The 57671-nt window shown below is 70.3% G+C and carries 43 protein-coding genes (1 of these 43 running past the window's edge); 19 read left to right on the top strand and 24 right to left on the bottom strand.

The window, feature by feature from the left end; all coding sequences use genetic code 11:
- Positions 1–359, top strand: partial view of a S1C family serine protease gene (locus D7X96_RS17210; RefSeq protein WP_158626590.1) — the end only. 1357 nt of this gene lie to the left of the window's left edge; only the last 359 of its 1716 coding nucleotides appear in the window; its start codon lies off the left edge, out of view; the stop codon is at positions 357–359.
- A gap of 28 nt (positions 360–387) precedes the next feature.
- On the opposite strand, the gene D7X96_RS17205 is transcribed toward D7X96_RS17210, so the two are convergent.
- The gene (locus D7X96_RS17205) at positions 388–1401 is read right to left on the bottom strand and encodes a S1 family peptidase (protein WP_121770222.1); all 1014 of its coding nucleotides are present in this window, start codon (positions 1399–1401) and stop codon (positions 388–390) included.
- 168 nt (positions 1402–1569) lie between these two features.
- On the opposite strand from D7X96_RS17205, the gene uvrA reads away from it, so the two are divergent.
- The 3 genes from uvrA to D7X96_RS17190 all read left to right on the top strand — a co-directional run bounded on the left by uvrA (position 1570) and on the right by D7X96_RS17190 (position 8690).
- Positions 1570–6882: an excinuclease ABC subunit UvrA gene (gene uvrA, locus D7X96_RS17200; RefSeq protein WP_121770221.1), complete on the top strand. Its 5313-nt coding sequence runs from the start codon at positions 1570–1572 to the stop codon at positions 6880–6882.
- Between the two features lie 26 nt (positions 6883–6908).
- Positions 6909–7472, top strand: a complete 564-nt coding sequence (locus D7X96_RS17195) for a glutathione peroxidase (protein WP_244219619.1) — start codon at positions 6909–6911, stop codon at positions 7470–7472.
- An 84-nt stretch (positions 7473–7556) separates the two neighbouring features.
- Complete coding sequence (locus tag D7X96_RS17190; RefSeq protein ID WP_121723716.1) at positions 7557–8690, top strand: chemotaxis protein; 1134 nt, start codon at positions 7557–7559, stop codon at positions 8688–8690.
- Between the two features lie 9 nt (positions 8691–8699).
- Here D7X96_RS17190 and D7X96_RS17185 read toward each other — a convergent pair whose 3' ends face one another.
- From D7X96_RS17185 to D7X96_RS17165, 5 genes are all read right to left on the bottom strand, one after another.
- A complete protein-coding gene (locus D7X96_RS17185) occupies positions 8700–9275 on the bottom strand; it encodes a DUF4136 domain-containing protein (RefSeq protein WP_120548838.1) in 576 nt (191 codons plus the stop codon).
- A gap of 130 nt (positions 9276–9405) precedes the next feature.
- Entirely contained in the window at positions 9406–9894 is a 489-nt protein-coding gene (locus D7X96_RS17180) for a hypothetical protein (protein ID WP_121723718.1), read from the bottom strand.
- Positions 9895–9899: 5 nt separating this feature from the next.
- Entirely contained in the window at positions 9900–10445 is a 546-nt protein-coding gene (locus D7X96_RS17175; RefSeq protein ID WP_120548839.1) for a zf-HC2 domain-containing protein, read from the bottom strand.
- Entirely contained in the window at positions 10445–11017 is a 573-nt protein-coding gene (locus D7X96_RS17170; protein ID WP_121770225.1) for an RNA polymerase sigma factor, read from the bottom strand. The genes D7X96_RS17175 and D7X96_RS17170 overlap by 1 nt, the downstream gene beginning before the upstream one ends.
- 162 nt (positions 11018–11179) lie before the next feature.
- A complete protein-coding gene (locus tag D7X96_RS17165) occupies positions 11180–11641 on the bottom strand; it encodes a peroxiredoxin (protein ID WP_121770220.1) in 462 nt (153 codons plus the stop codon).
- Between the two features lie 104 nt (positions 11642–11745).
- On the opposite strand from D7X96_RS17165, the gene D7X96_RS17160 reads away from it, so the two are divergent.
- The 4 genes from D7X96_RS17160 (at position 11746) to D7X96_RS17145 (ending at position 17427) form a co-directional block, all read left to right on the top strand.
- Positions 11746–12915: a YcaO-like family protein gene (locus tag D7X96_RS17160; RefSeq protein ID WP_244219618.1), complete on the top strand. Its 1170-nt coding sequence runs from the start codon at positions 11746–11748 to the stop codon at positions 12913–12915.
- Between the two features lie 77 nt (positions 12916–12992).
- Entirely contained in the window at positions 12993–14141 is a 1149-nt protein-coding gene (locus D7X96_RS17155) for a TfuA-like protein (RefSeq protein ID WP_120548861.1), read from the top strand.
- 380 nt (positions 14142–14521) lie between these two features.
- Positions 14522–16399: a serine/threonine protein kinase gene (locus D7X96_RS17150; protein WP_120548842.1), complete on the top strand. Its 1878-nt coding sequence runs from the start codon at positions 14522–14524 to the stop codon at positions 16397–16399.
- Positions 16400–16518: 119 nt separating this feature from the next.
- Positions 16519–17427, top strand: a complete 909-nt coding sequence (locus tag D7X96_RS17145) for a DUF2381 family protein (RefSeq protein WP_121770218.1) — start codon at positions 16519–16521, stop codon at positions 17425–17427.
- Positions 17428–17441: 14 nt separating this feature from the next.
- Here D7X96_RS17145 and D7X96_RS17140 read toward each other — a convergent pair whose 3' ends face one another.
- From D7X96_RS17140 to D7X96_RS17125, 4 genes are all read right to left on the bottom strand, one after another.
- Positions 17442–18341, bottom strand: coding sequence for a type VI immunity family protein (locus D7X96_RS17140; protein ID WP_121770217.1), 900 nt, complete (start codon positions 18339–18341; stop codon positions 17442–17444).
- Positions 18341–19117, bottom strand: a complete 777-nt coding sequence (locus tag D7X96_RS17135) for a hypothetical protein (protein WP_147468330.1) — start codon at positions 19115–19117, stop codon at positions 18341–18343. The genes D7X96_RS17140 and D7X96_RS17135 overlap by 1 nt, the downstream gene beginning before the upstream one ends.
- Positions 19118–19194: 77 nt before the next feature.
- Positions 19195–20094, bottom strand: a complete 900-nt coding sequence (locus D7X96_RS17130) for a type VI immunity family protein (protein WP_121770215.1) — start codon at positions 20092–20094, stop codon at positions 19195–19197.
- Positions 20094–20870 carry a hypothetical protein gene (locus D7X96_RS17125; RefSeq protein WP_147468329.1) on the bottom strand — a complete coding sequence of 259 codons (777 nt, stop codon included), beginning with the start codon at positions 20868–20870 and terminating at the stop codon, positions 20094–20096. Before D7X96_RS17125 ends, D7X96_RS17130 begins: the two co-directional genes overlap by 1 nt.
- 72 nt (positions 20871–20942) lie before the next feature.
- Between D7X96_RS17125 and D7X96_RS17120 the strand changes: the two genes are divergently transcribed.
- Entirely contained in the window at positions 20943–21716 is a 774-nt protein-coding gene (locus D7X96_RS17120) for a DNA-methyltransferase (protein WP_120548862.1), read from the top strand.
- On the opposite strand, the gene D7X96_RS17115 is transcribed toward D7X96_RS17120, so the two are convergent.
- Positions 21695–22333 (bottom strand): 2OG-Fe(II) oxygenase, encoded by a 639-nt coding sequence (locus tag D7X96_RS17115; protein WP_120548863.1) that lies wholly within the window; start codon positions 22331–22333, stop codon positions 21695–21697. The genes D7X96_RS17120 and D7X96_RS17115 overlap by 22 nt on opposite strands.
- A 71-nt stretch (positions 22334–22404) precedes the next feature.
- Here D7X96_RS17115 and D7X96_RS17110 point away from each other — a divergent pair, with 71 nt between their 5' ends.
- From D7X96_RS17110 to D7X96_RS17100, 3 genes are all read left to right on the top strand, one after another.
- Positions 22405–23682 (top strand): dicarboxylate/amino acid:cation symporter, encoded by a 1278-nt coding sequence (locus D7X96_RS17110; protein ID WP_120548848.1) that lies wholly within the window; start codon positions 22405–22407, stop codon positions 23680–23682.
- Between the two features lie 75 nt (positions 23683–23757).
- Positions 23758–24240, top strand: a complete 483-nt coding sequence (locus tag D7X96_RS17105; protein WP_120548849.1) for an FKBP-type peptidyl-prolyl cis-trans isomerase — start codon at positions 23758–23760, stop codon at positions 24238–24240.
- Positions 24241–24309: 69 nt separating this feature from the next.
- Entirely contained in the window at positions 24310–26205 is a 1896-nt protein-coding gene (locus D7X96_RS17100; protein WP_121770214.1) for an OPT family oligopeptide transporter, read from the top strand.
- An 8-nt stretch (positions 26206–26213) separates the two neighbouring features.
- Here D7X96_RS17100 and D7X96_RS17095 read toward each other — a convergent pair whose 3' ends face one another.
- The 3 genes from D7X96_RS17095 to fusA form a co-directional block, all read right to left on the bottom strand.
- Entirely contained in the window at positions 26214–27128 is a 915-nt protein-coding gene (locus D7X96_RS17095) for a flagellar motor protein MotB (RefSeq protein WP_120548851.1), read from the bottom strand.
- Positions 27129–27238: 110 nt separating this feature from the next.
- Complete coding sequence (locus tag D7X96_RS17090; protein WP_120548852.1) at positions 27239–29176, bottom strand: ABC-F family ATP-binding cassette domain-containing protein; 1938 nt, start codon at positions 29174–29176, stop codon at positions 27239–27241.
- Between the two features lie 105 nt (positions 29177–29281).
- Entirely contained in the window at positions 29282–31399 is a 2118-nt protein-coding gene (fusA, locus tag D7X96_RS17085) for an elongation factor G (protein WP_121770213.1), read from the bottom strand.
- Positions 31400–31555: 156 nt separating this feature from the next.
- On the opposite strand from fusA, the gene D7X96_RS17080 reads away from it, so the two are divergent.
- Complete coding sequence (locus tag D7X96_RS17080; protein ID WP_120548854.1) at positions 31556–31918, top strand: nuclear transport factor 2 family protein; 363 nt, start codon at positions 31556–31558, stop codon at positions 31916–31918.
- Between the two features lie 11 nt (positions 31919–31929).
- On the top strand, positions 31930–32259 hold the full coding sequence (gene encD / locus D7X96_RS17075) for an encapsulin nanocompartment cargo ferric reductase EncD (protein WP_121724430.1): 330 nt from the start codon (positions 31930–31932) through the stop codon (positions 32257–32259).
- Positions 32260–32274: 15 nt separating this feature from the next.
- Here the strand turns inward: encD and sthA are convergent, their stop codons facing one another.
- From sthA to D7X96_RS17055, 4 genes are all read right to left on the bottom strand, one after another.
- Positions 32275–33678: a Si-specific NAD(P)(+) transhydrogenase gene (sthA, locus tag D7X96_RS17070; protein WP_121770212.1), complete on the bottom strand. Its 1404-nt coding sequence runs from the start codon at positions 33676–33678 to the stop codon at positions 32275–32277.
- A gap of 44 nt (positions 33679–33722) precedes the next feature.
- Positions 33723–34517, bottom strand: coding sequence for a pseudouridine synthase (locus tag D7X96_RS17065; RefSeq protein ID WP_121770211.1), 795 nt, complete (start codon positions 34515–34517; stop codon positions 33723–33725).
- Between the two features lie 45 nt (positions 34518–34562).
- Positions 34563–34790: a hypothetical protein gene (locus tag D7X96_RS17060; protein WP_370450127.1), complete on the bottom strand. Its 228-nt coding sequence runs from the start codon at positions 34788–34790 to the stop codon at positions 34563–34565.
- 85 nt (positions 34791–34875) lie between these two features.
- Positions 34876–35622 carry an RNA methyltransferase gene (locus tag D7X96_RS17055; protein ID WP_121770210.1) on the bottom strand — a complete coding sequence of 249 codons (747 nt, stop codon included), beginning with the start codon at positions 35620–35622 and terminating at the stop codon, positions 34876–34878.
- A 268-nt stretch (positions 35623–35890) separates the two neighbouring features.
- Here D7X96_RS17055 and D7X96_RS17050 point away from each other — a divergent pair, with 268 nt between their 5' ends.
- On the top strand, positions 35891–41599 hold the full coding sequence (locus tag D7X96_RS17050) for an alpha-2-macroglobulin (RefSeq protein WP_121770209.1): 5709 nt from the start codon (positions 35891–35893) through the stop codon (positions 41597–41599).
- A 5-nt stretch (positions 41600–41604) separates the two neighbouring features.
- On the top strand, positions 41605–43965 hold the full coding sequence (gene pbpC / locus D7X96_RS17045; protein WP_121770208.1) for a penicillin-binding protein 1C: 2361 nt from the start codon (positions 41605–41607) through the stop codon (positions 43963–43965).
- On the opposite strand, the gene D7X96_RS17040 is transcribed toward pbpC, so the two are convergent.
- Together D7X96_RS17040 and D7X96_RS17035 are read right to left on the bottom strand one after the other, a co-directional pair.
- Positions 43959–44984, bottom strand: coding sequence for an NAD(P)/FAD-dependent oxidoreductase (locus D7X96_RS17040; RefSeq protein ID WP_121770207.1), 1026 nt, complete (start codon positions 44982–44984; stop codon positions 43959–43961). The two genes, pbpC and D7X96_RS17040, sit on opposite strands and share 7 nt — an antisense overlap.
- 68 nt (positions 44985–45052) lie before the next feature.
- Positions 45053–46885: a CotH kinase family protein gene (locus D7X96_RS17035; RefSeq protein WP_121724380.1), complete on the bottom strand. Its 1833-nt coding sequence runs from the start codon at positions 46883–46885 to the stop codon at positions 45053–45055.
- Positions 46886–46990: 105 nt separating this feature from the next.
- Here D7X96_RS17035 and D7X96_RS17030 point away from each other — a divergent pair, with 105 nt between their 5' ends.
- Positions 46991–47635 carry a hypothetical protein gene (locus tag D7X96_RS17030; RefSeq protein WP_244219617.1) on the top strand — a complete coding sequence of 215 codons (645 nt, stop codon included), beginning with the start codon at positions 46991–46993 and terminating at the stop codon, positions 47633–47635.
- A 10-nt stretch (positions 47636–47645) separates the two neighbouring features.
- Here the strand turns inward: D7X96_RS17030 and D7X96_RS17025 are convergent, their stop codons facing one another.
- The gene (locus D7X96_RS17025; protein ID WP_121770206.1) at positions 47646–51230 is read right to left on the bottom strand and encodes a PD40 domain-containing protein; all 3585 of its coding nucleotides are present in this window, start codon (positions 51228–51230) and stop codon (positions 47646–47648) included.
- A gap of 183 nt (positions 51231–51413) precedes the next feature.
- Between D7X96_RS17025 and D7X96_RS17020 the strand changes: the two genes are divergently transcribed.
- Complete coding sequence (locus D7X96_RS17020) at positions 51414–52865, top strand: LVIVD repeat-containing protein (protein ID WP_158626589.1); 1452 nt, start codon at positions 51414–51416, stop codon at positions 52863–52865.
- A 15-nt stretch (positions 52866–52880) separates the two neighbouring features.
- Positions 52881–53969 carry an EAL domain-containing protein gene (locus D7X96_RS17015; protein WP_208647325.1) on the top strand — a complete coding sequence of 363 codons (1089 nt, stop codon included), beginning with the start codon at positions 52881–52883 and terminating at the stop codon, positions 53967–53969.
- Here the strand turns inward: D7X96_RS17015 and D7X96_RS39585 are convergent.
- The 3 genes from D7X96_RS39585 to D7X96_RS17000 all read right to left on the bottom strand — a co-directional run bounded on the left by D7X96_RS39585 (position 53959) and on the right by D7X96_RS17000 (position 57583).
- Positions 53959–55470, bottom strand: a complete 1512-nt coding sequence (locus D7X96_RS39585; RefSeq protein ID WP_147468328.1) for a hypothetical protein — start codon at positions 55468–55470, stop codon at positions 53959–53961. The two genes, D7X96_RS17015 and D7X96_RS39585, sit on opposite strands and share 11 nt — an antisense overlap.
- Positions 55471–55555: 85 nt before the next feature.
- On the bottom strand, positions 55556–56881 hold the full coding sequence (locus D7X96_RS17005; RefSeq protein WP_158616289.1) for a flavin monoamine oxidase family protein: 1326 nt from the start codon (positions 56879–56881) through the stop codon (positions 55556–55558).
- A 129-nt stretch (positions 56882–57010) separates the two neighbouring features.
- A complete protein-coding gene (locus tag D7X96_RS17000) occupies positions 57011–57583 on the bottom strand; it encodes a hypothetical protein (protein ID WP_121770204.1) in 573 nt (190 codons plus the stop codon).
- Positions 57584–57671: the final 88 nt, after the last annotated feature.

Below are 57671 nucleotides of genomic sequence, written 5' to 3'. Positions count from 1 at the left end.
GTGAGAACCAGGAGCGCATCGAGGTGTCGCTCAAGGACGTGCGGGAGGCCCGTGAGACGTGGAGCCGGAACCCCACGGGCATCAAGCGCTGGGAGCGGGAGCGCTTCAAGCAGCGGCTGGCGGGGACCCGCTCACGAGAGGAGGAGGAGCGGTGGCGCTCGTCCTTCGGCAAGGCCCGTGCGCGTGTCACCCGCATCGAGGAGGAGCGCGCGCGGCTGCGCAAGGACGAGTCCTCCGGCAAGCCGGTGGCGAAGCGCCAGCAAGAGGTGGAGGAGGAGCTGAAGCTGGCGAGCCAGCAACTCGCCGAGCTGGAGCGCTACGCCGCGGAGAAGAACGTTCCCCTGGAATGGCGGCGGTAGGCCCTGTGGCTTTTGTCAGGCCGCGACCCTAGTTGAGATACGACTTCGGCGGGGGGCGCTTGCTGGCGGAGGCGGAGGGGGCCGGCCGGGACTGGCGCCACCGGCCGATGACGTCCATCAGCCCGTCGAACGTGTCGCGCAGGGCCCAGGCGCGGTCCTCCACGTCCTTCAGGCCTTCACAGCGCAAGAGGCCGTCGCGCAGCGCGCGCTGGACGCCGGGGCAGTCGTCGCGCTCGTCGATGAGCTGTTCGGCGGTGTGCGCGTAGAGGCGGTAGCACCCCTCCACGTCGCCCCGGTTGTAGGCGGGGGCGCCCACGTTGATGGCCTGGCCCAGGAGCGCGGCCACGGACTCCACGGCGGGCGTCGCGCAACCCTCCAGGAGGCCCACGGGATGCTGCGGCACCTGGCGCACGCGGCTGGCGCGCTGCCGGGGCGCGTCCAGCGCGGACAGGGGGCGCGGCGGGCCGGGCGCCTTGAGCAGCGGCGCGATGTAGCGCACCGGGATGACCAGCCCCAGCGCGCGGCCGTTGGCGAGCGCCGCGGTGGCCAGCCCCACCACCTGCCCCCGCGCGTCCAGCACCGGTGACCCGGACGCGTCCTCCGGCAGCGTGCGGGACAGCTCCAGCAGGGTGAGCCATTCGCCCAGCACCTGCACCGCGCGGACCTCCAGGGCGCGCGTTTCGGGAGGCCGGTCCGCGTGGGCCTGGACCACGTGCAGCACTTCGCCTTCGGTGGGCAGCAGGGCCGGGCCCAGCGGCAGGGCGGGCACCAGGTCCGCGACGGACAGGCACAGGAGGGCCAGGTCGCGCCGCTCGTCCACGGCCGCCACCTGCACCACCGGGGAGCGCAGCCCGTCCGGCAGCACGGCGGTGATGGCGCGCGCGCTGGCCACCGCGTGGAGGCTGGTGACGACGTGGCCCTCGGAGGAGATGACGAAGCCCGTGGCGGTGTGGCCGCCCAGCTCCAGCAACACCAGGGAGGCACTCGCGCGCCGCAGGGCCTCTTCGGCGCGCTCGCGGCGCGCCTGGACGTCGTCGGACATGGCCACCCCCGTTCCGGCCGGCATTCCCATGGAACACCTGGGATGCTATCGGCCGTGGCAGGTTGTATCAGCCTGCCCGCCCCCCACCCAACCCACCCGGGCAGGGCGGTGTTGGCCGTCATGTTGTGATTGGCGCGCGAGTGTCCGGTCGTTAAACCTCCGGCCGGAATGCACAAGACCCACCTCGTCGGCGCCCGCACCCACAACCTCAAGGATTTGTCCGTCGATCTCTCCGAAGGAGAGTTCGTCTGCGTCACCGGCGTGTCCGGAGGCGGCAAATCGAGCCTCGCGCTGGACACGCTCTACGCGGAGGGCCAGCGGCGGTTCGTGGAGAGCTTCAGCCCGTATGCCCGGCAGTTCCTCGAGCGGCTGGAGCGGCCGCCCATGGACGCGCTGGAGCCGGTGGCGGCGGGCGTCGCGGTGGACCGGCGCGCGCCGGTGAAGAGCTCGCGCTCCACGGTGGCGACGCTGGCGGACGTGGAGCCGTACCTGTCCGCGCTCTTCACGCGCGAGGCGATGCCGGTGTGTCCGGACTGTGGCCTGGAGGCGGTGCGCACCGACGCGCGCGTGGCCGCGAAGGCCGCGCTGCGTGAGCACCCGGACGCGGCCGCCGTCTTCACCTGGCCCGTGCGCATCCCCGACACGGCGGCGTTCATCGACGCGCGCGCCCGCCTGCTGAAGGACGGCTACCACCGGCTGATGGTGCAGGGCGAGGTGAAGGAGCTGGAGACGCTCAAGCCGGGCGAGGCCACCGACCCCGCGGGCGTGGCGCAGGTGGTGGTGGACCGCGTGAAGCTGGCGGACGCGAACCTGTCCCGCGTCACGCAGGCCCTGGAGGACGCGTGGGCGCGCGCGGACGGAGAGGCGTTCCTCTTCCTGCCGGACACCGCGCCGAAGAAGCTGCGCCGGGGCCTGGTGTGCCCCAGGTGCGCGCGGGAGTTCGAGCTCGCGCGGCCGGGCCTGTTCAGCTACCAGAGCCCGGTGGGCGCGTGCGCGCCGTGCCGGGGCTTCGGGCGCACCATCGGCATCGACTGGGGGAAGGTGATCCCCAACCCGGGCCTGAGCCTGGCGCAGGGGGCCATCCGCCCGTGGTCCGGCCAGTCCACGACGTGGGAGCGCGACATGCTCCAGCGCTACTGCCGGCAGAAGGGCATCCCCTTCGACAAGCCGTGGGAGAAGCTCACTGAAGCCCAGCGCGAGGCGGTGCTCCAGGGCGAGGGCGACTACGACGGCGGCCGCGTCTACCCGGGCGTGCGCGCGTGGTTCCGGTGGATGGAGAGCCGCACGTACAAGATGCACGTGCGCGTGCTCCTGGCGCGCTATCGCGCGTACACGCTCTGCGAGGCCTGTCACGGCGCGCGCCTCAACGAGCAGGCCCGCGCGTGGCGCGTGGGCGGCCTGGACCTGCCGGGCTGGCATGGCCTGGAGTTGACGGACGCGCTGGCGCGGCTGGACGCGCTGAAGACGCTGACGGGGCAGGGCGATCTGGCCCGGCGCGAGCTGTCCGCGCGCCTGCGCTACCTGCAGCGCGTGGGCCTGGGCTACCTCACGCTGGACCGGCCCGCGCGCACGCTGTCCGGCGGCGAGGCGCAGCGCGTGTCGCTGACCGCGGCGCTGGGCACGTCGCTCACCGGCGCGCTCTTCGTCCTGGACGAGCCCACCGTGGGCCTGCACCCGGGGGACGTGCCGCCCCTGACGGAGGCCATCGCGGAGCTGGCGGACCGGGGCAACATCGCGCTGGTCATCGAGCATGATCCGCTGATCATCCGCTCCGCGCACCGCGTGCTGGAGCTGGGCCCGGGCGCCGGCCGACACGGTGGCACGCTGTGCTTCGACGGCACCCCGGAGGCGCTGGCGAAGCGGCAGGACCTGCCCACGGGCCGCATGCTGTCCGGGGGCGCGGAGGCGCCGCGCACGCCGCGTACCCGCACGGGGGAGATCGTCATCCGCGAGGCGCGCGAGCACAACCTCAAGGACGTGTCCGTTCGCGTGCCGCTGGGCGTGCTGTGCGCCATCACCGGCCCCAGCGGCTCCGGCAAGAGCACCCTGATGGATGAGGTCCTCTACCGGCACCTGGCGCGCGGGCTGGGCGTGAAGGACGTGGAGGCCCCCGGCGACGTGGCGGCGGTGGAGGGTGGGGCGCAGGTGGAGGCCATCACCTTCGTGGATCAGTCCCCGCTGGGTCGCACGTCGCGCGGCAACGCGGCCACGTACACCAAGGCGTGGGACCGGCTGCGCGAGCGCTTCGCCTCGGAGCCGGACGCGGAGGCGCGGGGCCTGACGTCCGCGCACTTCTCCTTCAACGTGGACAAGGGCCGCTGCGAGGCCTGCTCCGGTGAAGGCTACGAGACGGTGGAGATGCAGTTCCTCGCGGACGTGGCCCTGTTGTGCGCGGTGTGCCGGGGCCGGCGCTTCAAGGAGGAGGTGCTCGCCGTCCGCCACCAGGGCTTCAGCGTGGCGCAGGTGCTGGAGATGACGGTGGACGAGGTGCTCCAGCACTTCGGCGACGATTCGGCACTGAAGCGCACGCTGGGGCCCGCGCAGCGGCTGGGCCTGGGCTACCTGCCCCTGGGCCAGCCCCTGTCCACGCTGTCCGGTGGTGAGGCGCAGCGGCTGAAGCTGGCGCGCGCGCTGGCCAGCGACGCCAAGGGCACGCTGTTCCTCATCGACGAGCCGAGCGCCGGCCTCCACGCGGAGGACGTGCGGCACGTGATGGCGTCTCTGCACGCGCTGGTGGACCGGGGTGCGAGCGTGCTCGTGGTGGACCACGACGTGTCGGTGATGAAGGGCTCGGATTGGATCATCGACCTGGGGCCCAAGGGCGGCCGGGACGGTGGCCGGCTGGTGGCGGAGGGCACGCCTTCCGACGTGGCGAAGGTGAAGGGCAGCGCCACCGCCGCCGCGCTCCGGGGCGAGGGCAAGCCGCTGGCGAAGGCGGTGAAGCTGCGCCGTCCGGGGAAGGAGGCGCCGCCCGCCATCGAGGTGGAGCACGCGCGCGAGCACAACCTCAAGGACGTGTCCTGCCGCATCCCGCTGGGGAAGATGACGGTGGTGACGGGGCCCAGCGGCTCCGGCAAGAGCTCGCTGGTGTTCGACGTCGTCTTCGCGGAAGGCCAGCGCCGCTTCCTGGAGACGCTGACGCCGTACGCCCGGCAGTTTTTGCCCACGCTGCCGCGCCCGGACGTGGAGCGCATCAGCAGCATCCCGCCCACCGTGGCGCTGGAGCAGCGCACGTCGCGCGCGGGGGCCACCAGCACCGTGGCCACCGTCACGGAGGTGGCCCACTACCTGCGGCTCATGTACGCGAAGATTGGCGAGCCGCACTGCCCGCATGACGACACGCCCATTGGCGCCACCACGCCGGCCGCGCTCTACGCGCAGGTGCTGGCGACGAAGGGCGACGGTCAGGTGCTGGCGCCCGCGGTGCGCGCTCGCAAGGGCACGTACCTGGACGTCTTCACCGCGGCGGCCCGCGCGGGCATCACCCAGGCCATCGTCGACGGGGAGCTGGCGTCCACGGACAACCCGCCGCGCCTGGCGAAGACGAAGGAACACGACATCGACCTCGTGATGTACGAGGGCAAGCTCGCGAAGCTGCCGCGCGAGCTGTTCGAGGCCTCGCTCAACTGGGGCAAGGGCGCGGTGAAGCTGCGCACGGGCAAGGCGGAGACGCTCCTGTCCAGCGAGCGCACCTGCCCGAAGTGCGGCACCGCCGTGCCGGAGCTCGACCCCCGCTGGTTCTCCTTCAACACGAAGCAGGGCCGCTGCGAGTCGTGCGAGGGCACCGGCGTGCAGGGCGGCGCTTCTGCGATGGCCGAGGGCGAGACGGCTCCGTGCCGCACGTGCTCGGGCACCCGCCTGTCCCCGGTGCCGCGCGCGGTGCGGCTGGAGGGCGCGCGCTACCACGAGGTCGTGCAGGCGTCCGTGACGGCCACGCTTGCGCGCGTGCGCTCGTGGAAGCTCAAGGGCGACCGGGCGTTGCTCGGCGAGACGGCGCGGCAGGAGATGCTGCGGCGGCTGGAGTTCCTGGAGCGCGTGGGCCTGGGCTACCTGTCCCTGGACCGCAACGCCGCCACGCTGTCCGGCGGCGAGATGCAGCGCCTGCGCCTGTCCGCGCAGTTGGGCGCCGGCCTCACCGGCGCGATGTACGTGCTGGATGAGCCCACCATCGGCCTGCACCCGCGCGACACGCACCGGCTGCTCGACAACCTGCGCGCGCTGGTGGAGACGGGCTCCACGGTGCTGGTGGTGGAGCACGACTCGGACACCATCCGCGCGGCGGATCACCTGCTGGACCTGGGGCCCACGGGCGGCCGGGGCGGCGGCCACATCCTGGCGGAGGGCACGCCGGACGTGGTGCTGGAGTCGGACTCGCCCACCGCGCAGGCGCTGCGGGCCGCGCAGGTGCGGCCTCCGTCCGGCCGGGGTGAGCCCAAGGCCTGGGTGGAGCTGAAGGGGGCTCGCGCGAACAACCTCCAGCGCGTGGACCTCAAGCTCCCGGTGGGACGGCTCAACGTCGTCTCCGGCGTGTCGGGCTCCGGCAAGAGCACGCTCATCCGCCAGGTGCTGTACCCGGCGCTGCGCGACAAGCTGGGGCTCGTCACGGCGAAGCCCGGCGCGTTCGACGCGCTCAAGGGCACGGAGTCCATCAAGCGGGTGTTGTCGGTGGACCAGTCGCCCATCGGGCGCACGCCGCGCTCCGTGCCGGCGACGTTCCTGGGCATCTGGGACGAGCTGCGCCGCGTGTTCGCGGCCACGCCCGAGGCGAAGATCCGCGGCTTCGGGCCCGCGCGCTTCTCCTTCAACACGGCGGCCGGTGGCCGCTGCAAGGTGTGCGAAGGGCAGGGCGCCATCTCCCATGAGATGTCCTTCCTGCCGGACGTCGTCACGCCGTGCGAGGCCTGCAACGGGGCGCGCTTCGACGCCGCCACGCTGGAGGTCCGCTACCACGGCCTCACCGTGGGCGACGTGCTGCGCCTGTCCGCGGACGAGGCCAAGGACGTCTTCCGCGCGCTGCCCAAGGTCGCCGCGCCGCTGGAGTGTCTGGCGGACCTGGGCGTGGGTTATCTGCAATTGGGCCAGGGCTCCAACACGCTGTCCGGCGGTGAAGCCCAGCGCCTCAAGCTGGCCGCGGAGCTGACGGCGACGTCACGCCACGAGCCCACGCTGTACGTGCTGGACGAGCCCACCACGGGCCTGCACCTGGGCGACGTGGAGAAGCTGATCACCTTCATGGGCCGCCTGGTGGACCGGGGCGACACGCTGGTCGTCATCGAGCACCACCCGTCGGTCATCGCCGCGGGAGACCACGTCGTGGAGCTGGGGCCGGAGGGCGGCGAGGGTGGTGGCCGCATCGTGGGCGAAGGCACGCCTCGCGAGGTGGCGAAGCTCAAGACGCCCACGGGCCGGGTGCTCAAGTCGCTTTTTTCCGCTGAAGAACCCCGGAGCTCGCGCCGCCTCACGGGGACGGTGAAAGGGTGAGCCCAATCCGGCATCCTGAAGGCTCCATGCGAACCTCCCTGCTGTGCACCGCCGTGGTGGTGCTCTCCCTCTCCACGGCGGCCTCCGCCGAGGACAAGAAGACCGAGAAGAAAGCCATGTCCTTCCACCAGCTCTCCGCCAACCGGCTCGACGGCAAGCCCGAGAAGCTGTCGGACTTCCAGGGCAAGGTCGCCCTCGTCGTGAACACCGCGTCCGAGTGCGGCTACACGCCGCAGTACAAGGGCCTCCAGGCGCTCTACGACAGCTACAAGGACAAGGGCGTCGTCGTCCTGGGCTTCCCGTCCAACGACTTCGGCGGACAGGAGCCGGGCACCTCCGAGCAGATCGCCAGGTTCTGCGAGCTGCGCTTCAAGGTCTCCTTCCCCATGTTCGAGAAGGTGAAGACGAAGGGCGAGGGCCAGTCCCCCGTCTACGCGTTCCTCGCCAAGGACCACGGCGAGCCCAAGTGGAACTTCCACAAGTACGTGGTGGGCAAGGACGGCCAGGTGAAGGCCGCGTTCCCCAGCAGCGTCACGCCTGACAGCCCGGAGCTGAAGGCCGCCATCGACAAGGCGCTCGCGGAGAAGTGACGGGCGTCGGACGTCCGACGTTGGCTCCGCCCCGGGGGACTGCTCGGCGGCGGGGTGGGGCGTGCGCAGCTTGGGGCCCGGCCCATGTCCCCGGTTCATTTCCCAGTCCGCGTCGTGACCGTGGTGCTGCTCGCGGCGCTGGGCGGCGGGTGCGCGTCGCTGAAGCCGCAGCGCTCGGAGCTGGCCACGCGCGTGGGGCACTCCGACCTGTCCGTGGCGGCGCTGCGCATCCAGGTGCGAGACCTGGCGCGGCGGTTCTCCGGCCTGCTGGAGGCCATGGCGGACGACGTGGCCGCGCGCTCCGGCTCACCCCAGGTGGCCGGGGCCATGCTGCGCTTCAAGGCCAACGCGGTGCCCGCCGTGCAGAGCTCGCTCTTCCAGCCGGACCCCGTGTCCGCCCTCATCGACACCTGGGCCCTGCTGGCTCAGCTCCGGGACGCGCTGCCGCACTATGCCGAGAACCCGTCGCCGGAGGTGGTGTCGCGAGCGGATGAGACGCTCGCGGACCTGGAGTCCCAGGTGGAGGACGTCTGGCGCGAGGTGACTGGCAGCGAGGACGTGTCGTCGGCGCGTGCGCGGGTCCACGCGTGGGCGGCGGAGCATCCGCTGACCGGGCCGCTCGTGACCCGCGAGTCCACCACGTCGCTGCTGTCCTCCGTGACGGACGTGTCCGGAGGGGGCCTGCGGTCCACGGCCGCCGGGCTCGCCGAGGACACGCGCGACCTCACCGCGCGCGTGGACCTCTACGCCACCAGCCTGCCCCGTCAGGCGCGCTGGCAGGCGGAGCTCGTCGCGACGGATGCCCTGCGCGCCCCCACCGTCCAGGCCGCGCTGGCGGAGCTGGGGCGCACGGTGGACCTGCTGGACCGGGTGGGCGCGGTGGCCGCGAACACCCCCGCGCTCATCGAACGCGAGCGCCGCGCGGCGCTGGACGCGTTGAACGCAGAGCGCCTGCGCCTCCAGGAGTTCGTCACCGGCGAGCGGCAGGCGGTGCTCGCGGACGTGGGACGCGAGCGGCAGGCGGTGGTGGACGCGCTGCACGCCGAGCGCGTGGCCACGCTCCAGCAACTGGACGGGCTGGCGCGCGGCTGGGTGGACCACGCGTTCGACCGGCTGGAGCCGCTGGTGGAGCGCGTGCTCCTCTGGCTCACGCTGCTGGGCGTGGGAGGGCTGCTGGGCGGCCTGTTGCTGACGCGGGCATTGCGGCGCGCGCGTTGAACAGCGCGCCTACTTCTTCTCCTCCAGCTTGGGCGGGAACTCCTTCAGCATCTTCTCCACGCCCTTGTTGACCTTGTCGCCGTTGGCCTGGGCGCTCGGGCTGTCGCCCAGGTTCGCCTGGGCCGTGCCGCGCCAGACGAGCTTCTTCTCCCGCGCGTCCACCACGTCGAGGATGAGCGTGCCCACGTCGTACTGGCGCACGTACGTCTGCGAGGGCCCGTAGTACGAACCCCAGAACGGATCCCACGGGTAGCCCCAGTAGCTGTCCACCGTCTCCGCGGACAGCCGCGTGTCGATGGCGCCCTGCCACCCGATGAGGAAGTCCGGGTTCTCGCTCGGGTCCACCTTCTGGTAGCCGCGCGACTGGAGGTCCCGGTCCACCGCCCCCGTCACCTGGGCATCGGTGATGGCGTTGTTGATGCGCGTGTCCGTCGTCTGCTGGGAATGGGTCAGCCACGCATACGTGCGGAAGTCGTTGAGGCGCTGGACGGCGGCGGGGTCGTAGTTGGTATCGACATCGACGCCCGCGCAGGACGCGAGCCCCAGGCCCACGAGCAGGGGAAGGGCACGGGACAGCAGACGCATGGCAGCCTCCAGGAGGAAGGGCGCATCCCTCGGGGGCGGGACACGGTCACTGCCATGACGTTGGGTATGGCCCCCGGGGATGCTCCTCCCGAGCCCGCCTGTCCGCCTCCGACTTCCGGCGGGGGCGTGCTCAGTCGCCGCGCGGTCCCTTCAGTCCCTTGGCCTTCAGCCCCTTCATCCCTTCCGAGCGGGCCATGAGCACGGCCAGCCGCGCGCGCTTCTCCGGGGACAGGTCCTTGGCCAGAGCCTGATACAGCTCCCGGTCCAGCGCGGCGATCTGCGCCCGGGCGTCGAAGACCTTCTGCGCCGCCGCGTCCACCTGCGACAGGGCCGCGCTGTCCCCGCGCGACGCCAGGTGGAGGATGCGCGCCGAGTCCCGCACCTGCTCGCGCAGCGGGCGGCGCCGGTCCTCGAAGCGGCGCAGCGTCTCATCCATCTTCAGGGCCTGCGCGCTGTCCAGCTCCAGCGTGTCCGCCAGCTCCAGCACCTGACGCAGCCGGTGCCGCTGCTCGGCGCGGGCCATGCGCTCGGTGTCGCGCGCTCCCGGCTCCTTCGCCATGGGCTGCGCGAACGCCATCACCGGCAGGGTGAACGCGAGCGCCCAGGTCATCCGCTTCATCGTCTTCACAGTGTCTCTCCCAGGTCGAAGTCCCCATCCAGGTCGGCGTCGTCGCCATCCCACGACAGGTCCTCGTCCAAGCCGTACCCCGAGCCTTCGTCCTCCAGCGGATCCAACCCGGCCCACGCCTCGAAGGCGGCCAGCGTCTCCGCGTCCACGTCGTCGCGCGCGCTCGCGGACTGCACGGCGGCGGGCGTCGTCACCGGACGTGGCGCCTTGATGCGCTCCAGCGCGGACGGGCCCAGCATCAGCGCCACCACCGCCGCCACCGCCGCGAGCGAGCCCAGCGCCCGGCGGCCCATCCCCCGGCGCGTCTGCTCCCGCCGCCAGGCCGTCAGGGTCCGTGCGCCCAGGCCCTCCTGCGCGCGCACCTCCATGGGCGTCTGGGGCGGCAGCGCCACCAGGCCCAGGAGTTCGCGCGCGGAGGCCACCTCCGCCTGGCAGGCCGCGCAGGACTCCAGGTGGGCCTGGAAGCGCGCGGCCTCCTCGCCCTCCAGCGCCTCCGCGGCGTGGAGGCTCGCCTGCTCCTCGTATTCCACGCACGCACCCATCACCGCGTCTCCCCGGCCACGTCGGCCTTCAAGCGTTTCACCGCGAGGTGGAACTGCACCTTCGCGTTGTTCTCCGTGATGCCCAGCGTCTCCGCGATGTCCTTGAACGGCAGTCCGCCGTCCACCCGCAGCGTCAGCACCTCGCGCTGACGGCGGGGCAGGGCGAGCACCGCCTGGCGCACCTTCTGGCCCTGCTGGGTGCGCTCCAGTGACGCGTCCGCGCCCTCGCCTGGATCCGCCGCCACGTCGTCCGTCACGGCCTCCACCAGCACCGGCCGCCAGCGAAGTCCCTGGCGCGCGTGGTTCTTGGCCAGGTTGAGCGCCACGCGCACCAGCCACGAACGGAACGGCGTGGGCGTGGTGGGCGTGAAGCGCGCGAACACGCGCCGGGACGCCTCCAGGGCCCGGAGGAACGCCTGCTGCGTCAGGTCCGCCGCGTCTTCCGCGCCCACGGTGTAGCGGCGCATCAGGGAGAAGACGAGCCCCCGGTGCCGCTCGAAGAGCTGGGCGAACGCCGTCGCGTCCCCCGCGAGGAAGGCCCCGCACAGGGCCTCATCCGAGAGAGCGCTCACGGCCCCACCGGGCCGCACCAGTCCTAGGACCCGTCCGCTCACAGGGGCTCCAACCCTCCAGGGGACGAAAGGTTATTTTCCGGCCCGCATTTCGCCTTCGCATTTCGCCTCCAAGACGTGCGGAAGACGTCCGGAACCGGGCAGGCGGGCGGGCAGCGGGCCTCAGGCGGAGGCGGTGGGGTGGTTCTGGAGGTACTTCAGCACGTCGTCCAGGTGGCGGTAGACGCGCACCTCGTGGTGGATGACGTGTTCGACGACGCCGTCCGCGCCGATGATGAAGGTGACGCGCCGGTCGATGTTGAGGACGGGCCAGAGCACGCCCCAGGCGCGGCTGATCCGCCGCTCGTCGTCTCCGAGGAGGGCGAAGTGGATGCCCTCCTGTTCGGCGAAGTCGCACTGGGTGGTGAGCGTGTCCACGGAGACGCCGACGAGCTCCGCTCCCAGGGAGCGGATCCGCTCGTGGTTGTCCCTGAACGCGCGGTTCTCGATGGTGCAACCCACGGTGAAGGCGCGCGGGAAGAAGAAGAGGACGACGCGCCGGCCTCGCAGCTCCGACAAGCGCACGGGCTGCCCGTGGCAGTCGGTGGCGGCGAAGTCGGGTGCGAGCTCTCCAACGGCAATCATTCGATGCGCGCTCCGTTCCGACGGCGGGGGCTGTCCTTCCCCTACCACGTTTTCCCCGTCATCCCATGCCGCGCCGCGCCGGGGGTCCGCTAAGGTACCCCACCGTGCCGCCTGCCTTGACGGACCCCCTCTCCCCCACCTTTCTCGATGCCCTGGCCCGAGGCCTGGGCGTGACCCGGGTCGCCCGGGTCACCGGCCTGGACCGCACCGGCGTGGAGGTCGCCTGCGCGGTGCGTCCGGGTGGACACGTGCTCCAGGTATGTAACGGCAAGGGGCTCACCTACGAGGCCGCGGCCCGGGGCGCCCTCTTCGAGACGGCGGAGTTGTGGGCGGCGGAGACGGTGCGGCCGGAGCGGCTGCGTTGGGGCTCCCAGGCGGAGCTGGAGCGGGCAGGCGACACGGTGTGGGGCGTGGAGGCGTTGGGGTCGGCGGGCGCGGTGGTGGCGCCGAGGCTCGCGGGGCCGGCGGTGCGGCTGGCGTGGTGCGAGGCGCGGACGCTGGACGGGAACGAACGGGTCTGGGTGCCGGCGCAGGGTGTGTACTGCCCACCGTCGGGCACGGTGGAGCTGGGTCCGGTGTCGGTGGCGTGGACGACGAACGGCTCCGGGGCGCATCCGGAGTCGGAGCCCGCGTTGCTGCACGCGCTGCTGGAGGCCACGGAGCGGGACCAGCTGGCGCGGGCATTGCCGGAGGGGTGGTCGGAGGAGGGCGTGGTGGGGCGCATGCTGCGGCCGGAGACTCTGGCGGATGGAGCGCCGCGCACGGCCGCGTTGGCGGAAGCGCTGCGGGCCCGGGGCTTCAAGGCCTACCTGTTCGATGTGACGCCCGCGCCCCGGACGCGGGGCAGGGTGGGGCTGCCGGTGGCGGCGGCGGTGCTCGTGGATGTGGACGAGGGGCCGGTGCCGCTCACGGCCGGCTACGCGTGCGCGATGGACCGGGACGAGGCGTTGCAGAAGGCGTTGCTGGAGGCCGCGCAGTCGCGGCTGACGGACATCCACGGAGCCCGTGAGGACGTGGCGGCGGCGGACCGTGAAGCGTCGCTGGGGTTCGCGCAGGCGCTGTCGGAGGTGCGTCCCCGTCGAGGAGCGGACGCGATGCCGGATGCATTGGACAGGCGCGCGAAGACCGCGACGGCGAAGGTGCGCACGGTGCTGTCGTTGCTGGACGGCGCGGGGTTCAAGCAGGTGGCGGGAGTGGCGCTGGACGCGCCCGTGCCCGGGCTGCACGTGTGGAAGGTCGTGGTGCCGGGCATGCAAGTGTCGGAGCTCCTGTGAAGCGGCGGCAGGGTGTGAAGGAAGCAGGGGGCGTGGTCGAGGATGCCGCGAGCGGCCCGGCGCGTGATGGTGTTCGCGTGAAGCGCCGGCCGGATGACCTGGTGGTGTTCCTGGGGCCCTCGTTGCCCGCGGCGGAGGCGCGGAAGATCGCGCCGTGCACGGTGCTGCCTCCAGCGCGGCAAGGAGACGTGTGGCGGGCGCTGTCGCTCAAGCCGCGCGCACTGGTGCTGGTGGACGGTGTCTTCGAGGCGCAGCCTTCCGTGTGGCACCACGAACTGCTCGCGGCGATGGAGGCGGGCGTGGCCGTGTTCGGCGGAGGCAGCATGGGCGCGCTGCGCGCCTCGGAGCTGTCCCAGCACGGCATGGTCGGCGTGGGCCGCATCTTCGGCTGGTATCGCGATGGCGTGGCGGTGGATGACTCGGAGGTCGCGCTGCTGCATGCGGACGCCGAGCACGACTGGCGTCCCCTCACCGTGCCCCTGGTGAACGTGCGGCACGCGGCGGAGCTGGCTCAGAAGGCGCGCGTCCTGAATCGCTCCGGAGCCCAGGCCCTGGTGGAAGCGGCAGCGGGCATCTTCTACCAGGAGCGCACCTGGACGCGGATCCGCGAGGCCGTGGAGCCCGCATGGACCCGGCCCGTCTGGGACGCCTGGTTCGCGGGCGGAGTGGAAGACCTCAAGCGGCGGGACGCATTGGAGTGCGTGCGCGCGGGCGCGGAGTTCGTGAGCCGGGCTCCGCCGACGCAACCGGGAGTGCGGCGCAATCCTTCGTCGCTGGTGCGGCGCCGGCGCCTGATGGAGGACGTGACGCGCGTGGGCTCAAGCGCCGTGGACTCCGGGCGCGTGATGGAATTGCTGCGCGGCGCGCCCGACGCGGCGGCCTGGGCGGAGGCAGGCCTGCGCCGGGCGTTGCTCGCGGGCTGGGCGCGTTCGCTGGGCCTCGCCGCGACGGAGGAGGAGATCGCCGAGGAAGAGGCTACGTGGTGGCAGGAGCGGAAGGTCCGAGCCTCGCGCCGGGACGCCTTCCTCGCCGCCAACGGCCTTGATGCGGTGGAGCTGCGCCGGCTGTGCGAAGCGCGGGCACTGGAGCGCCTGGCCTTGCGCCACGCATCGCGGCTCCTGCCTGACGGTCCGTCCTGGGACGAGGCCCTGGCTTCCGAAGCCCGCCTCGGAGGCCAGTGGGAACAGGCCGCCCGAGCGCTGGCGGAATCCGACGACGGCGAATAGCCGCCGGGGGGAAGCCCCCTCGCAATCCGAGACAGCCCCCGCCAGACGTGTTGAGACCTGTTTCATGAACCACCGGTGAACCCCAGGCGGCCTGGCGGGTTGGACGCCTGTTCAGGGGCGAACCTCCTGCTGCGTCACGAAAAAACGTGACAGCCCCGCAGGGCCAGATAGGGTCAACCCCGGAGGTTGTCCGCATTGAACACCGCTCCCTGGGTGGTTCCGCCAAGTGGGTCCGCGCCGTCATCGGCCGGGCACGCTCGCGGATTGCGGGGAATCCGACCTCTGCGGTGGGATGTGGCAGGGAAGGCGCCCTCTGCGGTCCTGGAAGGCCTTGTGGCCGTCCCCACCTGCCAGGTTGTGTCACGGCTTGAGTCAGGGACATGACCACGCCGCTCCACCCGGACCAGCTTGAAGTCGGCCACCACGTCGGACCCTGGCGGATCGTCGGGACGCTGGGAGCGGGAGGCTTTGGCCGGGTCTTCAAGGTGGAGCGGGGCGGGAATGTCTACGCGCTGAAGCTCGCGTTGCGTCCGGCGAATCAGCACGCCAGCGATGAAGAGGACGTCAACGGGCGGCTCTCGCGAGAGGTGGCGGCGCTGCTTGCGTGCGCGCCGCATCCCAACCTGCCGCGAGTGCACGCGGTGGATCGCTGGCCGGATCCACCGGACGGCTACTTCTTCCATGTCACCGACTTCGTGGACGGCGAGACGTTCCACGAGTGGCGCTGGCGGGTGAAGCCCTCCGCCGCGCACCTGTTGACCGTCTACACGGAGGTCGTGCGGGTGGTGGCGGATCTCCACCGCCGGGGCGTGCACCACCGCGACCTCAAGGCGGACAACCTGCTCATCCGCCGCCTGGATGAGCGACCCATCCTCATCGACCTGGGCACCGCGCGCATCCCGGGGGCCTCCACACTGACGGTGGGCGTGGCGCCCGCGTCGCCGCATCTGCTGCCACCGGAGTGCGTGGCCTTCCTGCGCGAAGGCTCCTGGAAGTCGGGAGCGAACTTCGACGCGGGCATCCCGGGCGACCTGTACGCGCTGGGCGCGCTGCTCTACGAGTCCCTGACGGACGGCTACGCCTTCGACCCGCGCCTGCCCTACGAGCGGTTGTTGCCCGCCATCGAGACGGTGGTGCCGCGCGCTCCGAAGGACATCAATCCCAAGGTTCCCTCCAGCCTGTCGGACATCGCGATGCGGCTGCTCTCCAAGCGCCCCGAGGATCGCTACTCGGGGACGGAGACGCTGCTGCAGGCGCTCTGGGACGCGGCCAAGGACAAGCGCCACGCGGACTGGAAGATCTCGCTGGACGTCCCGGCGGATCCGGACGCGGCCGGTCTGGACCGGGGCGTGGTGTCGCTGTCGCAGTTCCCGGGAAGCTCCACGGAGCTGGCGGCGCAAGTGCGTGAGCCAGCGCCCTCGGGACCGGTAGTACCCGCGGAGGCCGTCGAGCCGAAGCGGCGTCGTCGTTCCGGCGCGCTGCTCGGCCTGGGGGCACTGCTGCTGGGCTTCTTGATTTTCGGGCTGGCGCGAATGACGCCGGACCGTCCTCCACCTGCCGTAGCGCCTGTGTCTGAGAAAGGAAGTTCGTCCGTGACTCCATCCCAGAGTCTTCCCGATGCCGCCGTGCTCGCGGTGGCGTCCCCCCCGGATGCGGGTGCCGCCGCCGAGGTGGAACCGCCTCCGCCCGAGGCCGTGAGCGTGCCCACGAAACCCCTGCGTCCGGATGGCGGCGTCATGCGGAAGATCGCTGGAGCGGCCGTAGCGGCCTGCGTGGGCGTGTCCTGCGCGGGCGGCAGTGCCAACACCCGGAAGGACGAAAGCGAGCCATGCCCGGCGGGAGCCGAGGAGGCCATGACTGCTTTGCGGGCGGGAACCATCCCGTTCGAAGGTGTCTACCTGCAGGAGAACGAGAAACGGGAGATGGAGATTCGTGAAGGGCCGTTCCAAGCCCTCGTCCATTTTGCGTCGCGACTGCGCGGACAACTGCCGGTGGGAACGAAGATGAGGGGCCGAGCGGTGTTCAACCCGGGGAACACGCGGCTCCTCTTCACGGAGGCCACCCTACCCACGGGGCAGGTCATCCCCCTCTGCATGGAGTTCTACGACGTCGACCTCGGCCGGTGGGGTTGGGCGCAGGGGCAGGATGGCTACTCGGAGGATACCGCCACCGTGCGGCACATCCCGGTCCAGCTCTTCGGCGTGAAGGCCGTCAAGCGCCTCAACGTCTACCAAGAGCCAATGCCGTTGCCTTACTAGGAACTTCGTCTCGCCGGCGCCTACTCGGGAGGATGGGTCATCGTCGCGCGACGGGCACGCGTAACGCCCCGTGGTAGAAGGGAGGCCCTGCTGCCCCAGTTCGAGGAGCCCTCCCCACCGTGCCCTCCTGTCTGTTCGCCGTGCTTCCGGTTCTTCTCTGGTCGTCCCATGTCCTGGCGGCTTCGCCCTTCGAGAAGGAGGCGCGCGAGGGAACGCTCCGGATGGAAGTGGGGACGGAGGACACGGGAACGCGTCCCATTCGCATCGGGCCTGGGGTGAGCACGACACTGCTCTTTGATACCGATATCCAGCAGGAACAGGTGAGTCTGGAGTCGCGAGCGCAGTTCGCGCGAGTGAGCATGGGAAGCTCGGTGCTCGTACTTGTTCCATCCAATGATTTGCAGCCGGGGACGACCTTGAGTCTGTCCATTCCTTTCAAGGATGCGGGCTCGACGCTTCCCTCAAGGCTGTCATTGCGATTGGTCGTGGATTCCGGCGCCGTGGATCGCCAAGTGGAGATCTATCGGCGGGCGCGTTCCGCGGAGTCGTATCGCCAGGAGGTACTGCAACTGCGCGCGGAGCTGGAGCGCTTGCGACGGGAGCACGTTTCTCCGGCAGCGGGGACGCGTGAGCAGACGGGTTTTCGTGGGCTCTTGATGGACTCGACGGGGTTCCCCGGCGTGTCGGTTGAGCGCACGGCACGGCCATGGAGCTGCAGACGCCCGTGCTCGTTGCTCATCAATAAAAGCTCGTCGTACTTGTCAGGCAGCCGGCGCGCCGTGAAGGTGTGGGTGACGGCGGTCGACAAAAAGCCGTGGACCATTGGCCGGGCAGTGCTCGTGGACCGGCAGGGCAAGGAGTGGGAGTCCCTGCCGCCCGCCCAGCCCGGCCCCATCACGAGCGAATCCGAGGCAACGCTGATCCTGGAGTTCGACGTGAAAAGCCCGGACCTTGATGGCTATCAGTTGAAGGTCTTGGACGTGGATGGCGCCCGGACAGCGCAGTGGAGCGGCATCAGCTTTCCCTGAGCCTGAGGCTTGTCTCAGTCCAGGAACCGCCGCTCCCATTTGCGCAGGGCCTCATTGTCACGGTAGCGGCGTGAGACCTCGCGCGTCGCGAGCCAGGGTTCCAGGATGCGGGCCAGTTCCCGGTGCGCTGGTAATACGCGTCCCTCCGCGGTGTCACCCGCATCAGGTTCAATTCCCAGGGTGACGACAGCACGGTCTACCCCCAGAGCCTCCACGGAGGTCCCCGGTGTCTGGAGGCGTGCCGCCAGCACCGAGGTGCCGCCCACCGCTTCGAGCACCGGCGGTCCGAGGAAGTTCATCCAATGGACGCCCTGGACCTTGTCTCCCACGGAGTATGCGTTGTTGTGTTCATCCGGCACATCCATGCCGGGATAGCGAAGGCCGAGTTGAAACATGTGCTGCATGAGGTCTTCCATGCCCAGCCAGGCATGGAAGGACGGCCCGGCATGGCCGGAGTTGAAGGGCAGCAGTTTCGCCAGGGAAAGAGCAAGTTCTCGAAATGAACCGCTGCTCTGGGATGCGGGAAGCCAGAAGGAAACCGCGCAGGTATGCAGGCCCGGTGCGCGGCGGCTCTCCGGTGAATCCAGGTCAACGCCCCGGTAGAGGAATTGATAGTCAACGAGGCTTCCATAGCTGTCCCTCAGTTGGATGAATGGGACGGGATGCGTCAACAATTCCCGATGCGTTGATTCGAGCGCGGAGTCATCCAGTGCGCGCCATTCGCCTTCCAGGTCGGGGTACCACGTCAGTGCTTGTCGGCCGACGGCTCGGAGGTAGGTCGTCAATGCCTGGGAGATCAGGGGGGCCAGTTCCCGATGGGAACGGCGCATGTAGAAGCAGATGCTGAGCCCCGCCTTCATGATGACGGAGCCATGTCCGGCAACCACTTCGACAGAGGGCAGACGCATGGACATCAATAGACTCCCAGGATGGGTGAGACGCGGAAGGCACCGGCGCCCAAGGCCTCTTCATACATTTCACCCTGGCGGCGGCCCTGCCAGGGATGCCCCTTGGGGTACTGGCGCCATGAGCTTTCCTTGCCAATAGGGCAGGGAAACTTGAAGTCGTAGCTGGCTTCCGCGCGAAGCGGGTCGCCGGAATGGATGACCACGTCGGGGACAAGCGTTCCACGGAGCCGCCCCGCTCTCCCTGTGCGGAGCATCGCTTGCTCTTCACTGGCGGAGATTAATTCAAGTGTGCGTGTCTCCCGCTCATACCGATACCGCTGTTCCACACTGAAGCCCCCGGGCCGCTCAACGGACAGTCGTGCCTGGACGCAGCGAAGGGCCACCGTGTGCTTCTCCCGGCCCCACTGCATGGCCCGGGTGATGGGTTTGCCCTCCGCATCCGTTCCGACCTGCTCCTCGCACTGCTTTGTGGTCGGCGTCTTGCCGTCAAGGAGCCGCAGGTTCACGTCCCAGTCCGCCTGTGTCGCGCACTCCTTCATGATCTCCCGCATGCGGGCGTGTGCCGCCGCGTCCATGGCCTTCAGCGCGCCCGCCACGGACGCGCCGGCCTGCGCCGTGGCGCGGACTCGAGTGGGCATGGCCGCGCAGTACGCGGGGTTGGTCCGGCACGCATTCGTGCCCGAATCTATCGTCTGCTGATACTCCCGCCTTGCCTGTCCGCTGCCTGTGGACTGGCACCCGCAGAGCAGCAACCAGCCCAGCAGGGCCGCCGTGTGACGCATCCGCATGGCCTCCGAGCGTGCCAGAATCCCGGCATCCCCGCGCCCATTCCGAGGAGTGGACGGCTCCATGGCCTTGCTCAATCCAGGAACCTCCGCTCCCATCTGCGTAGGGCATCATTGTCACGGTAGCGGCGTGAGACCTCGCGCGTCGCGAGCCAGGGTTCCAGGATGCGGACCAACTCCCGGTGAGCTGGAAGCACGCGTCCCTCCGAGGTGTCACCCGCGTCGGGTTCAGATCCCAAGGTGACCACGGCACGGTCTTCCCCCAGGGCCTGCACGGAGGTCTCAGGTGTCTGGAGGCGTGCCGCCAGCGCGGAGGTGCCTCCCAGCGCTTCGAGCACCGGCGGCCCAAGGAAGTTCATCCAGTGGACGCCCTGGACCTTGTCTCCCACGGAGTAGGCGTTGTTGTGTTCATCCGGCACATCCATGCCGGGGTAGCGGAGACCGAGTTGAAACATGTGCTGCATGAGGTCTTCCATGCCCAGCCAGGCATGGAAGGACGGCCCGGCATGGCCGGAGTTGAAGGGCAGCAGTTCCGCCAGGGAAAGAGCAAGTTCTCGAAATGAACCGCTGCTCTGGGATGCAGGAAGCCAGAAGGAAACCGCGCAGGTATGCAGGCCCGGTTCGCGGCGGCTCTCTGGTGAATCCAGGTCAACGCCCTGGTAAAGGAATTGATAGGCACCAAGGCCTTCGGCCCCATCCGTCAGCAGGATATGGGACGCACGCTGCTCTCGAAGCTGCTCCTGGACGTATTCCAGCGCGGAACTCTTGCGCTCCTGCCAATAACCTTCATCGTCAGGGTGAGACGTCAATGCATGCGGCCCGACAGCACGAAAATAGGCGGCGGCGGCTGCCTCGACCATTGATGCAACATCCTGATAGGGACGACGCATGTAGAAACAGATGCTGAGCCCTTCCTTGATGACAAGGGAACCCGTCTCAGCGACGTGTCGAATGGATGGAATGTTGCTGGTCATCAGTAGACCCCCAAGATAGGGGAGACACGAAACACCATGGTTCGAAGTGCCTCAGCGTAGAGCCGCCCCTGGTCAAGGAGTTCGTATGGGTGCCCTTGGGGATAAGGGCGCCAATCCGTCCGTCCACCGATAGGACAGGGAAATTTGAAGTCGAACACCGCTTCGGCTCGAAGTGGATCTCCAGAATGGATGACGACATCCGGGACCAGCGTGCCGCGGAGTTGTCCTGTGCGTCCTGCACGGAGCATCGCTTGCTCCTCCGCGGATGTGATCAGCTCCAAGGCCCTGGATGTGCGGTCATACCGATACCGCTGCTCTACGCTGAAACCGCCGGGCCTTTCGACAGCAAGGCGTTTCTGAACGCAGCGAAGGGCCACCGCATGCTTCTCCTGCCCCCACTGCATGGCCCGGGTAATGGGCTTGCCTGATGCATCCGTTCCAACCTGCTCCTGGCACTGCTTCGCCGTCGGTGTCTTGCCGTCAAGGAGCCGCAGGTTCACGTCCCAGTCCGCCTCGTTCGCGCACTCCTTCAAGAGTTCCCGCAGGCGGGCGAGTGCCGCCGCGTCCATGGCCTTCAGCGCGCCCGCCACGGACGCGCCGGCCTGCGCCGTGGCGCGGACTCGGGTGGGCATGGCCGCGCAGTACGCGGGGTTGGTCCGGCACGCGTTCGTGCCCGAATCTATCGTCTGCTGATACTCCCGCCTTGCCTGTCCGCCGCCTGCGGACTGGCACCCGCAGAGCAGCAACCAGCCCAGCAGGGCCGCCGTGTGACGCATCCGCATGCCTCCGAGCGTGCCAGAATCCCGGCACCCCCGCGCCACATGCCGGGTAGGGTGCGGCTCCACACGATGACCACCGACTTCACGCCCGAATCCCTGCGCTGCGTCCGCGCCGATGCGCGCGAGCCCGAGGGCTACCGGGCCGCTCTCGGCGACACCCGCGCCTCCCTGCTCCACACCGACCCTCCCTATTGCCTGCTCACCCGGCGCCGCAAGGGCGGGGACCTGCGCGACCCTCGCGCGAACAAGAAGATCGATCGCAACCCCATCGTCCGCTTCGAGTCCGTGCGCGACTACCGCGTCTTCTCCGAGGCCTGGCTCACCCGCGCCACCGCGCACCTCACCCCCGACGCGCCCCTCATCATCTGGACCAACCTCCTGGGCAAGGAGCCCATCCTCACCGCCGCGAAGGGCCTGGGCTACACCCACCTGCGCGGCGAATACGTCTGGGGCAAGCGCACCACCGACAAGAACGCCAACGAGCAGATCCTCCGCGTCTACGAGGTCGCCCTCGTCATCGCCCGCACGCCCGCGCCGCCGCTCGCCCCCGGAGACGCCCCCACCGTGTGGGCCGTCGTCGGCGGCTACGACGATGACGCCGAGGCCGCGCACTGGGGCGGCCACCCCCACCACAAGCCCTTCTCCGTGCTGGAGCCCCTGGTCCGCACCTGGAGCCGCCCCGGCGACACCGTGCTGGATCCCTTCGCGGGCAGCGGCTCCATGCCCTCCGCCGCCCTGCGCCTGGGCCGCCGCCCCGCCTGCATGGAGGTCGAACCCGAGTGGGCCGAGCGCGTCACCCAGCGCCTTCGCGACACCGCCCGTCAGCTCGCCAGCGCCCGGTAGAAGCGCGTCTCGCTCCACGTGGGCACGTCCGTGGGGCGGTGCCCCCACCAGTTCATCACCAGCGTGCGCCGCTCGCGCGAAGGGCCCGGCAGCTTGCCGTCCGGCACCTGGTTCTCCGCGTCCAGCACCCCGTGCGTCAGCGTCCCGTCGAACACCACCAGCCGGTTGGGCCGCGGCGCCACCAGCGTCAAATCCTCCAGCCGCTCCGGCGCGAGCGACGGGTTGTCCTCGCACGGCATCTCCCGCGTCACCGCCAGCGCGCCGCCCCGCACCCGGTTGAGGAACAACACCGACGAGCGCACCGGGTGCACCAGCTTCCCCGTGGCCAATGCCAGCCGCTCATCCCGGTCCTGGTGGAAGTCCACCCGCACGTCCGTGGCCCGCATCCGCGACAGCCACCACTCCACCCCGGCGATCTTCCAGCCCTTCGTCACCCGGGGCCGCAGCGTGTGGATGACCTCCTCCACCACGTTCTCTGGCGGCCCGAAGGCGTACCAGAACGTCGTCTGGTACGTGTGGCGCAGGCGCTCCCCCTTGAGCGCTCCCACGCGGCGGGAGAGCCGCTGGAAGAGGGGAGGGGGCAGGGCGGGCTCGGTCAGCTGGACGAGGGATTCCACGATGGATCCGCAGCTTTCCCCTGAACGCGAGGTGGGCGCCACCTCCTTTCACCGGTAGGCTTCGCCCCCTCATGAAGCCCCATCAGAAGATGCTCCTCGGCATTTCCGCCGGCGCGGTGGCCGGGCTCGCGTGCAATGCCGTGTTCGGGAGCGCGGACTGGCTCACCTGGACCGTCGAGCATCTCACCAACCCCCTGGGGCAGATCTTCATCCGCCTGCTCCTGATGCTCGTCGTGCCGCTCCTGTTCGCCGCGCTCGTCGTGGGCGTGGCGGAGCTGGACCTGAAGCAGGTGGGCCGCCTGGGCGCCCGCACGCTCGGCTACACCGTCGTCTTCTCCGTCATCTCCGTGGCCATCGGCCTGCTCCTCGTCAACACGCTCCGGCCCGGTGACGGCTTGAGCGACGAGGCCCGCGCCCTGGCCCGCACGGGCACGGCCATCAAGGCCGCGCCGCCTCCCGGGGACACCTCCGCGGGCGCGCTCTTCCTGTCCATGGTGCCCACCAACCCGGTGAAGGCCGCGGCGGACGGGGACATGATTGGCCTCATCGTCTTCTCGCTCATCTTCGGCCTGGGCCTGGCGCTCACGCCGGGCGAGCCCGCGCAGCGCCTCAAGGACGTCATCCAGGGGCTCTACGACGTGATGATGAAGCTCATCGACGGCGTGCTCCAGCTGGCCCCGGTGGGCGTGGGCGCGCTGCTGTTCTCCATGACGGCGCGGCTGGGCTTCCACATCCTGGGACAGCTGGCGTCGTACGTGGGCGTGGTGCTGCTGGCCTTGAGCATCCACATGTTCGTCATGTACTCGCTGTCCGTGCGCTTCCTGGGCGGACGCAACCCGGTGGAGTTCTTCCGCTCCTGCCGCCTGGCCATCGTCACCGCCTTCTCCACGTCCTCCTCCAGCGCCACGCTGCCCACGGCCCTGAAGGTCGCGGAGGAGAACCTCAAGCTGCCGCGCAACGTGTCGCGCTTCGTGCTCACCGCCGGCTCCGCGATGAACCAGAACGGCACCGCGCTCTTCGAGGGCGTCACCGTCCTCTTCCTCGCGCAGGTGTATGGCGTTCCGCTGGGCCTCACGCAGCAGGCGACCATCATGTTCATCTGCGTGCTGGCGGGCATTGGCACCGCGGGCGTGCCGGCCGGGTCCATCCCCGTCATCGCGATGATCCTGGGCATGTTCAACATCCCGGTGGAGGGGCTGGGCCTCATCCTCGGTGTGGACCGCTTCCTGGACATGTGCCGCACCGTGCTCAACGTCACCGGAGACCTGGCGGCCGCCGTGTACGTGTCGCGCGGCGAGCCCCCCGACCGGCCGGTCGGCGAGGAGGCGGCACAGTCCCCCGTGGCCTGACGCAGCGTCACCCCGGTTCCACCTTTGACCGAAGTCCCATCCGCCGTCTCCCGAGAGCCAAGGAGCATCCGCCGCATGAAAGTCGCCAACGGTCGCGTCGTCGCACTCGATTACCGCCTCCACCTGGGAGACGGGCAGATCATCGACCAGAGCGCTCCGAATCAGCCGCTCGCCTATCTGCACGGGCACAAGCAGATCGTCCCCGGACTGGAGGGCGCGCTGGAGGGCCTGTCCACGGGAGAGAGCAAGCAGGTGGTGGTGACCCCGGAGCAGGGCTACGGCGTCCACAAGCCGGAGGGCGTGCGCAGCGTCCCCCGCACCATGCTGCCGGGCACCTACCTGCCCCAGGTGGGCGGGACGCTGATGGCCCAGACGGAGGACGGCGACGTCCCCCTGCGCATCATCGCCGTGAACCCGGACTCCGTGATGGTGGACCTGAACCACCCGCTCGCCGGCAAGACGCTCCACTTCGACGTCACCGTGCGCGAAGTGCGTGACGCGACGCAGGAAGAGCTGGCCCACGGCCACGTGCACGGCCCGGGCGGCGCGCACGGGTAGTGCCTTTTGCACCCGTGGGGCACGGAGCGTTTCGTGCCCCCGGGGGGCGTGCACTATCTTGCGCCCCCCATGGTTCCTCCCGTTCCGAACCCCAGCCAGCTCCGAGTCCCCGCGCCCGACCCCGGCGCCGTTCCTGACAGGCCCGGTGCCTCCGCGGCCATGGACCCGGAGCTGTACTGGCGGGAGCACGTCTACCAGGGCGGCGCGCGGCAGCTCACCGTGCGCGCCGTCATCGCGGGCATGCTCATTGGCGCGGTGATGTGTCTGTCCAACCTCTACGTCGTCCTCAAGACGGGCTGGAGCCTGGGCGTCACCATCACCGCGTGCATCCTGGCCTTCGCGGTGTTCGGCACGCTGCGCTCGCTGAAGCTCTTGAGCAACGAGTTCACCGACCTGGAGAACAACGCCATGGGCTCCGTGGCGTCCGCCGCGGGCTACATGACGGGCGGCGGCAACATGGCCGCGGTGCCCGCGCTGCTGATGCTCACCGGCACGCTGCCGTCCTCCGGCTGGCTGATGCTGTGGTTCGCCGTCATCTCCGCGCTGGGCGTCTTCGCCGCCATCCCCATCAAGCGCCAGCTCATCAACATCGAAGCGCTGCCATTCCCCACGGGCACCGCCACCGCGGAGACCATCCGCGCGCTGCACGGCCATGGGGAGACGGCGCGGAACAAGGCGCGGCTGTTGGGCCTCGCGGGGCTGGTGGGCGCGTTCCTGGTGCTGGTGCGCGACGCGCGCTTCACCTGGCTCAAGAACCTGCCGGAGAAGGCGAGCCTGCCGTTCACCATCCTGGGCCGCGAGGCGGGCAAGTGGTCCCTGTCCTTCGACTTCAGCCTGCTGCTCATTGGCGCGGGCGCGCTGGTGAACTTCCGCACCGGCTGGTCCATGCTCCTGGGCGCCATCCTCAACTACGGCTTCCTGGCGCCGGCCATGTTCACCCAGGGCGTCATCCCGGAGGTGACGTACAAGGCCATCAACGGCTGGTCGCTGTGGACGGGCGCCGCGGTGCTGGTGTCCTCGGGCCTCCTGTCCTTCGCCTTCCAGTGGAAGAGCGTGGTGCGCTCCTTCGCGGCGCTGGGCTCGCTGGTGGGCAAGAAGCCCCAGGAGGGCGCGGGCGCGGATCCGCTGGCGGACATCGAGTGCCCGCCGGCCTGGTTCCCCCTGGGCTTCGCGCTGCTGGGCCCCGTGGCCGTCTTCCTCATGGCGTGGCTGTTCCAGATTCCCTGGTGGGCGGGCGTGCTCGCGCTGCCCCTGGCGGTGGTGATGGGCGTCGTCGCGTCGCGCGTGACGGGTGAGACGGACACCACGCCCACCAAGGCGCTGGGCCCCGTCACGCAGCTCATCTTCGGCGGCCTGGCGCCGGGCAACATCCCCGCCAACGTGATGAGCGCCAACGCCACGGGCGGCGTGGGGCTGCACTCGGCGGACCTGCTCACGGACCTCAAGTCCGGGTGGCTGTTGGGTGCCTCGCCGCGTCAGCAGTTCTTCGCGCAGCTGTTCGGCGTGGCCGCGGGCGCGGTGGTGGTGGTGCCCATCTTCAACCTGCTGGTGCCCACCGCGGACGTGCTGGGCTCCGAGCAGTTCCCCGCGCCGGCCTCCATGGTGTGGGCCGGCGTGTCGAAGATGCTCGCCTCCGGCATGTCCGCGCTGCACCCCACCGCGCGCATGGGCGCCCTGGTTGGCGCGCTGCTGGGCGTCGTGCTGGTGCTGCTGGAGCGCTGGGCCCATCCGAAGGTGAAGGCCTTCATCCCCACCGCGTCCGGCCTGGGGCTGGCCATGGTCATCCCCGGCTCCAGCTCCATCAGCCTCTTCGTGGGCGCGGCGCTGGCGGCGCTGCTCAAGCGCCTGAAGCCGAAGCTCGCGGAGGACACGGTGCTGCCCGTCTCCTCCGGCTTCATCGCGGGCGAAAGCCTCTTGGGCATCGCCATCGCGATGTTGAAGGCCTTCGGCTTCATGGCGAAGTAGGGGGGCCGTCAGTCCACCTTGCTGGTGGCGATGGACACGCCCGCGACGAAGCGGAAGGTGGGCGTGTCGAACCCCGCGCCCACGCCCGGGCCGCCCATCACGTACAGGTCCATGCGGGACAGCGCGTGGCGGCGGATGGCGATGAGCAGCTCCGCCCCCCAGCGGCCCCCGTCCAGCGGGACGCCGGTGATGACGCTGACCTCGCCGCGCGTCGTCTCGCCGTGCAGCGACGTCACCGTGGCGCCCAGGCGCAGCTCATTGCCCGCGATGTCGTGCGGATCATAGGACACGGGGCCCAGGTCCTGGCGCTTGCGCAGGAAGACGCCGGCCTCGCCGCCCAGCTGGAAGCCCTCGCCCACGTAGCCCAGCTGCAGACGCGGCTGCCACGCGTAGTCCTCGTGCGCCTGCGCCTCGCGGCTGCCCACCGGCAGTCCCGCGGTCAGCCCCACCGCCAGGTTGAAGGGGGCGCCCTTCGTCTGACGCAGGAGGGCCGCCCGGGCCGTCAGCCACGGCGTGGCGAGCCCCCCCGTCTTCGGCCCGAAGTACTCCAGCGTGGGCTTGCCCCCTTGCGTCAGGACGAAGGGCAGCTCACCGCCCACGTCCAGCCAGGACAGCACGCCGACCCCCACCGTCAGGTGGGCGGTCATCTTGTTCTCCACCAGGCCCGTGCCCGCGCCAGGCTCCCAGCGCGTCTGGAAGTGCATGGGCAGCTGTTCGTAGTGGTAGTTCAACGCCACACGCAGCTGCCCGGGCGCCAGCGTCCGCCCCGTCCCCACCACCAGCGAACCCAGCGCCGACGGATCCAGGCGGAGCCGTTGCAGGTCGAACATGGGCAGTGGTTGCTTGGGGCCGCTCTCCAGGGCGTGGGCGGAGAAGGGGAGGGACAGCAGGGCAGCGGCGAGGACCGAGGCCGGACGGAACACGTGACGACTCCCGAGGCGGAGGGACGCGAACACTAGCCAGAGTCCCCCGGCCCGAAAATCATGCACGAGGTGGAGCCGATTGTGTTTTCCCCCACCAAAAGCCTGACAACTCAGGCCGTCCCGGCCGCCAGGTCCTGCAATTCCTGCCATCGCGTATAGAGCCGATCCACTTCCTGGGTGGTGGCCTCCAGCGCCTGGTTCACCTCCGCCACCTTGGAGCCGTTGCTGTAGACGGCGGGGTCGGCCAGCTGGGCCTCCAGCTCCGCCTTGCGCTTCTCCGCGGCCTCGATGGTGGCCTCCATGCCGTCCAGCTCGCGCTGGTCCTTGTAGGAGAGCTTCCCGGGCTTCTTCGCCGCGGGCTTCGCGGCGGGCTCCTCGCGGGCCTCGTCCTTCTTCGGCTCGTCCTTCTTGAGCGCGGCGGCCTTGAGGGCGGCGGCCTGCGACTGCTCGCGCAGCCGCTTGTACATGTCGTAGTTGCCCTCGTAGCGGGTGACCTTGCCCTGGCCGTCGAAGGAGAGGATGGCGGTGGCCACCTTGTCGAGGAAGTACCGGTCGTGCGTCACCAGCAGGGTGCTGCCCGCGAAGTCCAGGAGCAGCCGCTCCAGGATGTTGAGGGTGACGATGTCCAGGTCGTTGGTGGGCTCGTCCAGCACCAGCACGTTGGCGCCTTCCAAGAAGAGCCGCGCCAGGAGCAGCCGGTTGCGCTCGCCGCCGGACAGCGCGCCCACCTTCATGCGCTGCATGGGCACCGGGAAGAGCAGGTCCTCCAGGTAGTCGCGCAGGGCCACCTTCCGGTCCGCCAGCTCCACGTGGTCCTCGCCGTTGGAGGCCGCGTCGTACACCGTCTGCTCCGGGTCCAGCTGGGCGCGCTGCTGATCGTAGTAGGCGACCTTCGTGTTCTTCCCGATGACGAGCTTGCCGCTGTCCGCGGGAATCTCTCCCAGCAGCACGCGCAGGAAGGTCGTCTTGCCCACGCCGTTGGGCCCCAGGAAGCCCACGCGCTCGCCGCGCTGGAGCCGGAAGTCCACGCCGTCCAGCACCTTGCGGTCCCCGAAGGACTTCTTCAGCCCTTCCGCTTCAATCACGGTGTGGCCCAGCCGTGGCGCCGCCACCACCTTCAAGTCCGCCACCTTGGGGCGCTGGAAGCCCTTCTCCGCCAGCAGCTTCTGCGCCCGCTCGATGCGCGCCTTGCTCTTGGTGCGCCGCGCCTCCGGGCCCTTGCGCAGCCACGCCACCTCCTGCGCAATCCAGCGCCCGCGCTTGTGCTCCGCGACCTCCGCGTTCTCCTGGGCCACGAGCTTCTGCTCCACGTAGGCCGCGTAGTTGCCGGGGTAGGAGATGAGGCCGCCGCCGGGCTGGATTTCGACGATGCGGTCGACGAGGTCGTCCAGGAAGTAGCGGTCGTGCGTGACGAGCAGCAGCGCCCCGGGCAGCTTGTCCAGCTCGTCCTCCAGCCAGTCCACGGTGTCCGCGTCCAGGTGGTTGGTGGGCTCGTCCAGCAGCAGCAGGTCCGGACGCGTGAGCAGCGCCCGGGCAATGGCCACGCGCTTGCGCAGGCCGCCGGACAGCTGCGCCACCGGCCGGTCCCAGTCCTTCACGCCCAGCCGGTCCAACAGCGTCTTCGCGTGGTGCTCCGTGTCCCAGCCGCCCGCCTGATCAATGCGGTCGCTCAGCGCGGACAGCTGCTCCAGCATCTTCGGGGTGGCGTTCGCGGGGTCCGCCTCCAGCCGGCGCGACAGCTCCGTGTGCGCGTCCAGCGCGTCCTTCAGCGGCGCCTGGGACACGGCCAGCTCGCTCTGCACGGTGGCGCCTTCGGGGAACTCCGGCTCCTGGGGCAGGTAGGTGACGCGCGCGCCCCGGCGCAGCTGCAGCTCCCCCAGGTCCGCCTTCGCCGCGCCGGCCAATATCTTCATCAGCGACGACTTGCCGGAGCCGTTGACGCCCACCAGGCCCACGCGCTCGCCCTCCTCGATGGTGAAGGTGAGGCCCTCGAAGACGGTGCGGCTGCCGAAGGCGAGCTGGACGTTGGCGGCGCGAAGCAGCGTCACGGGATGGAACCTTTCGAAAGGGGGAGAGGGGAAAAGCGAAAGGGCGCCCCCCCACCTGAAGCGGGGAGCGCCCTTCCTACAGCCAGTGCGGCGTGGGCACCCGGACTACTTGCGGGCAGCCTGCTCCGCGGCCTGCTTCTCCTTGTACTGCGCCATCAGGGCCTCCGCCTCGTTGCGGGGGACCGGCAGGTACTTGGCGAACTCCATCGTGAACTCGCCCTTGCCCTGGGTCGCGGAGCGCAGGTCGGTGGAGTAGCCGAACATCGTGTTCAGCGGCACTTCCGCCACGGCCGTGACGTAGCCCTCGGCCGTGCCCGTCTCCAGGATGGTGCCGCGGCGCTGGTTCAGCTGGCCGACGACGGAACCCTGGAAGTCTTCCGGAGCCGTGACCTCCACCTTCATGATCGGCTCGAGGATGACCGGCTTGGCGGCGGCGTAGCCCTCGCGGAAGCCCATGATGGCGGCCGTCTTGAACGCCATTTCGGACGAGTCCACCGCGTGGAACGCGCCGTCGTTGATGACCACGCGCAGGCCCACCACGGGGAAGCCGATGAGGCTGCCCTTCTTCACGGCCTCCTGGAAGCCCTTGTCGCACGCGGGGATGAACTCGCGCGGGATGGAGCCACCGACGATGTCGTCCACGAACTCGTACTGCTGCACCGCGTCCGCGGGCAGGGGCTCCACGTAGCCGCACACGCGCGCGAACTGACCCGAACCACCGGTCTGCTTCTTGTGCGTGTACGCGAACTCGCCCTTCTGGGAGATGGTCTCGCGGTACGCCACCTGCGGCTTACCGGCGACCACCTCGCAGTTGTACTCGCGCTTCATGCGCTCGATGTAGATCTCCAGGTGGAGCTCGCCCATGCCGCTGATGATGGTCTGCGCGGACTCTTCGTCACGGCGCACGCGGAAGGTGGGGTCTTCCTTGTGGAAGCGGTTGAGCGCCTTGGAGAAGTTCGCCAGCGTGTCGCGGTTCTTCGGCGTCACCGCCAGCGAAATCACGGCGTCCGGCACGAACATGGACGTCATCGTGTACTGCACGGTGCCGTCGGTGAACGTGTCGCCGGAGGCGCACTCGATGCCGAACAGCGCGACGATGTCGCCGGCCGTGGCCTCGTTGACGTCGTGCATTTCCGACGAGTGCATGCGGACGATGCGCGGAACCTTGACCTTCTTCTGGTTCACCTGGTTGATGATGAAGTCACCCTTGCTCACCTTGCCCTGGTAGATGCGCATGTAGGTGAGCTGGCCGTAGCGGCCGTCTTCCAGCTTGAACGCCAGACCGACGAAGGGCTTGGTCGGGTCCGACTCCAGGATGACCTTGGCCTCGTTGTTCTTCTGGTCGAGCGCCTCGTTGGTCGCTTCCTTGGGGTTGGGCAGGTAGCTGCACACCGCGTTGAGCAGCAGCTGCACGCCCTTGTTCTTGTACGCGGAGCCGCACATCACCGGCGTCATCTTCAGCGCGATGGTGGCGCGGCGCACGGCGACGCGCAGCTGCTCCTCGGTGATGGAGGCCGGGTCCATGAGGAAGGCCTCGCCCAGCTCGTCGTCGACGTTGGCGATGCCCTCGATCATCTCGTCACGGCGCAGCTTGGCCTCGTCCAGCATGTCCGCCGGGATGGCCTCCTCGCGAATGTGCTCGCCGTTCTCGCCGTCGAAGTAGAACGCCTTCATCGAGAGCAGGTCGATGAGGCCCTGGAAGCGGTCCTCCGCGCCGATGGGGTACTGGAGCTTCACCGCGTGGTGGCCCAGCTTCTCCTTCAGCTGCGCGGCGACGCGATCGTAGTTCGCGCCAGAGCGGTCCATCTTGTTGATGAACGCGATGCGCGGAACCTTGTAGCGCTTCATCTGGCGGTCCACCGTGATGGACTGCGACTGCACGCCCGACACGGAGCAGAGCACCAGGATGGCGCCATCGAGCACGCGGAGCGCACGCTCCACCTCGATGGTGAAGTCCACGTGTCCGGGCGTGTCGATCAGGTTGATGTTGTACTCGCCCCACATCGCGTACGTGGCGGCGGACTGGATCGTGATGCCCTTCTCACGCTCCAGGTCCATCGAGTCCATGACCGCGCCCACGCCGTCCTTGCCGCGGACCTCGTGGATCTCGTGGATCTTGCCCGTGTAGAACAGGATGCGCTCGGACAGCGTCGTCTTGCCCGAGTCGATGTGGGCGGAGATACCGATGTTACGAATCTTCTCGATGGGTACGTTGGAGGCCACGATCCGGTCCTTCTTCGATTGAAAAAATTGCCTGAGGGAACAGAGCAGGCGGGGCCCTTACTTCCCACAGGACCCAGTTACCAGACAAATCCGCATGACGTTGGGCGTACATCCGCCTACGTTGCGCCGCCCTGTTCCGACTGAGGTCTCATAACAATGAGCGCGAGCGAAAACTTCTCCCTGGCCCGAGCCTGGCTCAAGGCCTTCAACGCCCACGACGTCACCGCCCTGGTTTCGCTCTACGCGGAGGATGCAACACACACCTCGCCCAAGATTCGCGTCCTGCACCCGGAGACGGGCGGGCGCCTGGTGGGCCGGCCGGCCCTGGAGCGGTGGTGGAGGGACGCCATCGCCCGGCTGCCGGGCCTGCGCTACGAGGAGACGGCCCTCACGGCGGACGGGGACCGGGTGTTCATGGAGTACCTGCGCCATGCCCCCAACGAGGCCCCCCTGCCGGTGGCGGAGGTGCTGGAGGTGAAGGGCGGGCGCATCGTCGCGTCACGCGTCTACCACGGCTAAGGTGCCCACCCATGGCGACCCCCAATTTCGACCGGGACTTCGGATACCTGCTGCCCTTCATGGACAAGGTGGCGGCGGCCGCGGCGGATCTGCCGGACGCCTCCGCCCGCGAGGAGCTGGTGCGGCTGGTGGCGGAGGAGAAGGTCCGCTGGGAGCGCATCCGCTCGCTGCTCCAGGGCGCTCCGGGGCAGCGGGGCGGCTCCAAGCCGGCGCCGGCTCCGTCCAGGGCCCCGGCGCCCGCCGCCGCGCCCCCGCTGGCCCGGGTGTCCTCGGACGGGGTGAGCCGGGTGGCCCCCCGCGAGTCGGGCCTCACGGTGGGCAGCCTCAAGGACTCGCGCTAGCGAGTCCCCGGTGGATCAGGCGCTGCTCACGCGGACCTGATCCAGCGCGTCGTAGGTGGCGGCCTTGTAGGCCTCCGACAGCGTCGGGTAGTTGAAGCAGGTCTCCACGAAGAGCTGGGCGGTGGCGCCGGTGAGCAGCGCGGTGAGCCCCACGTGCACCAGCTCCGAGGCCTGCTCGCCCAGCACGTGCACGCCCAAGAGCTTCATGTCGTCGCGGTGGAAGAGCAGCTTCAACAGGCCCTGCCTCTCCCCGATGATCTGCCCGCGCGGATTGGTGTCGAAGGTGGCGCGGCCCACGACGTAGGGGATGCTGCGCGCGCGCAGGGACTCCTCCGTGTCGCCGGCCATGGACACCTCCGGGATGGTGTAGATGCCGTAGGGCAGGATGGGCGTGAGCGTGCGCTTGCCCGGGCCGAACGCGTGCTCCACGGCGATGCGGGCCTGCTCCATGGACGTGGAAGCCAGGGCGGGAAAGCCGATGACGTCCCCCACCGCGTAGATGTGCGGGACGGCCGTCTGGTACGCGAGCCCCACCTCGATCTGGCCGCGCTTGCCCTGCTTCACGCCCAGCGCCTCGATGCCCAGGCCCGCGGTGTTGGCGGTGCGGCCGGAGGCGACCAGCACCTGATCCGCCTCCAGCACCTCGCCGGTGGACAGCTTCAGGCGGATGGGCTCCGAGTGGGACTCCGGCACGTGCGCGGACTCCACCGTCTGGCCCAGGCGCAGCCGGACGCCCAGCGTCTCCATGCAGTCGCGCAACAGCTGCCCCACCTCCGCGTCCAGGAAGCTGAGCAGGTCGTTCTTCACCTCCACCAGCGTCACCGGGATGCCCAGCGCGGCGAACATGCACGCGTACTCGCAGCCGATGACGCCGCCGCCCACCACCACCAGCGTCTGGGGCAGGGTGGTGATGTCCAGGATTTCATCCGAGTCGTGCACGCGCGGATCGCCGAAGGGGTACAGCGGCGGCCGGTAGGGCGTGGACCCGGTGGCGATGAGGACGGTGCCGGCGGTGAGCCGGGCGACCTCCGCGCCGTCGCGCTTCACCGCGACGGTGTGCGCGTCCACGAAGCCGCCGGCGCCCTGGAACACCGTCACGCCGTGGCGCTGGAGGTTCTTGTGGATGCGCTCGCGCTCCATCTGCTTCACGCGGCGCTCGCGGAAGAGGAAGTCGGAGACGGTGGCCTCGTGGCGCAGCGTCGCGTCCACGCTGTAGAGGCCGCGCGCCTTGAAGCCGGAGAGGTGCAGCGCCGTCTCGCGCAGCGTCTTGGAGGGAAGGGTGCCGGTGTTGGCCGCGGTGCCGCCGAGCACCGGCTCCCGCTCCACCACCGCCACCCGCTTCCCCGCGAGCGAGGCCTGCACCGCGCCCCATTCCCCCGCGGGGCCTGAGCCGATGACCACCAGGTCGAAGTCCGCCATGGACCCCACCCTAACCCCACCCCGGGGGGCCAGGGCACCGCGAATCACTCCCGGCCGCTGTAATGCAGCTTCTCGCGGACCTCCTCCTCGGTGAGCAGCCGGAAGCCGCCCTCGGGGATGTCGGCCAGATCGATTTCGCCCACCGCCTCCCGGTGGAGCGCGCGGGCGGGCAGACCCACGGCGCCCAGCATGCGCTTCACCTGGTGGTGGCGGCCTTCGGTGAGCGTGACCTCCACCGTGTGCTCGTCGCGCACGCGCACGACGGCGGGGCGGGCGGGGCCGTCATCCAGCGTCATGCCCTGGCGCAGGGGCTCCACCTTCGCGTCGTCCGCGGTGCTGAACACCGTGGCCACGTAGCGCTTGGGCAGGTTCGTGTCCGGGGACGTGCAGTGGGCCACCAGCTTGTCGTCGTTGGTGAAGAGCAACAGGCCCGTGGTGTCCACGTCCAGCCGGCCCACGGCGTGCCAGGTGAAGCGGTTCAACTCCAGGGGCAGCTGGGGCAGGAGCAGCTCGAACACCGTGCCGGTGCGGTGCTGGCGCGCGGTGGAGGTCAGCACGCCCGCGGGCTTGTGGAAGGCCAGCACGTGCGTGGGGGCCTCCTTGCGCACCGGCAGGCCGTCCACCTTGAGGACGGCGCCGGGCGGCACGGGCGTCAGGGGCGTGGTGGCCACGCGGCCATTGACCGTCACCCGGCCGGCCTTGATGGCGGCGTCCGCCTCTTCCTGGGGCATGGCGCCCGCGCGGGCCAGGGCGCGCGACAGCCAGTCCGGCTTCTCCTTGCCCTCCCAGCGGTTGGGGCGGGGCGGGGTCTTGGGGGGCCGTTCGGACTTGCGAGCCATGGGCGCGGCACTGTAGCCGCGCTCGGGCGGCGGCGTGCGCTTCAGTTAGCGGCGGACCGGTTCGTCGGGGTCCTCGCCCTCGGCGGAGCCTGGCGTCGGGCCCGGCTCGGCGCCGTCCGCCATGCGGTGGGGCTCCTCTTCCAGCCCGCCATCCTCCGCCGTCCCGGGCGTGCGCCCGGGCTCCTCGTAGGTGTCGTCGTGGAATGGCTCCTGACGGCCAGGGCCGGGCTCGCTGCCTCCCACGATCATCGACTCATAGGGCATGTGGTTCACGCAGGTCTCCTTTCCGTCGGGGTTCCCGAAAAGGTAGCGACGCGCGGGCATGGCGCAGCGGGGGGGAGCGTGAACCCCTGCCTGCTCAGGTCTCGTCCGGGGGCGGCCCGCCGTCGACGGGGAAGTGCTTGCGCACGGTGTGCAGCGCGGCCAGCCAGAGGCGGGCCTCGTTGCGCGTGAGGCGCGAGCGGCGCAGCGGGGCCACCAGATCCCTCACCGCCGTGCGCCCGGGCTTTTCGTCCACCAGGAAGCCGCCCGTGGTGAGCAGCGCCTCCAGCGTCGCCTCCACGCGGGCGAGCTCCGCGTCCGTGGCGGCCAGGGGCAGGGGGCCCGGCGGCGGCGCGCTGTCCGCGAGGTGCGCCATGCGGACCTCGTAGGCGTAGAGCAGCACCGCCTGCGCCAGGTTGATGGAGGGCTGCTCCGGCGCGGTGGGCACCGCGGACAGGTCGTGGCAGCGCTCCACCTCCGCGTTGGTGAGGCCGCTTCGCTCGTCCCCGAAGACGAGCGCCACCGGCCCCTGCTTCGCGCGCGCCACCAGCTCCTCGCCCACGGCCCTGGGAGACAGGCGGCGCTTGCCCTCGACCTTGCGAGAGCTGGTACCCACCACCCAGACGCAGTCGGACACCGCCGCGTCCAGCGAGTCCGGCCGCTTCACCCCACCCAGCACGTCCTCGGCGTGCACCGCGAGCCGGTGGGCGGGGCCCAGGTCCTCGACCTCTGGAGTCACCCAGGCCCAGTCGGACAGGCCGCAGTTCTTCAGGGCGCGGGCGGCGGCGCCCAGGTTCTCCGCGTTGCGCGGGCGCATGAGGACGAATCGGACGGGCAGCACCATGGCGGCGCACCCTACCGCCCCGGTGCGCGTCGCAGGGACCCCAGTTGACCGCGCCGGTGTCTCACCGCCAGTCTGCGCAGCGAAATCCCGCGTCCCGAGCGTCCGGAGGCCACCCGTGAGTGTGGCTGCCCGGACACCCTGTGGGCCCGCGGACGCGCACGGGGGAGCGCCGGCACGTGGTCGCCGGGCCGCACTTCCCGTGCGCCTCCACGGCCCCACGCGCGGCACGCGGCATGAAATCGGTTCCGCCGCCACCCCTGGAGGAAACATGTCCCCGCAGTCCGCAGTCCCGCCGAAGGCCGCGCGCACGCCCCGTGCCCGCTGGCTCTTGCCGGCGTTGCTCGTGGGCGCGCTCGCCGCCGGCTGCAAGCAGGAGCCCGCGAAGACGCCGCCCGGCGACACCCCGACCGCCCTGGCGCCCGACGCCGGCGCCCCGTCCCAGCCCACGCCGGTGCAGGCCGCGAAGCTCACGCCCGTCATCCACGAGCTGGCCAGTGAGAACTCCGTGCCCCTGGGCGTCGTCATCGAGTTCGCGCTGCCCGTGCGCCCGCGCTACGAGAGCGTGGAGGGCACCCGCGTCACGTTCTCTCCGGAGGTCGCGGGCAGCCTGAAGTGGACGGGCCCCTCGTCGCTGCTCTTCACGCCGTCCACGGGCTTCGCGGCCGGCACGACGTACACCGTGTCCGTGGACGCGGTGAACACCGACGCGGGCATCGTCCAGCCGGCGTCGTTCCGGGACTGGCGCTACAACTTCACGACCTACGCCTTCAAGTTCTCCCAGGTCTACCCCACGCGCGTGGACCCCAAGGGCCGCGTGGACGCGAACGTGGACTTCTCCGGCCCGGTGGACCTGGCCGCCGTGCGCTCGCGCATGAGCTTCCGCGTGGGCGACGCCGCCATCAGCGACGTGAAGTGGAGCACCCGCGCGGACACGCGCAACTCCCTCTCCGTGGCGCTCACCCACCCGAAGCTCAAGCCCGGCGCGACGGTGCAGTTCTCGCTGCGCGAGGGACTGACCTCCGCGGGGACGGGCTCCAAGGAGCAGGCGCCCGCGGCCACGGGCAGCTTCCCGCTGAACGGCGGCAAGCGCCTGGACATCACCTACGTGAGCCTCCAGGAGGGCTCCAGCGGCTACTTCTACGAGGTGAGCTGCCGCGACGTGGCGGCGGACGCCCCGGCCAGCCCCACCGACGAGCAGTGGGACTCGTACTACTACGATGATGACAACAAGGGCTGCAGCCTGAGCGACGCGGTGGCCCAGGACGCCATCCGCTTCAAGCCGAAGGTGAAGTTCACCGTGGCCCCGTCGCGGCGCGGCTTCCGCATCTTCGGTGACTTCAAGCGCGGCCCGCACACGCTCTCCATCGCGGAGGGCACGCTGTCCGTGGGCGGCGGCACGCTGATGGGCGCCTGGTCGCGCGGCTTCTCCGTGCCCGCGCGCCAGTCCCAGGTGCGCTTCAACGCCAACGGCCGCTACCTGCCGCGCAGCGCGTGGCGCAACCTGCCCCTGCAGCACCTCAACCTGGAGGAGGTGACCCTCACGGTGCGCAACGTGCCGCCGGAGAACCTCGTCTTCTGGATGGGCAGTGACTACTCGGAGAGCGCCGACGAGCGCACGAGCAACGTGCTGGTGCGCAAGAACGTGCCGCTCAAGTCCACACCGGACGCGCTGCTCACCACGTACATCGACGTGGCCTCGCTGGTCCCCGCGAACACGCGCGGCCTGGTGGAAATCCTCGCCGAGCGCGGCGACTACAAGGCCGCCTCCCGCATCCTGCTCACCGACCTGAGCCTCGTGGCCAAGCGCGGCGGTCCCGCCGTGGGCTCCAAGGACTCCGGCGAGGTGTGGGTCTGGGCCCTGGGCCTGGAGAGCACCGAGCCGCTGTCCGGCGTGGAGGTGTCGCTCATCAAGAAGAGCGGCCAGTCCGTGGCCCGCTGCACCACGCAGGGCGAGGGCGGCTGCCAGCTCAAGGTGCCCGCGCCGGGCGTGGATGACAGCGCGCCGTTCGCGCTGGTGGCGCGCAAGGGCGACGAGCTCACGTACCTCAAGTACGACGAGCTGAAGACGGAGATCGCCAACTCGGACGTGCAGGGCGAGCCGTACCGCGCCGAGCAGCCCTACCGCGCCTCTGTCTGGTCCGACCGCGGCGTGTACCGCCCGGGTGAGACGGCGCACGTGGCCGCGGTGCTGCGCGGCCAGGACAACCTGGCGCCGCCGGTGGGCATGCCGGTGGAGGTGCGCGTCATCGACCCTCGCGAGCGCGAAATCCGCAAGGTGACGCTGAAGACGAACACGGCGGGCCTGGTGGCGTTTGATCAGGCCTTCGCGGCGTTCCAGGACACGGGCCACTACTGGGTGCGCCTCAAGGTGGCGGACCGCGACGTGGCCTCCTACGCGGTGAACGTGGAGGAGTTCGTCCCGGAGCGCATGAAGGTCACGGCCAGCACCACCGCGCCGGGCTACGTGCAGGGCAAGGAGATCCCCGTGGGCGTGGAGGCCGCGTACCTCTTCGGCGGCTCCGCGGAGGGCAGCCCGGTGGAGATGACGTGCCGGCTGGAGTCCGTGGCCTTCAAGCCCAAGCAGAACGCCCAGTACACCTATGGCGTCTGGCGCCAGGACGGCAACCTGCCCCGGCCCGTCACGCTGGGGCAGGTGAAGGGCACGCTCGACGCGAAGGGGCAGGTGCTCCTCAACTGCCCGGCGCAGGCGCAGTCCGGCCCCATGAAGGGCGCGGCGCGGCTGTCCGCGGTGGCCAGCGTCTTCGAGTCCGGCAGCGGCCGCTCCACCATCGGAGAGGCCACCGTGCCCGTGCACCCGGAGGCGTACTACCTGGGCCTCCAGGCCAACACGCAGAAGGTGAAGGCGGCCACGCCGTTCACGCTGACCGGCGTGGTGGTGGACTGGAACGGCCAGCTGCTCACCGGCGACAAGGCGCCGAAGACGGTGCAGCTGGAGTACCAGCTGCTCGAGGAGAACTACGGCTACTACTACGACGAGGAATCCGGCTACGAGCGCTACCAGCGCTACCTGCGCCCGCAGCGTGAGGGCGAGGCGACGGCGAAGGTGGAGAACGGCCGCTTCACCGCCACGGTGCTGCCGGGCCGCGACGGCGCGGGCTACCTGGTGCGCGCTCGCGCGGGCAACACCCAGACGGACCTGGCCATCGAAGGCGACGGCCGCTACTACTGGTGGGGCGAGGGCTCGCGCGTGGACCAGACGCCGCGGCCGCTGAAGCCCACGGCGCTGGACCTCTCGCTGCCCGCGAAGGGCAAGGTGGGCGAGGCCCTCACCGTGAAGATGAAGGCGCCCTACCGGGGCCGCGTCCTCTTCACCGTGGAGACCGACCGCGTGCTCACCACCGCGTGGAAGCAGGTGGACCCCGGCGAGGTGACCTGGTCGTTCACGCCGTCCGAGTACGCGCCCAACGTGTACGTGAGCGCGTTCCTGGTGAAGGACCCGCATCTGGAGTCCGCCCAGGCGTTCATGCCGGACCGCGCCTTCGGCGTGGGCAGCATCGCGCTGGAGCCGGTGGACTTCACCCAGGCCGTCACGCTGACGGTGCCCAAGGAGGTGAGGAGCAACGACACGCTCACCGTGGACGTGGCGGTGGAGGGCGTGGAGGGCCCCACCTTCGCCACCGTGGCGGTGGTGGACGAGGGCATCCTGTCCCTCACGCGCTTCCAGAGCCCGGATCCGCTGAAGGAGATCTTCACGCGGCGCGCGCTGGGCATCCAGACCTACGAGACCGTGGGCTGGGCGCTCCTGGTGCCGCCGGGCGGCAACTCCAGCTCCACCGGTGGTGACGAGGGCGGCGCCGAAGGCCGCGTGCAGCCGGTGAAGCCCGTGGCCCTGTGGAGCGGCGTGGTGGAGGTGCCCGCCAACGGCAAGCTGAAGGTGCCCTTCAAGCTGCCGCAGTACCGGGGCGCCGTGCGGGTGATGGTCGTCACGGCGGGCAACAAGCGCATTGGCAGGGCCAGCGCGCAGGTGCTGGTGCGCGACCCGCTGGTGCTCCAGACGACGCTGCCGCGCTTCCTCACCCAGAACGACGAGATTCAAATCCCCGTTTTCGTCACCAACCTGTCCGGCAAGGCGCAGGACGTGAAGGTGTCACTGTCCTCGGAGGCGCTGGCGGTGCCGGGGCTCGCGATGCCGGAGGGCCTGGGCAGCTCGCCGCTGGAGCTCAAGGGCAAGAGCGAGGGCCGCGCGAAGCTGGAGGACGGCAAGTCCCGCACCTTCGTGTTCCAGGGCCGCGCGGTGCAGTCCGTGGGCGCGGCGCGGCTCACGGTGACGGTGGAGGGCGGTGGCTACACGTCGCGCGAGCAGCTGGATGTACCGCTGTCTCCCGCGGGCCCGCGTGAGCGCCGCATCCAACAGGTGGAGCTGGCGCAGGGCACCACGGACCTGAAGCCGCTGCTCGCGGGCTGGGTGCCCACGACGGAGCGCACCAACGTCTGGGTGACGAACAATCCGTACGCGAAGTCGCTCCAGCACCTCTCGTACCTGGTGCGCTACCCGCACGGCTGCATCGAGCAGACGACGTCCTCCACGCGCCCGCTCTTGTTCGTGAGCCAGCTGGTGGAGCGCGTGGACCCGACGCTGGTCTCCACGGCGAAGGTGGAGGACATGGTGCAGTCGGGCATCAACCGGGTGCTGTCCATGCAGACGGCGTCGGGTGGCTTCGCGTACTGGCCGGGCCAGACGGAGCCGGTGGCCTGGGGCACGGCGTACGCGACGCACATGCTGCTGGACGCGCGCAAGCTGAAGTACCCGGTGCCGGAGGACCGCGTGGACAGCGCGCTCGCGTGGATGGGCGACGAGCTGACCCGCAAGGAGGGCCGCCTGGGGCAGGACGACCACTACGGCCAGCACTCGGAGGCGTACATGCACTACGTGCTCGCGGTGGCGGGCAAGGGGCGCAAGGCGCGGGCGCAGGCCATGGTGAGCGCGCTGGAGACGGCGGCGAAGAAGGCGGCGCTCAGCGGCGAGGACCAGGAGGACCTGTACCTGCTCAAGGCCGCGCTGTGGTTGTCCGGCGACCGCCGCTACGAGAAGGAGCTGCGCAACCCGGACGTGTCCACCATCACGGATGAACGCAAGAACAGCTGGTCGTTCTATTCGGACCGGCGCCGGCGCGGGATGACGCTCAGCACCTTCCAGGACCTCTTCGGCGACGCGCCGGAGGGCGAGCCCCTGGCGCGCATGGTGGCGACGGCGCTGTCGACCCGCACGTCGGCGTACTACTCCACGCAGGAGCTGGTCTGGGGCATCACCGGCCTGGGCAAGCGGCTGCAGGGCACGGCGACCAGCTTCACGCCGCCCACGCTCACGGTGGCGGGCAAGACGGTGACGCCCGTCGCGGAGAAGGACGCGCGCGTGTCGGACCGCACGTGGTCGCTGGCCCGCGCCAGCGAGCGCGCCAGCATGACGCTGGACCTGAAGGAGAAGGGCGGCGGCAACGTCTACCTCATCCTCAACAGCGAGGGCGTGCGCACCACGCCCGAGGTGAAGGTGGGCGGAGAGGGGCTGACGCTCAAGCGCACCTGGCGCTCGCTGGACGGCACCACGCTGGACCTCAAGGCCCAGCCGGTGAAGCTGGCGGACCTCATCTACGTGGAGCTGGAGGTCACCAACACCCGGGCCGAGCGCGTGCAGAACATCGCCCTGGTGGACCGGCTGCCGGCGGGCTGGGAGATTGAGAACGCCCGCCTGGGGCGCGGCGGCAGCGTGGACTGGGTGGACGCGGATTCGCTCTGGGCCGCCGACTACGTGAACGTGCGCGATGACCGCATGGAGGCGTTCGGCACGCTGCAGGCCCACGAGACGAAGAAGCTCGTCTACGCGGTGCGCGCGGTGACCGCGGGCAGCTTCACCCTGCCGTCCGCGGAGGCCGAGGCGATGTACGACTCCTCCATCTGGGCCCGTGAATCCGCGGGCACGGTGCAGGTGGCGGGCCCCTGGAAGGACGACCTGCTCTAGGCCCCATGCGTCGCATGCGTCTCAACGTGAAGCGGTGGGTGGGGGTGGCGCTGGCGGGGCTCGTGCTCTTGGGCATGGGCCTCGCGGCGGCCTGGTGGGTGCCGCTGCCGGAGCGGTTGGCGGCGCCCCCCTCGGTGGTGATGGCGTACCGGGACGGAGCGCCCGCGTACGTCTTCCTCGCCCCGGACGAGCGGTGGCGCATCCCCGCGCCGAAGGACCGCGTCGACCGGGCCTATGTCCGCGCCCTCCTGGCGCTGGAGGACAAGCGGTTCTTCCAGCACCCGGGCGTGGATCCCATCGCGGCCCTGCGCGCCCTCGGTCTCAACCTGAGCCGGGGGCGCCGGGTGTCCGGAGCGTCCACGTTGACGATGCAGCTGGTGCGCGTGCTGGAGCCCCGTCCCCGCACGTTCACCTCGAAGGTGATTGAGTCGTTCCGCGCCGCCCAGCTGGAGGCGCGGTTGTCCAAGCAGGAGGTGCTGGAGGCGTACCTCCAGTTCGTGCCCTACGGGCGCAACGTGGAGGGCGTGGAGGCGGCGGCGCTCGCGTACTTCGGGCACACCGCCCAGCACCTGAGCCCGGCGGAGATCGCCACGCTGCTGGCGGTGCCGCAGAACCCGAACCGGCGCTTCCCGTCGCCGGAGAACCGGGACCGGTTGCGCTCGGCCCGGGACGACATTGCCCGGCGGCTGCTGGATTCCGGAGGGCTGGCGGTGGAGGGCGTCGCGTCCGACGCGGTGCTCGCGGAGGTGCGGGCCACGCAGGTGCCTGACGTGCTCACGCCGTTTCCGAGGGAGGCGCCGCACGCGGCGGTGTGGCTCAAGGCGCAGCGGCCGGGAGAGACGTGGCTGGCGACGACGCTGGACGCGGGCACGCAGCGGTTCGTGGAGCGCACGCTCGGAGAAGCGGCGCGGCGGTTGGACAGGCAGGGCATCCACAACGGCGCGGCGGTGGTGGCGGACCGGGAGACGGGCGAGGTGCGCGCGCTGGTGGGGAACTTCGACTTCTTCGATGAAAAGCACGGCGGGCAGATCATCGGCTTCGCCACGCCGCGCTCGCCGGGTTCGGCGCTCAAGCCGCTGTTGTACGCGCTGGGGATTGATCAGGGCCTGGTGGGGCCGGAGACGCTGGTGCCGGACATCCCGGTGGCGTACGGCGGTTACCAGCCTCGCAACTTCGACGGGCGATTCCTGGGGCTGGTGCGGATGGAGTCCGCGCTGTCGCAGTCGCTCAACCTGCCGTTCGTGAGGCTGCTGGAGCGGGTGGGCGTGGAGGGCTTCCTGGGGTCGCTGCGGCAGGCGGGCGTCACCAGCCTGGATCCGCGGCCGGGGCACTACGGCCTGTCCGCGGCGGTAGGTGGCCTGGAGCTGACGCCGCTGGAGCTGACGGGCGTGTACCTGGCGCTGGCCGGAGATGGCCAGGTGCGGCCCCTTCGGGTGCTGGAGGAGGACGCGCCCGCGAAGGCGGCCTCGTCGCTGGTGTCGCCAGGGGCAGCGTGGCTGACGCGCAAGGCATTGGCGTTGAGGGACCGGCCGGACTTCCCGGAGCGGCGGCGGCTCACGGGGCTGCCGGCGCGGGTGCACTGGAAGACGGGCACGAGCTTTGGCAACCGGGATGCATGGGCGGCGGGCTCCGGGCCGAAGCACACGGCGGTGGTGTGGCTGGGCAACTTCGACCACGCGTCGAGCGTGCACCTGGTGGGCGCGGAGAACGCGGCCCCGCTGCTGTTCGACATCCTGGAAGGGATTGGACCCAGGGGCGCGGCGTTGCAGGAGGAGGACGCCGCGCCGCCCAGGGACCTGGTGAGCGTGGAGGTGTGCGCGTATTCGGGGCACCTGCCCACGGACGCGTGCACGCAGCGCAAGCGGGTGGACGCGGTGCGCACGGCGGTGCCGACGGCGCCGTGTCCGTACCACCACCGGGTGGAGGTGGACGTGGCGTCGGGCCTGGCGGTGGGGCCGGGGTGCCGTGACGGACGCAAGACGGAGTCGCGCGTGTACCTCACCTGGCCGTCCAGTCTGCGCCGGTGGCTCGCGGAGCAGCAGCGTCAGTTGCCCGAACCGCCGCCCCTGGCACCCGGCTGCGTCGCGGGAGGGGAGCGCGACACGCCGACCATCCTCTCGCCGCCGGAGGGGCAGGTGGCGCTGCTCATCCCGGGCATGAACACGGAGGAGCAGAAGATCCCCCTGGAGGCGGAGGCCGCGCACGACCGCGAGCTGACATGGTTCGTGGACGGAGCCGTGCTGGGAACCGCGAGGGCCGCCGAGCGCCTCTGGTGGAAGCCGAGCGTGGGCACGCACGACATCCTCGTCACCGACGACCGCGGACTGACGGCACGCCGCACGCTGGTGGTCCGCGAGCGTCAGTAGGCCCCGGAGATCCGCCTCGCCAACGCGGCGCCACTCAGGAACGCGCCCTCGACACGCGGCCCCGCGCACCAGTCACCGCAGGCCCCCAGTCCCAGCGCCGGGTCGTACAACGCGGAAGCGTCCAGAGGCGGTGACGGCATCGCGAAGCGCCATCGGTGCGCCACGGCCTCCACCGCGCGCACGTCCCGGCCCAGCGCCTGACCAAACGCCTCCACGAGCCTCGGAGCCATGGTTTCCGCCGTCTCCTCCAGGTGCGCCGCGCTGTACTCCGGCGACCCGTGAAGCACCCAGCGCTCACCCGAAGTCCGCCCCGGCTTGCTCGTGTCCCGAGCCACCCACGACAACGGCGAGTCCTCCACGAACGCGCCATCCAGCGCCACCGCCACCGGAGCATCGAATCGCGCCATGACCGCCCAGCATGGCGACATCCGAGCCGCCCCCGCCTGAGCCGCCAACGCGGGGGCCGCCGCCAGCAGCGGCACCGCCTGCGGCGCGGGCACCGCGGCCACCACCACCTCCGCGAGCCCCAGGTCCTCGCCCGCCTCCGAAGTCAGCCGCCAGGCCCGGCCTTCACGCGCCACGCGCTCCACCCGCACGCCCATGCGCACGTCCAACCCGTCCGCGAGCGCCTTCGCCACCGCGCTCATCCCCGGCACGCCCACGTACCGCACGGACTCCTTCGCGGGAGTCACCACCCCACGCGTCAGCGTCCCGATGCGTCCGCGCCACTCCGCGACGACGCCCTCCGCGCTCCACGCGTCCACCAGCTCCCGGAAGAGCGCATCCCGCGCGGTGAAGTACTGCGCGCCATGGTCGAACGTGCCCCCATCCGCGCTCCTCCGCGTGGACAGCCGTCCTCCCGGCCCCCGCCCCTTGTCCAGCATCCGCACGCCAAACCCCGCGCCCGTGAGCACGCGCGCGAGCGTCAGCCCCGACATGCCCGCGCCAATCACGGCCACGCGGGGCAGGGGAGCGGAACGGCGCGGCAGCAGCTCATCCAAAATACGAGAGGCGGGCATGGTCCGGGTGCTAACCCGTCCCCGCCCGCCTCGCACGTCTCAGCCTCGCACGCTGTCCGCGCGAAGACTCAGCGCACCTCCCAGCCGTCCTCGCCGCGCACGTAGTGCTTGCCCGCGGGCAGCTCGCCGTAGAACAGCGCGTCCTTCATGCCCACCACGGACGTGCCGTCGAACAGGCCCACCTCACCCTTGGCGGGGAAGGTGATGCCCAGCAACGCGCCCGTGAGCCGCACCCGCTGGCCCGGTGGCACCGTCATGTGGTCCAGCACCGCGCCCGTGGGCGCCTTCACGATGGTGGGCGCGTAGCCCCCGCCCGCCAGGCTCACCCGCAGGTTCGTGGTCAGCGTCATGCCCTTGAGCGACACCGGCTCCGTGCCGTGATTGCCCACCTCCACCCAACCCTCGCGCGGGTCGAACGCCTCCATCACCAGCGTGGACTGCTGTGCCTTCAGCCGCTTCACCTCCGCCTTCACGAAGTCGCGGCGGAACTGCACGAAGCGCTTCATGTACGCCTTGCCCGCGCTGAACTTCGCGTAGTCCATGTACGGGTCGGTCTTCATGGACGCGTCAATCAGCGCGTGGAGCTGATCGATGTACGGGTCCATCACCTTCGACGTGAAGAGCTCGTCCAGCGCCTTGTCCAGCCGAGCCTCCAGCCGGGCGCGCAGCACGGGGTTGAGCACCACGCGCGTGCCCATGTTGGAGAACGTCGGCAGGTAGCCCGGGTAGCTCCCCTGTTCCAGCTTGCGCTGCAGGTACATCTTCTCCACCCAGCCATCCAGCAGCGTGAAGTTGAACAGCGGGTGCTTCATGTTGCTCGTGGAGGCGGACTGGTCCTGCACCGAGTTCGTGTACCACCAGCGCGCGTCCACGTTGTTCAGGTCCCACGGCACGTAGCGCCAGCGCCCGGTGATGTCGTCGTGGATGAAGTAGCTCTCGGAGTCCTCCACGAAGTTGTTGGACATCAGCGCGTCCAGCACCATGGAGCGCACGTAGGACTCCAGCTCCAGGTTCTTCTCCAGCGCGGCCACCAGCTGCGGCTCCGGCGTGTGGTTGATGACGTCCAGCACCTCCCACAGCGCGTCGTCGGGCTCGCTCTCGTTGGTCTTCTTCACCCAGTCGCCCTGGTAGGGCACCTTCCACGTCTTGAACTCCGTGTCCTTCCAGCCCGCGCGGTAGATGGTCGCGTCGTCATCCGGGAACTGCCGCGCCTTGACGAAGGCCTTGTTGACCTGCTCCACCTCCAGGAACACGCCTTCGTACTGACCGTTCACGGAGAGCCGCACGAACGTCGCCTTCGACGCCGGCACCCGCATGGCCGCCAGCAGGTCGTAGGAGATCTTCTCCGCGAGCATCGACGCGTCGGCGTACTCGGCGATGAGGTTGAGCGACGTGCGCCCCTCGAACTTGTCCTTGTCCGCGAAGCTGACGTTCCAGCTCTTCTTCTCGAAGTAGCGCGCGGAAGCCCCGCGCAGCCGCACCTTCACCGGGAACGTCTTGCCGTTCGCCTGGAACGTCGCGTCCTGCTCCTCGGTCAGCGGGTTCGCCATGAACTTCGCCAGCGTCTCCGGCGGCATGGTCAGCACGTACTCCGGCAACGACGTCTGGACCTTGGGCAGCGTGAAGGGCCGCTCCACCTCCGGCACCGGTTGCGGATCCGTGCCGGCGTCCGAGCTCCCGCCATCCACCGGGCCCGGGCCCGCGTCCACCGGTCCGCCGTCGGAGGCCCCGGCGTCCGGAGTCCCCGCGTCCGTCGAGCCCGCGTCGGGAACGCCAGCATCCGCGCTGGGGTCCGTGATGCCGGGATCGGTCACGGAGGGATTGTCATCGGGGTTCGCTGTGCCGCCACCACATGCGGCCAGCAGCATCGTCAGGCTGATCAGGAGTCGTAAGCGCATCATCGCTCGACCCCTGAGCAAGCCCCATGCCTCCCTGCCAGGTGGGACTCGGGGCAAGACCAGGGCAATGGATCACCCCACGCGGGGAAAACTCTTTCCCTCTCCGGAATGCTCGCCTGCCCTCGCTGGGGGCCGCTGACGGACCGCGTGAAGGAGCGCGCCCCCCGGAGCGGGCAGCCGGGCGGCGGCCGCCAGACGTTGCCCTGTGCACGGATGCGCCCGGCGGACCTAGCTTCCTGGGAGCAGGCTGGAGGACGGCCCGAGTCCGACAAGGGAGTGATGATGGAGTCCTGGAACCAGACCTCGACCGATGCCGTGCGCGCCCACGCGCCTTCCACGATGAACCAGCGCATCGACGCTCACGTGGAGTCGTGTGTCCGCTTCATGGCGGAGCAGGGGGACCGCTCGGAGATGAGCCGGTACCTCGAAAAGCTGGAGCACGAGTGGGACGTGCACCGGACCCTGGTCGTGGGCGTCCCCGCCGTGGCGCTGGCCGGCCTGCTGCTCGGCCGCGAGTCCGGCCGGGGCCTGAGGGTGCTCGGCGGCATCACCCTGGGGCTGCTCCTCCAGCACGGCCTCACCGGCTTCGGGCCCCTGTCCGTGCTGGTGCGCGCGCTGGGCGTACGCACCCGCCGGGAGATCGACCTGGAGAAGTTCGCCATCAAGGCCCTGCGCGGGGACTTCGAGCGCATCCCCAACGACGGGGGGCCGCTGGCTCGCGCCAACGCCGCCCTCGTCGCCGCGCAGTCCTGAAGCCCTTGCCTCAGTGCACCATGGGCGTCGTGTAGCCGCCGCCCAGCGCGGGCATCAGCGCCGGGCCCGGCGTGGTGGACCCCGGCCTGCGGTCACCCTTCGTGTCGAAGAAGCCGTTGAGGCCGGCGACGCCGATGGAGAAGTTCGTCACCCAGCCCTCGTCGGGCTTGCCCGCGGCGGCGTTGATGTCGAAGGGCCGCGCGAAGTGCAGGCGCAGGAGCAGGGGCCCCAGCGACAGGTTGAAGCCCACGACGGCGTTGAGCACGCGGTGGTCCCAGAGGTCCCTCGCGCCATCGCCCACGCCACCCGCGTCCATCGCGGCGATGGCCTCCAGGTCGCTCAGGAAGGCCACCCGGATGATGTCGTTGAGGGGCAGCTGCGCCTCCACGGTGCCGTAGACGAAGTGCTGGCCCAGCAGCCACCGCTCGTCGCCGAAGTTCACGCCGCGCAGGGTGTCGAAGCTGGACAGGTAGTAGGAGCGCGCGTAGCGGCCGCCCACCGTGCTGCCCGCGCCCAGGCGCGCGAAGAAGTTGGTGCGGCCGTAGATGGGGAAGTACCGCTCCGCGTCCAGGCGCAGGTTGCCGTACGCCTGCCCGTCGAAGGGCTGCACGCCGGCGGTGGCCTCCAGCAGCACGGAGCTGCCGGACAGCGGCCCCGTCGCGTAGTGGTACTTGATGCTGTCGTACCCGACGCGCCCGCTCAGCTCCGTCTGGAAGCGGATGTGCTGGTTGTCCGCGCGCCACGCGGAGAGCAGGTCCTGGTTCGCCTCGTTGCGCTCCGGGAACGCCAGGTAGAACTCGCTGAAGTCATCCAGGAAGTACTTCGTGCCGCCGATGCTCAGGTCGCCCTGGAGGTAGAAGAAGGTGCTGAGCGGGTAGCGCAGGCTGCCCAACGCGCCGAAGTAGCGCTCCGACGAAACGAAGAACGGCCGCTGGTCCGGCGGCAGGGAGTCGAACGTCTTGTCCACGCGGAAGCGCAGGGACTGGAACAGACCGCCGCCCCACGTCGTGCGCTTCTCGTCGTTGACGTACAGCAAGAGGCCGTCCGTCAACTCGAAGGAGCCGTACACCGCCAGCGTGAGGACCACCTGGTGGTCGCGCAGCCGGTCCGACGCGGACGCGAACACCTGGCCCACGAAGCCGCCGCCGCCCGCGCCCGCGAAGCCGAAGATGGGCCCCAGCTCGATGTTCTCCCGCGTGAAGGGCTTGTAGCTCAGCGCGTCCGTCAGCGGCTTGAGCGCCATGGGGGAGGGCGGATCCGCCACCGGCTCCTTCGGGGTCTCCAGCGACAGCATGCGCGGCGGACGCAGCAGGGACGGCTTCCGCTCACCGCTCATGTGGAAGAGCATCCACAGGCCGCCGTCGGGGCCGGGGCCCGGCTCGAAGACGCCCGTCGTCAGGTCCGTGCGCCGCACGATGCGGCCGTCCGCCAGGCGCTCGTGCAGGTCGGAGCTGCTCTTGTTGTAGGCCACGAAGAACAGGCGGCCGTCCGGCAGCGCCAGCGGATCCGCCTCGTCGCGGTCCTCGCTGGTCAGCCGCTCGGCCTGGCCCGCCGGCGCGTCCGGCTTCACGCGGAAGAGGTTGTACTTGCGGTGGGACGTCGCGTCGGACGTGTAGATGATGCCGGACGGGCCCCAGGTCACCTGCCGCTCCGCGAACGCGTCGTCGGTGAGCTTGCGGACCTTCGCGTCCTCGCCCTGCGTCAGGTCCACCAGGTACACGTCGCGCAGGCCCGAGTCGTTGATGCCGATGAACGCGACGTAGCGGCCGTCCGGGGAGAAGGCCGGCGAATAGATGGCCAGCACGCCCTGCTTGTCCACGCGGTACGCGCGCCGGTCCCCCGTCTCCAGCTTCACGTTGAGGCCCACCTCCGTGCCAATGCCCGTGCGCACCGCCGAGCGCCGCACCAGCACGTCCGTGGCGCGCTTCTCGGAGACGTGCACGTAGTCCTGTACGTACAGCACGTCGCGTCCGGTGCGCTCCGCCACGAACGCGAGCTTGTCCTTGGTCAGCGCGAAGTTACGGCCGGACACCGGGTGCAGGGACTCCACGCCCGGCACGCCGTCGCCCGCCACCTTCACCGTCTTGCCCGGCGTGCGCGGATCCGTGAGGTACAGCCGGCTCTCGCCCGTCTCCGGGATGATGGTGCGCAGCGCCAGCACGTTGCCGTCCGGGCCGCTGGCCATCGCCGTCACGATTCCCGGCGTCTCGCCAATCGAGTCCAGCGCGGGCGCCGTCTGCGACGACTCCAGGTACGTCTTGAACGACCGGCGCTTGAGCCAGTTCTCGAACCGCGCGGAGATGCGCTTCGGGTCATCCCCCGTCAGCCGCTCCAGCAGCTCCTCGAACTTGAGCGACGGGGAGTCGCGCGAGCCGCCCACCAGCCGCGGCGCCTCCTCCAGGAGCCGCTGCGTGATGCCCGCGCCGTACTCCTCCTCCAGGAACGCCACGCGCGCCTGACCGACCTTGTAGATCCACAGGTAGCCGTACGGCCCGGGGGAGAAGAAGTCGAGGAAGGCATAGCCCTTCATCAGGTCCGGGTTCACCAGCAGGTCCCGCACCATCATCTCGGCTTCGGGATCCAGGCCGCGCTTGGCGTAGAACTCCGCCAGACCTTCGATGAACCACAGCGGATAGCCGCCCAGCGGATCCCCGAACGTCTTGGCCTGCTCGGCCACGGTGCGCACCTTCTGGATGGTGAACTGGTGCGCCAGTTCGTGCGTGCTGACCTCCTCGAAGAGGTGGTGGTCGCCCAGGTACGGCAAGGACAGCTTCAGGTCCTCCGTGGAGGTGACGCCCAGCGTGCCCTCGGAGACGGCGAAGACGTTCGTCTGGAGGAACTCCGCGTAGCTGCTGTAGAGGATGTACGGGAACGTCTCCGTGGGGACGTACTTGAACTGATCCACCAGGTACCGGTACGCCTCCTCCACGATGGGGGCGGCCCGCTCGGCCACCTCGCGCTCGCGTTCGTAGAAGTAGAAGCGCACGCCGCCCGTCTTCGCGCCCAGGTCCTTCGCGTAGGTGTAGTTGAAGCCCGCGTCGGATCCGCCCAGCAAGAGCGGCGCGCCGGAGAACAGCGTGCCGCCGTCCGCCAGCGTGGCGTTCGCGAGCGTTCCCGCGTCGCCCGCGGTGCCGCCGTCCACCAGCGCCACCACGCCCGGAGGCGGGATGCCGCCGTCGGCCAGGCCCGTCACCGTCGGCGGGACGCCCGCGTCGGACGCGCCCGTGTCAGGCGCGACGCCGCCCGCCGCGGACTTCGTGTCCGCCGGCGGCGCCAGGGTCACGTTGCCGGAAGGGGTGACCTCCGGGCCGCCCGGCGGGGACTGCTTGTCGCCGGTCTCGGAATTCGTGGTGGGCGCCGCGGGATTGGCTCCGCCCTGCGTCCCGGGCGGCTGATCATGCGCGGTGTGGTCAGCGGGCTTCGCGAGCCCTGTCGACGCGGGGCCCACGAGGATGTCGATGTGCCGCCACTCGAACTCGTAGCTGTTCACGGGTGTCTTCCCCGCGCGACGGGGAACGACGAAGACCTGGGCCAGCGCGAGCTCCGGCAGGAGCAGGGCCAGCAGCACGGCGATGACGTGCGGACGGGGGTTCAAAAAGCACCTCGGTACGGCGAGGAGACAGGCTATCAGGGGCCCGGAGGAAGGCTCCCTCTCCCACCGGAAACGCACAAGCGGTCCTTTTGTTTCTTTGCGTTGCGGTGGACGTCCCGGTGCGTCTCCCTCTGCGTTTGCCAGGGGACTTGGCTCCGGTCGGGCTCGCCCGATATGGAGGAGGGAATGAATCGTTTCTCTCTCGTGACGGCTACCGCGCTCCTCGCCTTCGGTTGTGGCAAGGACAGTTCCGACAACAAGGCCGAGTGTCGGCTTGAAGCCATCGACCTGCCCGGATGTGACCGGTCGACGTTGAGTGCCGTCCAGGCCGAAGGCATCTGGAACGCCAACATCAACCTGGATGATGGCTACTCGGGCCCCTCGGCCATCCGGTTCTCGCCCGGCGATCCGCTCCTCGTCGGCCTGTCGATGACGACGAAGCAAGTCACCCAGGACACCTTCTACCTGGCCAGCGAAGTGCCGGGCACGAGCGGCGGGACGCTGACCTACGCGTTCGCCGGCTGCAAGGCCAACGGCCCGGGCGAGGTGCTGGGCGTGGTGCGCGTGTGCGGCAACGGTTCGACGGTGAGCCAGGGCACGTTCACCGCCATCCGCGTGGCACGGCGCGCCGACGAGTCCGAGTCCGACCGCGTGGAGCTGTTGGGCCAGGGCGCGGTGCCCCGCGGCGCGGCCAACGGCGTGGCGGTGGCGAACGGCTACGCCTACGTCATCGCGGGCAGCGAGGGCCTGTTCACCTTCAACGTGAAGGACCCCGCGCACCCGGCGCTGGTGTCCGAGCAGAAGTTCTCCACGGACACGTTCACCAGCCTGCTCGTGAGCGGCACGACGCTCTATCTGGGCACCTACGCGACGGGCATCCGCATCTGCGACCTGACCGCGAACCCGGAGGTCCCCACCTGCGACAAGACCGTGCTGGCGGACGTGAAGGTGCGCGCGGACGGCATGGCGAAGGACGGCAACCTGCTCTACGTGGCGTCGCCCCAGCCCAAGGCGGACATCGTCATCCTGGACGTCACCCAGCCGTTGGTGCCGACGCTCGTGGTGCGCTACCTGGTGGAGGGCGCCTCGCCTGACCTGGCCGAGTACCCCTACGCGCTGGCGGTGCAGGACAACCGCCTGTACGTGAGCAACTGGAGCTACGGCGTCACGGTGACGGACCTCACGCCCCTGGCCACGGCGACGAAGGTGCCGAAGTTCCTCGGCCGCTACTTCGGCGCCTACACCAGCGCCCTGGCGGTGGGAAGGCTGGGGGACTCCACCGTCGTCTACCAGGGCTCGGACGCGTGGGGCTCCACCATCCTGGCGCTGGACGCCACGAACCCGGCGTCCATCGTGCAGCGCGGCGAACTGCCCCTGCGGCGCGAGGCGACGCTGGGCGGCATGACCCTGTCCGGCACCACGCTCTACGTGGCCAACTACCAGGACGGCTTGCGCGTGTATGACGTGTCCACGCTGGGCACGCCGAAGGCCGCCGGGTACTTCAACACCTGGAACGAGTCCGACCCGGGCCGCGGCAAGAGCTACTTCGACGGCCTGCAGGGCGTTCACGTCGCGGACGGTCTGGTGTATGGGTGGGACACGACGCGGGGCCTGCTCATCTTCCGCCACACTCCGTGACGCGAAGGGCGTGTGATGAACCCGTTGAACGCATGTGGCCGCTGCCAGACCCTGCCCGAGACGCCGGACGTACCGGGGCGTCTCTTCCTGTGGCCTCCGCTGGGCCACAGCCTGGGCAAGCTGGTGGCGCACCTGCGTGATTCGGGGGGCAGCTACCAGCTGCGCACCGACGCGCAATGCGTGGTGGTGGGGATGGAGGAGGGCGGCCTGCGCAAGCTCTCCGCGAGCCTGCCCAACGTGCTGACGGAGGAGGAGGTGCGGGGCACGCGCGCCCTCTTCATCCAGGGCGACGGCGAGCCGGGCATGGCGGACTTCCCGCGCGTGGAGTCACTGCAGCGGCTGGCCACGCTGCATCAGTCCGGGTGGCTGGTGGACATGCTGGAGGAGTCGCGGCTCACCACGTTCTTCCAGCCCATCGTCCACGCGCAGGACACGTCCCGCGTCTTCGCGCACGAGGCACTCCTGCGCGGGCGCGACCGGGGCGGGGCACTGGTGCCGCCCAACCGGCTGTTCGACACGGCGCGCGAGGCGGGGCTGTTGTTCCAGCTGGACCTGGCCGCGCGCACCACCGCCATCCGCGAGGCGGAGCGGCACCAGCTGAAGACGCACCTGTTCATCAACTTCACGCCCACGGCCATCTACGATCCGGCGTACTGCCTGCGCTCCACGGTGGCCGCCATCCGCGATTCGGGCATCCCGGAGTCGCACGTCGTCTTCGAGATCATCGAATCCGACCGGGCCGCGAACGCGGCGCACCTGCGCGCCATCGTGGACTTCTACCGGTCAGCGGGCTTCAAGGTGGCGCTGGACGACCTGGGCGCGGGCTATTCGTCACTGAACCTCATCCACCAGCTCCGGCCGGAGTTCATGAAGCTGGACATGGAGCTGGTGCGAGGCGTCCACGCGGATCCCTACAAGGCCTCCATCGTGGAGAAGCTGCTGGAGATCGCCCGGCAGCTGGGCATCCAGACGGTGGCCGAGGGCATCGAGACCGCGGAGGAGCTGTCCTGGGTGCGCCGGCACGGGGTGGACTTCGTGCAGGGCTATCTCATCGCGAAGCCGGCGGACGCACCGTCCCGCGGCACCCCGCGCATCACGGATTGAGCAGGGAGTTGGACGTGCCCGCGCGCTCCAGGCTCGCGGCACGAGCCAGGCGCAGCTCCTCGCCAGCGGTCTGCAGGGCGATGCGAGCGGCGTAGATGTCCCGCCGGTTGGCGGCATCCCGGGCGTAGGCAATCTGCGCGCGGATGCGCTGGGAGTTGACCACGACCGAACCCTGCCCATAGGTCGACGCGCTCTGTCCCACGACGGAGAAGTCCTGGTCGGCGATGTCGAGCGCGTTGTCGACGTCCAGTTCGCCCTGTTCCAGCGCCTGATCCGCCGCGAGCATCCACTGGCCGCCGGACTGGATCCGCGCCAGCCGCTGCTGCCGGGCGCGCTCGGCTTCGTAGGCGCGCTGCTCATGCGTGTCGACCTGGGACTGCACGGCCTGGGTGCGCTCGGTGGCCCGGGTGTCGCGGGCCTCCATTTCCTGCTCCAGGTCCGCGATGTGCTGGCGCAGGCGGGTCACTTCCTCGTTCATCGCGGCGGCGTTCGCGTCAGGGGGACGTTGGGTCGTCTGCGCCTGCTGTGTGCCCTGCGTCGTCTGCTGCGAAGGCGTCACGGCCGACGTGCCTCCCGGAGCCTGGGTCGTCGTGCCCGACGGAGCGGCGGCTCCGGATGCAGCGCCGGTTCCGGTGGTGCCCGAGCCTCCCGTCGCGGCCTCGGGAGTGGTTGCGCCGGTTCCCATCGTTCCGGATCCGCCCGTCGCGGCTTCAGGCGTAGCAGCGCCAGTCCCAGTCGTGCCGGAGCCACCTGTCGCGGTCTCAGGCGCAGCAGCGCCAATGCCCGTCGTTCCGGAGCCTCCCGTCGCGCCCTCGGGCGCGTTGGTGCCGGAGCCACCGGTCGCAGTCTCGGACGGAGCCGCGCCAGTACCGGCGGTCTCCGCGCCGCCCGTCGCGGTCGCGCCCGGCTCCTGCACCCCGCGAGACGTATCCAACGGCGTCTGCCCCGCACCGCTCGGAGCGACGGAGCCTGGAGCCGTCGAGGAGGTCGCGCCCGTATCGTAGGATCCACCGTATCCCGGAGCCGCCGCGCTGGCCGGGCCGGACGACGGCGATGTCCCCGCAGCGCCTGCGCCCGTGGTGGTCTGCCCCGCGGGGATCCCCGCGCTACCCGCTCCCCCGGTGCCTGTCTCGGGCTGTGACGCAGCCGTCTCCCCCGTCTCGCTGGAGGAGGGCTCCTGGTCGAAGTACGTCGGAACGGGCGGAGGCACGTACGTCTGCGACTGCTGGACCGCGACCTCGCCCGAGGTGGCCGGCATGCTGCCATCGGGCAACAACGGGGTCAGCGAGTAGTAGCTCCCCTCGGTCGGATCCGACGGGGCCTGGATGGCGTAGCCCTGAGGAGGCCGCGCACCGTTCCGGTCGTCCGCGGCCTGCTCATAGGCATCCTGAAGGGCAGCGGCGGCAGGGTCCCTCACGGACGGATCTTCCGGAGGCAACGGCTCCGGGTCGTACGACTGTCCCATGCTCAATCCCGCGACGATGGCGATCCAGAGGCGCATGCCATGAAGATGTCCACGCGCGAACGCTTCCACATCACCGCCACCGCTCCACCGCCTGCCTCTCCGCCAGGGAAACAGGGAGGGCTCAGCCCTTCGAGCGCCGCGCCAGCAACTCGTCCGCCGCCCGTCGTCCCGTCTCAAGGGCACCATGCACGGTGCCCTCGTCGCCGCCTGAGTGCGTGGCCTCACCCGCGAAGAACAGCGTCCGGCCCACGGGCCTGGCGAGCGCTTCAACGGCATCCATCGCACCCGACGGAATGACCGCATAGCCCCCACGCGTGTACGGCTCCTCCTGCCAGTTCTGCACGTGCCACGCCTCCAGCCGCGCGTTCAGCTCCCGCACGGAGAGACGGAAGAGCGAAGACAGCCCCTGGAGCGCGCGTCCCAGCACCGCCTTCTCGCTCAAGCGGGACAGCGAAGCGGCCGAAGGCCCACCACTCCAGCCCACCAGGTGCCGCGTGCGCCGGTGGGGCGACAGGGTCCACCACGTGGGGAACGCGGAGGCGGGCGCATGGAAGAAGCCAAAGCGAGACGTGGCCTCCTGCTCCCGCCAGAACGCTGAACGGAAGCGCAAGATCACCTTCACCAGCGAGCCCATCACCAGCCGGTTCCAGGCGCGCTCCTGTTCCCGCACGCGGGGCACGAAGCGCACGGCGCCGGGGGAGGGCGGCTTCGCCTGCAACACGCCCACGGGCAGCGTGACCACCGCATGCCTCCCCTGGAAAGTCCCCAGCGGAGTGCCCTGCCGCGTCCGGGCCCGCACACGGACCGAGCCCGGCCTCCAGCGCACCTCCTCGGCGACGGCATTGAGGAACAGCGTGCCGGGCTTCGCGATCAGCTTCGCGGCCATCGCATGCGGCACGCGGTCATACCCCTCCAGCACGCGGGAAGGCGTGGTCCCGCCGGACGCGGCAGCGGTCGCCTCCATCCGCGCGATGGCGAGCGTGCTCGCGATGTCCGGATCCGCCGCGTAGAAGCCCCGCACGTACGAACGCGCCATCGAACACACGACGGGCGGCCACGCGTGGATGCGCGCCTGCTCCTCCACCCATTCCGCCATGGGCCGGTCGGGTCCCTTCACGGACATCAGGGGCTCCTGGAACGCGAACGCGTCCTCGCCGTCCCCCAGCTTCCCGCGCCACAACAGCGCATGCGTGTCGTTGCAGGGGCTGACCGTCAGCCCCGCCTTGCGGATGCGCTTCAACAGCCCGGTGGGCTTGCCGTGGACGAACTCGGCCCCCAGCTCCAGGGGCACATCCGCCACCGTGTCCCGGAGCGTCGCCACGCGGCCGCCCACGCGGTCGCGCGCCTCCAGCACGATGACCCGCAGGCCCCGGCTCATCAATCGCTCCGCCGCGGCGAGCCCCGCGGCCCCCGCCCCCAGGATGACGACATCCGCCTCGTGATCCATGCCGCTCCAGCTCCGCCGCGCGGAAGCGCTCATCATGGAAAGACGCCCGCGGCCCTCCGCTGGACGAAGGACCGCGAGCCGGGGCTCCCCTCCCATGAGGGAGAGGAACAGGGGAGGGGAGAAGCGGTGCTAGTAGGTCTTCGGCGAGCCGCTCGAGCCGGAGCTGGAGCCCGTGTCCGGATTCATCGTGGAGTCGTTGCCCTTGCCCACGTCCTGGTTCTTGTCATCCATGCCCGCGCCGCCCGTGCCCTCGTTGATGGACGAGTCCGGCGACATCACGTCGCTGCCCGAGCCACCCGTGCCCATGCTCGGCGAGATGCTGGTCGCCATGTTCTTCTCGTCCTTCACCTGGAAGCTGGCGCGGATCTCCTGGCCCTCCTTCAGGCTCTTGGCGTTCTTCATGCTCGGGTCGGTGAACTGCGTGTTCTTGTCGACCTCCAGGGGCACCACCGCGCCGCTGGTGCTGCTGATGTAGACCTTCTTGCTGTCGCTCTTGACGACCTTGCCCGTCAGCTCGTTCGAGCCCGTCATGCTCGACGAGCCAGAACCGCCCATCGCACCTGAGCTACCAGAGGAGCCCTGCATGCTGCCGGACGACGACGACGACGGCTGCTGCGCCCCCTGCGACGCGCTGTCCTGGGCAAAGGCCACACCCGAACCCAGCAGCGCCACGGACGCGAACACCCCAATGAGCTTCTTCATGGAAAGTCTCCCGGAAGATGTGAGTGGGACGGAACGGCGCTCTCGGGCCCCTCCGTTGGGGAAAAGCTAGGGGTGGTGGGAGTGGGGG

Origin of the sequence: Corallococcus interemptor (genome assembly GCF_003668875.1) — a bacterium.
Classification (GTDB): domain Bacteria; phylum Myxococcota; class Myxococcia; order Myxococcales; family Myxococcaceae; genus Corallococcus; species Corallococcus interemptor.
The sequence above is the reverse complement of the archived record's forward strand: the minus strand, read 5'-3'. Positions and strand labels throughout refer to the sequence as shown.

Excerpts from the sequence above, each read along its gene's own strand:
- D7X96_RS17190 (WP_121723716.1), top strand. The coding sequence starts at position 7,557 with ATGTCCCCGGTTCATTTCCCAGTCCGCGTCGTGACCGTGGTGCTGCTC.
- D7X96_RS17110 (WP_120548848.1), top strand. The coding sequence starts at position 22,405 with ATGAAGCCCCATCAGAAGATGCTCCTCGGCATTTCCGCCGGCGCGGTG.
- D7X96_RS17035 (WP_121724380.1), bottom strand. The coding sequence starts at position 46,885 with ATGATGCGCTTACGACTCCTGATCAGCCTGACGATGCTGCTGGCCGCA.
- D7X96_RS17055 (WP_121770210.1), bottom strand. The coding sequence starts at position 35,622 with ATGGTGCTGCCCGTCCGATTCGTCCTCATGCGCCCGCGCAACGCGGAG.
- D7X96_RS17130 (WP_121770215.1), bottom strand. The coding sequence starts at position 20,094 with ATGACCAGCAACATTCCATCCATTCGACACGTCGCTGAGACGGGTTCC.
- D7X96_RS17105 (WP_120548849.1), top strand. The coding sequence starts at position 23,758 with ATGAAAGTCGCCAACGGTCGCGTCGTCGCACTCGATTACCGCCTCCAC.
- pbpC (WP_121770208.1), top strand. The coding sequence starts at position 41,605 with ATGCGTCGCATGCGTCTCAACGTGAAGCGGTGGGTGGGGGTGGCGCTG.
- D7X96_RS17175 (WP_120548839.1), bottom strand. The coding sequence starts at position 10,445 with ATGGGTGCGTGCGTGGAATACGAGGAGCAGGCGAGCCTCCACGCCGCG.
- D7X96_RS17050 (WP_121770209.1), top strand. The coding sequence starts at position 35,891 with ATGTCCCCGCAGTCCGCAGTCCCGCCGAAGGCCGCGCGCACGCCCCGT.
- D7X96_RS17140 (WP_121770217.1), bottom strand. The coding sequence starts at position 18,341 with ATGTCCATGCGTCTGCCCTCTGTCGAAGTGGTTGCCGGACATGGCTCC.
- D7X96_RS17000 (WP_121770204.1), bottom strand. The coding sequence starts at position 57,583 with ATGAAGAAGCTCATTGGGGTGTTCGCGTCCGTGGCGCTGCTGGGTTCG.
- encD (WP_121724430.1), top strand. The coding sequence starts at position 31,930 with ATGGCGACCCCCAATTTCGACCGGGACTTCGGATACCTGCTGCCCTTC.
- D7X96_RS17150 (WP_120548842.1), top strand. The coding sequence starts at position 14,522 with ATGACCACGCCGCTCCACCCGGACCAGCTTGAAGTCGGCCACCACGTC.
- D7X96_RS17125 (WP_147468329.1), bottom strand. The coding sequence starts at position 20,870 with ATGCGTCACACGGCGGCCCTGCTGGGCTGGTTGCTGCTCTGCGGGTGC.
- D7X96_RS39585 (WP_147468328.1), bottom strand. The coding sequence starts at position 55,470 with ATGCGCCTCTGGATCGCCATCGTCGCGGGATTGAGCATGGGACAGTCG.
- D7X96_RS17180 (WP_121723718.1), bottom strand. The coding sequence starts at position 9,894 with ATGAAGCGGATGACCTGGGCGCTCGCGTTCACCCTGCCGGTGATGGCG.
- D7X96_RS17185 (WP_120548838.1), bottom strand. The coding sequence starts at position 9,275 with ATGCGTCTGCTGTCCCGTGCCCTTCCCCTGCTCGTGGGCCTGGGGCTC.
- sthA (WP_121770212.1), bottom strand. The coding sequence starts at position 33,678 with ATGGCGGACTTCGACCTGGTGGTCATCGGCTCAGGCCCCGCGGGGGAA.
- uvrA (WP_121770221.1), top strand. The coding sequence starts at position 1,570 with ATGCACAAGACCCACCTCGTCGGCGCCCGCACCCACAACCTCAAGGAT.
- D7X96_RS17080 (WP_120548854.1), top strand. The coding sequence starts at position 31,556 with ATGAGCGCGAGCGAAAACTTCTCCCTGGCCCGAGCCTGGCTCAAGGCC.
- D7X96_RS17100 (WP_121770214.1), top strand. The coding sequence starts at position 24,310 with ATGGTTCCTCCCGTTCCGAACCCCAGCCAGCTCCGAGTCCCCGCGCCC.
- D7X96_RS17195 (WP_244219619.1), top strand. The coding sequence starts at position 6,909 with ATGCGAACCTCCCTGCTGTGCACCGCCGTGGTGGTGCTCTCCCTCTCC.
- D7X96_RS17015 (WP_208647325.1), top strand. The coding sequence starts at position 52,881 with ATGAACCCGTTGAACGCATGTGGCCGCTGCCAGACCCTGCCCGAGACG.
- D7X96_RS17030 (WP_244219617.1), top strand. The coding sequence starts at position 46,991 with ATGCTCGCCTGCCCTCGCTGGGGGCCGCTGACGGACCGCGTGAAGGAG.
- D7X96_RS17065 (WP_121770211.1), bottom strand. The coding sequence starts at position 34,517 with ATGGCTCGCAAGTCCGAACGGCCCCCCAAGACCCCGCCCCGCCCCAAC.
- D7X96_RS17005 (WP_158616289.1), bottom strand. The coding sequence starts at position 56,881 with ATGGATCACGAGGCGGATGTCGTCATCCTGGGGGCGGGGGCCGCGGGG.
- D7X96_RS17120 (WP_120548862.1), top strand. The coding sequence starts at position 20,943 with ATGACCACCGACTTCACGCCCGAATCCCTGCGCTGCGTCCGCGCCGAT.
- D7X96_RS17165 (WP_121770220.1), bottom strand. The coding sequence starts at position 11,641 with ATGATTGCCGTTGGAGAGCTCGCACCCGACTTCGCCGCCACCGACTGC.
- D7X96_RS17020 (WP_158626589.1), top strand. The coding sequence starts at position 51,414 with ATGAATCGTTTCTCTCTCGTGACGGCTACCGCGCTCCTCGCCTTCGGT.
- D7X96_RS17205 (WP_121770222.1), bottom strand. The coding sequence starts at position 1,401 with ATGTCCGACGACGTCCAGGCGCGCCGCGAGCGCGCCGAAGAGGCCCTG.
- D7X96_RS17135 (WP_147468330.1), bottom strand. The coding sequence starts at position 19,117 with ATGCGTCACACGGCGGCCCTGCTGGGCTGGTTGCTGCTCTGCGGGTGC.
- D7X96_RS17040 (WP_121770207.1), bottom strand. The coding sequence starts at position 44,984 with ATGCCCGCCTCTCGTATTTTGGATGAGCTGCTGCCGCGCCGTTCCGCT.